48 protein-coding genes and 2 tRNA genes (1 of these 50 running past the window's edge) are annotated in these 57671 nt (G+C 68.9%); 28 read left to right on the top strand and 22 right to left on the bottom strand.

Annotated features, from left to right (window positions below; genetic code table 11):
- Positions 1–1034: the 5' portion of a polyhydroxyalkanoate depolymerase gene (locus DBV35_RS17415; protein ID WP_108661573.1), read on the bottom strand. Its footprint begins 181 nt before the window's first position; 1034 of the gene's 1215 nt are visible here — the first part of the coding sequence; the start codon lies at positions 1032–1034; its stop codon lies off the left edge, out of view.
- A 106-nt stretch (positions 1035–1140) separates the two neighbouring features.
- Between DBV35_RS17415 and DBV35_RS17410 the strand changes: the two genes are divergently transcribed.
- Together DBV35_RS17410 and DBV35_RS17405 are read left to right on the top strand one after the other, a co-directional pair.
- Positions 1141–1794 carry a glutathione S-transferase family protein gene (locus DBV35_RS17410; protein WP_108661572.1) on the top strand — a complete coding sequence of 218 codons (654 nt, stop codon included), beginning with the start codon at positions 1141–1143 and terminating at the stop codon, positions 1792–1794.
- A 116-nt stretch (positions 1795–1910) separates the two neighbouring features.
- Complete coding sequence (locus DBV35_RS17405; RefSeq protein ID WP_157961818.1) at positions 1911–2315, top strand: hypothetical protein; 405 nt, start codon at positions 1911–1913, stop codon at positions 2313–2315.
- Here DBV35_RS17405 and allE read toward each other — a convergent pair whose 3' ends face one another.
- Entirely contained in the window at positions 2316–3155 is an 840-nt protein-coding gene (gene allE / locus DBV35_RS17400; protein ID WP_108661570.1) for a (S)-ureidoglycine aminohydrolase, read from the bottom strand.
- Between the two features lie 187 nt (positions 3156–3342).
- Here allE and DBV35_RS17395 point away from each other — a divergent pair, with 187 nt between their 5' ends.
- Positions 3343–3861, top strand: a complete 519-nt coding sequence (locus DBV35_RS17395; RefSeq protein WP_157961817.1) for a hypothetical protein — start codon at positions 3343–3345, stop codon at positions 3859–3861.
- Between the two features lie 42 nt (positions 3862–3903).
- Here DBV35_RS17395 and DBV35_RS17390 read toward each other — a convergent pair whose 3' ends face one another.
- Positions 3904–4812, bottom strand: coding sequence for a sulfotransferase domain-containing protein (locus tag DBV35_RS17390; protein ID WP_108661568.1), 909 nt, complete (start codon positions 4810–4812; stop codon positions 3904–3906).
- A gap of 269 nt (positions 4813–5081) precedes the next feature.
- On the opposite strand from DBV35_RS17390, the gene DBV35_RS17385 reads away from it, so the two are divergent.
- The 5 genes from DBV35_RS17385 to DBV35_RS17365 all read left to right on the top strand — a co-directional run bounded on the left by DBV35_RS17385 (position 5082) and on the right by DBV35_RS17365 (position 12942).
- A complete protein-coding gene (locus DBV35_RS17385) occupies positions 5082–6851 on the top strand; it encodes a sensor histidine kinase (protein ID WP_170134966.1) in 1770 nt (589 codons plus the stop codon).
- The gene (locus tag DBV35_RS17380; protein WP_108661566.1) at positions 6848–7618 is read left to right on the top strand and encodes a response regulator; all 771 of its coding nucleotides are present in this window, start codon (positions 6848–6850) and stop codon (positions 7616–7618) included. The genes DBV35_RS17385 and DBV35_RS17380 overlap by 4 nt, the downstream gene beginning before the upstream one ends.
- A 510-nt stretch (positions 7619–8128) precedes the next feature.
- On the top strand, positions 8129–10471 hold the full coding sequence (locus DBV35_RS17375) for a sensor histidine kinase (RefSeq protein WP_157961816.1): 2343 nt from the start codon (positions 8129–8131) through the stop codon (positions 10469–10471).
- Positions 10468–12063 carry an ABC transporter substrate-binding protein gene (locus tag DBV35_RS17370; RefSeq protein WP_108661564.1) on the top strand — a complete coding sequence of 532 codons (1596 nt, stop codon included), beginning with the start codon at positions 10468–10470 and terminating at the stop codon, positions 12061–12063. The genes DBV35_RS17375 and DBV35_RS17370 overlap by 4 nt, the downstream gene beginning before the upstream one ends.
- A gap of 159 nt (positions 12064–12222) precedes the next feature.
- A complete protein-coding gene (locus DBV35_RS17365; RefSeq protein WP_108661563.1) occupies positions 12223–12942 on the top strand; it encodes an adenylate/guanylate cyclase domain-containing protein in 720 nt (239 codons plus the stop codon).
- 18 nt (positions 12943–12960) lie between these two features.
- Here DBV35_RS17365 and DBV35_RS17360 read toward each other — a convergent pair whose 3' ends face one another.
- The gene (locus tag DBV35_RS17360) at positions 12961–13449 is read right to left on the bottom strand and encodes a hypothetical protein (RefSeq protein ID WP_108661562.1); all 489 of its coding nucleotides are present in this window, start codon (positions 13447–13449) and stop codon (positions 12961–12963) included.
- A gap of 252 nt (positions 13450–13701) precedes the next feature.
- Here DBV35_RS17360 and DBV35_RS17355 point away from each other — a divergent pair, with 252 nt between their 5' ends.
- On the top strand, positions 13702–14862 hold the full coding sequence (locus DBV35_RS17355) for a serine hydrolase domain-containing protein (protein WP_211099994.1): 1161 nt from the start codon (positions 13702–13704) through the stop codon (positions 14860–14862).
- Between the two features lie 9 nt (positions 14863–14871).
- Here the strand turns inward: DBV35_RS17355 and DBV35_RS17350 are convergent, their stop codons facing one another.
- A complete protein-coding gene (locus DBV35_RS17350) occupies positions 14872–15696 on the bottom strand; it encodes an alpha/beta fold hydrolase (RefSeq protein WP_108661560.1) in 825 nt (274 codons plus the stop codon).
- Positions 15697–15921: 225 nt separating this feature from the next.
- On the opposite strand from DBV35_RS17350, the gene DBV35_RS17345 reads away from it, so the two are divergent.
- Entirely contained in the window at positions 15922–16311 is a 390-nt protein-coding gene (locus tag DBV35_RS17345; RefSeq protein ID WP_108661559.1) for an MbcA/ParS/Xre antitoxin family protein, read from the top strand.
- Positions 16308–17000, top strand: a complete 693-nt coding sequence (locus DBV35_RS17340) for an RES family NAD+ phosphorylase (RefSeq protein ID WP_108661558.1) — start codon at positions 16308–16310, stop codon at positions 16998–17000. Before DBV35_RS17345 ends, DBV35_RS17340 begins: the two co-directional genes overlap by 4 nt.
- On the opposite strand, the gene DBV35_RS17335 is transcribed toward DBV35_RS17340, so the two are convergent.
- Positions 16997–18028, bottom strand: a complete 1032-nt coding sequence (locus DBV35_RS17335; protein WP_108661557.1) for an acyltransferase family protein — start codon at positions 18026–18028, stop codon at positions 16997–16999. The two genes, DBV35_RS17340 and DBV35_RS17335, sit on opposite strands and share 4 nt — an antisense overlap.
- A gap of 144 nt (positions 18029–18172) precedes the next feature.
- Here DBV35_RS17335 and DBV35_RS17330 point away from each other — a divergent pair, with 144 nt between their 5' ends.
- On the top strand, positions 18173–18514 hold the full coding sequence (locus DBV35_RS17330; protein ID WP_108661988.1) for a lysozyme inhibitor LprI family protein: 342 nt from the start codon (positions 18173–18175) through the stop codon (positions 18512–18514).
- A gap of 5 nt (positions 18515–18519) precedes the next feature.
- Here the strand turns inward: DBV35_RS17330 and DBV35_RS17325 are convergent, their stop codons facing one another.
- On the bottom strand, positions 18520–20241 hold the full coding sequence (locus tag DBV35_RS17325; protein WP_170134965.1) for a solute carrier family 23 protein: 1722 nt from the start codon (positions 20239–20241) through the stop codon (positions 18520–18522).
- Positions 20242–20575: 334 nt separating this feature from the next.
- Between DBV35_RS17325 and DBV35_RS17320 the strand changes: the two genes are divergently transcribed.
- The 4 genes from DBV35_RS17320 (at position 20576) to DBV35_RS17305 (ending at position 26813) form a co-directional block, all read left to right on the top strand.
- Entirely contained in the window at positions 20576–21394 is an 819-nt protein-coding gene (locus DBV35_RS17320; RefSeq protein WP_108661555.1) for an enoyl-CoA hydratase/isomerase family protein, read from the top strand.
- 297 nt (positions 21395–21691) lie between these two features.
- Positions 21692–23473: an adenylate/guanylate cyclase domain-containing protein gene (locus DBV35_RS17315; RefSeq protein WP_108661554.1), complete on the top strand. Its 1782-nt coding sequence runs from the start codon at positions 21692–21694 to the stop codon at positions 23471–23473.
- A 42-nt stretch (positions 23474–23515) separates the two neighbouring features.
- A complete protein-coding gene (locus tag DBV35_RS17310; protein ID WP_157961815.1) occupies positions 23516–24736 on the top strand; it encodes a phosphatase PAP2 family protein in 1221 nt (406 codons plus the stop codon).
- Between the two features lie 28 nt (positions 24737–24764).
- Complete coding sequence (locus tag DBV35_RS17305) at positions 24765–26813, top strand: S8/S53 family peptidase (RefSeq protein WP_108661552.1); 2049 nt, start codon at positions 24765–24767, stop codon at positions 26811–26813.
- A 6-nt stretch (positions 26814–26819) separates the two neighbouring features.
- Here DBV35_RS17305 and DBV35_RS17300 read toward each other — a convergent pair whose 3' ends face one another.
- From DBV35_RS17300 to DBV35_RS17280, 5 genes are all read right to left on the bottom strand, one after another.
- A complete protein-coding gene (locus DBV35_RS17300) occupies positions 26820–27653 on the bottom strand; it encodes a carbohydrate ABC transporter permease (RefSeq protein WP_245943995.1) in 834 nt (277 codons plus the stop codon).
- Positions 27654–27771: 118 nt separating this feature from the next.
- Positions 27772–28668: a carbohydrate ABC transporter permease gene (locus DBV35_RS17295; RefSeq protein ID WP_205648715.1), complete on the bottom strand. Its 897-nt coding sequence runs from the start codon at positions 28666–28668 to the stop codon at positions 27772–27774.
- Positions 28669–28916: 248 nt separating this feature from the next.
- Positions 28917–30239, bottom strand: a complete 1323-nt coding sequence (locus DBV35_RS17290) for an ABC transporter substrate-binding protein (protein WP_108661549.1) — start codon at positions 30237–30239, stop codon at positions 28917–28919.
- A gap of 78 nt (positions 30240–30317) precedes the next feature.
- Positions 30318–31391, bottom strand: coding sequence for an ABC transporter ATP-binding protein (locus DBV35_RS17285; protein ID WP_108661548.1), 1074 nt, complete (start codon positions 31389–31391; stop codon positions 30318–30320).
- 725 nt (positions 31392–32116) lie between these two features.
- Positions 32117–32737 carry a Crp/Fnr family transcriptional regulator gene (locus DBV35_RS17280; RefSeq protein WP_170134964.1) on the bottom strand — a complete coding sequence of 207 codons (621 nt, stop codon included), beginning with the start codon at positions 32735–32737 and terminating at the stop codon, positions 32117–32119.
- Between the two features lie 268 nt (positions 32738–33005).
- Between DBV35_RS17280 and DBV35_RS17275 the strand changes: the two genes are divergently transcribed.
- The 4 genes from DBV35_RS17275 (at position 33006) to DBV35_RS17260 (ending at position 36259) form a co-directional block, all read left to right on the top strand.
- Positions 33006–33674 (top strand): BON domain-containing protein, encoded by a 669-nt coding sequence (locus DBV35_RS17275; RefSeq protein WP_170134963.1) that lies wholly within the window; start codon positions 33006–33008, stop codon positions 33672–33674.
- A gap of 186 nt (positions 33675–33860) precedes the next feature.
- Positions 33861–34508 carry a phosphoribosyltransferase gene (locus DBV35_RS17270; protein ID WP_108661545.1) on the top strand — a complete coding sequence of 216 codons (648 nt, stop codon included), beginning with the start codon at positions 33861–33863 and terminating at the stop codon, positions 34506–34508.
- A gap of 73 nt (positions 34509–34581) precedes the next feature.
- Positions 34582–34878: an immunity 53 family protein gene (locus tag DBV35_RS17265; protein ID WP_108661544.1), complete on the top strand. Its 297-nt coding sequence runs from the start codon at positions 34582–34584 to the stop codon at positions 34876–34878.
- Positions 34879–35098: 220 nt separating this feature from the next.
- Positions 35099–36259 (top strand): MFS transporter, encoded by a 1161-nt coding sequence (locus DBV35_RS17260; RefSeq protein WP_157961814.1) that lies wholly within the window; start codon positions 35099–35101, stop codon positions 36257–36259.
- 4 nt (positions 36260–36263) lie between these two features.
- Here DBV35_RS17260 and DBV35_RS17255 read toward each other — a convergent pair whose 3' ends face one another.
- From DBV35_RS17255 to DBV35_RS17225, 7 genes are all read right to left on the bottom strand, one after another.
- Complete coding sequence (locus DBV35_RS17255) at positions 36264–37475, bottom strand: diaminopropionate ammonia-lyase (protein ID WP_108661542.1); 1212 nt, start codon at positions 37473–37475, stop codon at positions 36264–36266.
- Positions 37476–37638: 163 nt separating this feature from the next.
- A complete protein-coding gene (locus DBV35_RS17250) occupies positions 37639–38619 on the bottom strand; it encodes an ornithine cyclodeaminase family protein (RefSeq protein ID WP_108661541.1) in 981 nt (326 codons plus the stop codon).
- The gene (locus DBV35_RS17245) at positions 38616–39470 is read right to left on the bottom strand and encodes an alpha/beta fold hydrolase (protein WP_108661540.1); all 855 of its coding nucleotides are present in this window, start codon (positions 39468–39470) and stop codon (positions 38616–38618) included. The genes DBV35_RS17250 and DBV35_RS17245 overlap by 4 nt, the downstream gene beginning before the upstream one ends.
- On the bottom strand, positions 39467–40924 hold the full coding sequence (locus DBV35_RS17240; RefSeq protein WP_108661539.1) for a M81 family metallopeptidase: 1458 nt from the start codon (positions 40922–40924) through the stop codon (positions 39467–39469). The genes DBV35_RS17245 and DBV35_RS17240 overlap by 4 nt, the downstream gene beginning before the upstream one ends.
- Complete coding sequence (locus DBV35_RS17235) at positions 40921–41475, bottom strand: TRAP transporter small permease (RefSeq protein WP_108661538.1); 555 nt, start codon at positions 41473–41475, stop codon at positions 40921–40923. Before DBV35_RS17235 ends, DBV35_RS17240 begins: the two co-directional genes overlap by 4 nt.
- Before the next feature lie 4 nt (positions 41476–41479).
- Entirely contained in the window at positions 41480–42457 is a 978-nt protein-coding gene (locus DBV35_RS17230) for a TRAP transporter substrate-binding protein (protein WP_108661537.1), read from the bottom strand.
- 37 nt (positions 42458–42494) lie between these two features.
- A complete protein-coding gene (locus tag DBV35_RS17225) occupies positions 42495–43784 on the bottom strand; it encodes a TRAP transporter large permease (RefSeq protein WP_108661536.1) in 1290 nt (429 codons plus the stop codon).
- Between the two features lie 148 nt (positions 43785–43932).
- Here DBV35_RS17225 and DBV35_RS17220 point away from each other — a divergent pair, with 148 nt between their 5' ends.
- The 4 genes from DBV35_RS17220 (at position 43933) to ntrC (ending at position 48440) form a co-directional block, all read left to right on the top strand.
- Positions 43933–44577: a helix-turn-helix domain-containing protein gene (locus DBV35_RS17220; RefSeq protein ID WP_245943970.1), complete on the top strand. Its 645-nt coding sequence runs from the start codon at positions 43933–43935 to the stop codon at positions 44575–44577.
- Between the two features lie 271 nt (positions 44578–44848).
- A complete protein-coding gene (gene dusB, locus DBV35_RS17215) occupies positions 44849–45898 on the top strand; it encodes a tRNA dihydrouridine synthase DusB (RefSeq protein WP_108661535.1) in 1050 nt (349 codons plus the stop codon).
- Entirely contained in the window at positions 45895–47001 is a 1107-nt protein-coding gene (locus DBV35_RS17210; RefSeq protein ID WP_108661534.1) for a two-component system sensor histidine kinase NtrB, read from the top strand. The genes dusB and DBV35_RS17210 overlap by 4 nt, the downstream gene beginning before the upstream one ends.
- Positions 46998–48440, top strand: coding sequence for a nitrogen regulation protein NR(I) (gene ntrC, locus DBV35_RS17205; protein WP_108661533.1), 1443 nt, complete (start codon positions 46998–47000; stop codon positions 48438–48440). The genes DBV35_RS17210 and ntrC overlap by 4 nt, the downstream gene beginning before the upstream one ends.
- A gap of 48 nt (positions 48441–48488) precedes the next feature.
- On the opposite strand, the gene DBV35_RS17200 is transcribed toward ntrC, so the two are convergent.
- Positions 48489–51929, bottom strand: a complete 3441-nt coding sequence (locus tag DBV35_RS17200; RefSeq protein WP_108661532.1) for an indolepyruvate ferredoxin oxidoreductase family protein — start codon at positions 51927–51929, stop codon at positions 48489–48491.
- 78 nt (positions 51930–52007) lie between these two features.
- Positions 52008–53000, bottom strand: a complete 993-nt coding sequence (locus DBV35_RS17195) for a M15 family metallopeptidase (protein ID WP_108661531.1) — start codon at positions 52998–53000, stop codon at positions 52008–52010.
- A gap of 173 nt (positions 53001–53173) precedes the next feature.
- On the opposite strand from DBV35_RS17195, the gene DBV35_RS17190 reads away from it, so the two are divergent.
- Both DBV35_RS17190 and DBV35_RS17185 read left to right on the top strand, forming a co-directional pair.
- Complete coding sequence (locus DBV35_RS17190) at positions 53174–54280, top strand: S-(hydroxymethyl)glutathione dehydrogenase/class III alcohol dehydrogenase (RefSeq protein WP_108661530.1); 1107 nt, start codon at positions 53174–53176, stop codon at positions 54278–54280.
- A 132-nt stretch (positions 54281–54412) separates the two neighbouring features.
- The gene (locus DBV35_RS17185) at positions 54413–56263 is read left to right on the top strand and encodes an ABC transporter ATP-binding protein (RefSeq protein WP_108661529.1); all 1851 of its coding nucleotides are present in this window, start codon (positions 54413–54415) and stop codon (positions 56261–56263) included.
- Positions 56264–56293: 30 nt separating this feature from the next.
- Here DBV35_RS17185 and DBV35_RS17180 read toward each other — a convergent pair whose 3' ends face one another.
- On the bottom strand, positions 56294–56935 hold the full coding sequence (locus tag DBV35_RS17180; RefSeq protein WP_108661528.1) for a pyridoxamine 5'-phosphate oxidase family protein: 642 nt from the start codon (positions 56933–56935) through the stop codon (positions 56294–56296).
- Between the two features lie 62 nt (positions 56936–56997).
- Here DBV35_RS17180 and DBV35_RS17175 point away from each other — a divergent pair.
- Positions 56998–57071: transfer RNA gene (locus DBV35_RS17175), tRNA-Gly, on the top strand.
- Between the two features lie 329 nt (positions 57072–57400).
- Positions 57401–57476 (top strand) — tRNA-Trp (locus tag DBV35_RS17170).
- The last annotated feature ends 195 nt before the right edge of the window (positions 57477–57671 follow it).

Below are 57671 nucleotides of genomic sequence, written 5' to 3'. Positions count from 1 at the left end.
CGCCCGCCCTCCACGGTGAGGAGGGCCGTGTGGCGGATCTCGCCGGGGTCCACCACCATGCCGCGATAGGTGAAGGTGCCCTGGGCAAGTTCGGCGTTCTGGAAGATCCGGTCGATCGTCTCGAGATAAAACTCCGCCGTGAGGTCGAGGACGGCGAAATACTCGTCGTAGAATTCCTTGATCTTCTGCGCCTTGTCCCATTCGCCTTTTACGAGATGCTCATAAAGGCGGCGGTGCTGGGTGCGGTGGCGGTCCATGTTCATGGCCAGGAAGGCGTAGAGCTGCAAGAAGCCCGGATAGACCTTGCGGCCCGCGCCCGCATACCGGCCGGGGACGGTCGTGATGAGATTGTCCTCGAACCAGGCGAGGGGGTGGCCGGTCGCGAGCTCGTTTACCTCGGTCGGGCTTTCGCGCGTGTCGATCGGGCCGGCCATCAGCGTCATGGTGCGCGGCGTCGCTGGGTTCTTCTGCTGCGACATCACCGCGACGGCGATGAGGGTCTGCACGCACGGCTGGCAGACGGCGAGGATGTTGCTGCCCGGCCCGATCTCTTCCAGGAAGCGGATCGTGTAGGCGACATAATCCTCGACTCCGAAGACACCGGCCGAGAGCGGCACGTCGCGCGCGTTCGCCCAGTCGGTGATGTAGACGTCGTGGTCGCGCAGGAGCGTCTCCACCGTGCCACGCAGGAGCGTCGCGAAATGGCCGGAGAGGGGGGCGACCACCAGGATCGGCGGCTGCGGCGTTTCGACCGTGGGCTTGGAGAAATGGAGGAGTTTGCCGAACGGCAGGTCGAGCGCGATCTCCTCCACCACCGGCACCTTCACCCCGCCCACCTTCGCGCTGTGGATCCCGAAGGCGGGGCGCGCGTGGGTGAGCTGGAAGCGAGAGATCATCTCCATCATGGCGTCGAGCTGCGGCATCTTGGGGGCCCCGAAGGGGACCATCGGCCAGCCGTTGAAGCGCGTGTTTCTCGCGACGGCACGCAGCGGAGCGATCAGGTCGTCCTGCCACTGGTACATCTGGTAGAGCATTCTGGCGTCCTTCGCGCTTCGCCTCGGCGAAAAAAGCTAGTGCATCCCATGCTGCAGTGCGACACAATTCTCCGCAACGCGGCAGACGGCGATCAACGGGGTCATCATGGCACGGGCGGCACTCACGATATCCTCCAAGAATTATTCGTCTTGGTCGCTGCGCGGCTGGCTGCTCTGCAAAATGGCCGGCCTCGATTTCGAGGAACAGCGCGTCGATGTCGACGATCCGGAGACGCGGCAGGAGCTTCTCCTCCTGTCCCCGTCGGTGCGCGTGCCGCGCCTCAGCCATGAGGGCGTGGAGGTGTGGGACACGCTCGCGATCGCCGAGTATCTCAACGAGACGTTCCCCGACGCTGGCCTCTTGCCGATCGACCGTGCCGCGCGCGCCCATTGCCGCGCCGTCTCGGGGGAGATCCATTCCGGCTTCTACAACCTGCGCTCCGCGCTGCCGATGAACATCAAGGCCGAGCACAAGCGCTTCAAGATCTTCTCCGGCGCGCGGCCCGACGTGCAGCGCATCAAGGAGATCTGGACCGACTGTCTCGGCACCTATGGCGGGCCGTTCCTGTTCGGCGAGCCGACGATCGCCGACGCGATGTACGCGCCGGTCTGCACGCGCTTCCGCACCTACGCGGTGGAGCTCGAGGAGCCTCTCCAGGCCTATTGCGAGACGATCTTCGCCTGGGAGCCGATGGTCGAATGGATCACCGACGCCCGCGAGGAGCCGGACGAGGTGATCGAGCTGGAGGTGGAGTTCTAGGCGCTCGGCGCGCCGTCACCGGCCGCGTCGCGAATCTGGACGACATTTCACTTTGCCTTCGGGCAGGCATCGTCTAACGAGACCCTCCCTTTTGGTTGTGTCTCGGATTTCAAACGATGCGAATTTTCACCAACGCCCTTTTGCTGGCGGCGATGCTGCTCGGTTCGGCCGCCGCCCTCGCGCCGGCCCCTGCCTCCGCCCAGGAGGCGATCCGGCCCTGCAATGAACGCCTCAGCGGCACGCGCAAGATCAACGGCCAGACGGTCTACATCGCCAAGATCCGCCCGGAGGCGGGCACGCGCTGCGAGATGAACATGAGCACCTTCGACCGCGTGATGATGCGCGACATCCGCGTCGTCCAGAAGCCGAAGGAGGGCCGTCTCGTGACGGTCAAGCGCAACCGGATCGTCTTTCAGGCGGGCAAGTCCAAGACGCCGGACGTGTTCGTCTTCGCGATCGAGGTCGACAACAAGTTCGGCCGGGGCTGGGGGAACATCGCGGTGATGGTCAACCCGCGCTGATCAGGTCGCGACGCCGCCCGGCGCGCGCGGCAAGCTCACCTGCCGGTTCATGTTCTTGTAGAGCAGGTAGCGCGTCGGGCCGGGGCCGCCGGCATAGTAGGCTTGCGGGCAGAAGGCGCGCATCCAGATGAAGTCGCCCGCCCGCACCTCGTGCCAGCGCTCGTTGAGGAGGTACATGCCCTGTCCCTCCAGCATGTAGAGGCCGTGCTCCATGATGTGCATCTCGATCGCCGGGATCGTCGCGCCAGGGTCGAAGCACACGATGTTCATGTGCATGTCGTAGGCCGGGTCCGTCGTCGGGATGAGGTGCTTGGCGCCCTGCCGGTCGGTCATCGGGTTGTTGGAGCGCGCGAGCGCCTGCTCGTTGGCGACGATCGGTGAGGGGCGGAGCGGCCCGAGCGGCTCGAACGCCTTTCGCACCCAGATGAATTTCGCGGCCGCGCCATCCCCGGCGCGCACGCTCCAGGACGCGCCAGCCGGGGCAAAGGCGTAGCCGCCCGGCGCGAGGCGGTGGTCCGCACCATCCAGCGTCAGGGTCAGCGCGCCGTCGAGGAGGAAGAGGAAGCTCTCCACACTGATATCCGCCTCCGGCCGGTCCGAACCGCCGTCCGGGTCGAGATGGACAAGATATTGCGCGAAGGCGGTGCCGGGTGCGATCGCGGGCGCGGCGAGGACCCAGCAGCGCATCCCGTCCCAACCGGGCAGCGGCGCGGCGACATTGTCCGTCAGCGAGGAGGCGGGGATGATCGCGTAGGTGTCGGTGAGGATCGCGCGGCTCGTGATCGTCGCGCTCTGGGGCGGCAGCGTGCCGCTCGGCGCGAAATAAGTCGGCTGGCTCATCGGGACCCTTCGGGGGATTCGGACTGCCGCGATGATAGACGCTCGCGCCGGCCCGTGCGCGCCTCGCCAGCCGAACCTCGGCGCATTCGTGATAATTTCAATCGATGCCCAGTTGCGTCGCTATGATTTCGCGGCAACGTAAGCTATGATCAATGCAACAAGAGCCGGTTTCCAGAAAGCGCATATCGTGACCTGCAGGCATTCGAGCCTCCTCGCCTCGATCGGATTGGCGGTCGGCGGACTGCTCGGCCTCGCGGGCTCCTTCCTGCCATCGCCCGATCTGCGCGGCCTCGCCTGGGGGATCGACGGGGTCGCCCTCGTCATGGCGAGCGCGCTCCTCACCATCCAGTTCGCGCGGCGCGGGCGGGATCTCGTCGCCTCCGGCTTCCTCGTCTTCGCGCTCGGGCAGGGGCTCGTGGTGTCGACCGCGTCGGCGGACTTCGCGCTGGGACGCGCGGCGTTCGGCGCGGGATGCGGGCTCTGGGCCGCGGGGCTCGCCCTCATCAGCGGGCCGCCCGTGCTGCCGGCGGTCGTGCGCGTCCTCGGCATCATCGCCGCCTTGCTCCTCGGGGTGACGGCGCTTCTCATCTTCGGCGGGCAGGCGGTCGACCCGCTCACCGAGCCGCTTCCCTTCTTCGCCTACCCGTTCCTGGTCGCAACGATGTTCGGCTGGATCTGGGCCCTTCTCGGCGACCACATCCGCTGAAGGGATCGCGTGCGGCCGGACGCATCGCCCGGCCGCGTGCCCTCAATCGACCGCGCCGGTCTCCAGCCAGCGGGCGCAATCCTCGCCGAGATACCAGCCGGCGGCCGCCTCATATTTGCAGATGTCTTCGGCGCTGAGGACATCGCGCCAGCGGCCATTCGTGCCCTTGTTGATGAAGGTCTCGCCGCCGCCATACCAGAGCGCCCCGCCGAGCGGCGCGGTGAGCGCGGCGTGGCGCTTCATGTACTCGAACGTGCAATGTTCCAGGATCAGCGGCCAGCGCGCGGGGGCGATCTCGATCTCCAGGAACTCGGCGATCCGGCGGATCTGGCCGGGCATGTCCGCCTTGAGGTCGCTGAAGTGGAGGAGGAGGACGTTCGGGAGCCCGCGCACGTCCCACCACGACTGCACATTCTCCCAGAAGGGCCAGAACGGATGGCCGTCGCGGTCGAGCCAGTCGTGATAATATTCGCGGATGTCTTCCGGCGGGCGCTGGATCGGTGGGCCGACGCGGCCCGGCGTCTCGTTCAGCGCGTCATAGAAGGCGCGGTTGGCGTTGGCGTGGTGGTTGTACATGCTCCACACCACGTCGCGCCCGTCGCGGCCGATATAGATGTACTTGGCGCGCGGGGAGAAGACGAGCGCGTCGACCGGCAAATGGGTCTTCATGAAGCGGCGGTGCGTCTGCGCTTCCATTGCCGCGAGCTTGATGTCCTTCGACGGCAGGCGCAGGTCCAGCCAGGGAGAGATTTCCGCCACGTTGATGTCGGCAACGCCGTTGAAGATGAGCTGGCCAACAATCTGCTGAGTCCAGGTTGTTCCAGACTTCCCGTACGTCCCGATGACGATGTCGTCATCACGGAACTGGAAGTCGTTCCAAATCGTGGAGTCGAAATGGTGGTTGTGGAACTCGCGTTGCTTCTTCGGCCAGACGGATACGGGTGCGTTCACGTGCCTACTCCAAAACTAGGGTGGCAGGCAAGTAGGACGGCTCCGTTACAGCCCCGTTTCGTCCCGGCCCGATCGGGTTTCGTCCTGTGTGACAAGCAGCGCGGCGGACGACAGGGACGCCGTCGCAAGGGTGAGGTTGCAACGAATCTGGCGCGAGAATAAATGAAGGCGCGTTTGAAGTTCGGGACAGCCCGGTCGTTTCTTCACGATACGGGGATGATCGGCATCGAATTCATCCTCCCGGTCGCGGTGCACAGATGATGGGAAGCGTGGCAGTCTCTCCGATCGACACCGACGATCCGTTCATTCCGATCCTCGACGATCCTTCGCCCGAGGCCGAGGTGCGCGGACCCTCGTGGAAGGTCGCGATCATCGATGACGACGCGGCCGTCCACGACGGCACGCGCTTCGCGCTTCAGCATTTCCGCCTCAACGGGCGCGGTCTCGACTTCATCTCCGCCCATTCGGCCGCCTCCGGCCGCACGCTCCTGCGCGAGCATCCGGACGTCGCCGTCATCCTCCTCGACGTGGTGATGGAGAGCGACGAGGCGGGGCTGGAGCTCGTCGACTATGTGCGCCGCGAGCTCGGCAACGAGACGGTCCGCATCATCCTGCGCACCGGCCAGCCGGGCCATGCGCCCGAGCAGCGCGTCGTCGTCGACTATGACATCAACGACTACAAGGCGAAGACCGAGCTGACGGCCGAGAAGCTGTTCACCACGATGACGGCCGCGCTGCGCAGCTTCGAGCAGCTCCAGAACCTCACCCGCACGCGCCAGGGGCTCGAGGTGATCATCGGCGCCTCGGCCGCCCTCCACGGCGCGCGCACCGTCGCGCAGATGGGGGAGGCGGCGATCGACCAGATCACGCGCCTCACGAACTCCGCGCCCTCCGGCCTTCTCCTCTCGGACGTGCAGGTCACCGGCGATATCAGCATCGTCGCGCGCAGCGGCCGTTATCGCGATGTCGCGGACCTTGCCGACCTCGAAGCGCGCTTTCCGGCGCTCGCACGGGCGGTGGAGGACGTGCTCGTGGAGCGCGCGACGCTCCTCATCCCCAACACCTGCGTCGCCTTGATCCCGAGCAGCAACCGCAATGTCGTGCTCGTCTTCGACATTGCGGGCGAGATCGCGGCCGCCGATTGCGCGCTCCTCGACGTGTTCTTCGCCCGCCTCGGCAGCGCCTTCGACAACGTGACCCTCTACGAGGCGCTCGAGGAGGCGAACACGGCGCTGGAGCGCAAGGTGTTCGAGCGCTCGGCGGAGCTGACGGCGACGAACCAGCGCCTCGAGGCGCAGACGGCGGAGCTGCGCCGGGTGAACGCGCTGAAGAACGAGCTTCTCGGCATCGTCGCGCACGAATTGAAGAACCCGCTCTCGGTGATCCTCGGCCGGGCCGAGATCCTCGGCGAGGTCTTGAAGCGGGCCGGTGTCGACCTGCCGCCCGCGACCGCCCAGCTCGGCGCGATCCGCGCGAGCGCGGACCGGCTGACTGCGATCATCGACGAGCGCCTCGCGGAGGTGCGGCAGGACGCGCCGGAGCTCACCATCCGTCCGCGCCTCTTCGATTTCGCCGACCTCGTGCGGCACGGCGTCGACGCGAACCGCGCGGCGGCTGAGCGCAAGGGGCAGACGCTCGACCTCACCGGCGCCGACACGCTCCTCGTGAAGGCCGACGAGGACCGCATCGCCGAGGCGGTCGACAACCTCCTCGGCAACGCCGTGAAATACAGCCCGATGGGCGGCACCATCACCGTGACGCTCGCGCATGAGGGCGGGGAAGCGGTGGTCAGGGTGGAGGACAGCGGGCCGGGGATCGCGGCGGCCGACCGCGACCGCCTCTTCCGCCCCTTCCAGCGCCTCTCGGCGACGCCGACCAACGGGGAGAGCTCGACCGGGCTCGGCCTCTACGGCGCGAAGCGGATCGTCGACCTCCATGGCGGGCGCATCGGGCTCCTGTCGACCGGCCCCGGCGGGGAGAGGGCGAAAGGCGGCAGCGTCTTCTTCCTGGCGCTCGCCCTCGCGGCGGACGAGACATGACGGACGCGGCGGGCGCGGTTCCCGTCCCCGAGCCGCCGCACGTCTTCGTGGTGGACGATGACGGGGAGACGCGTGCGATGCTCGGCGAATATCTCGCGGGGCAGGGGATGCGCGTCACCGAGCTCGATGGCGGGCCGGCATTGCGCGCCGCGATCGGCGAGGAGCTGCCCTCGATCGTCGTCCTCGACCTCAACATGCCGGGCGAGGACGGGCTGTCGCTGATCCGCTTCCTGAAGGCGAGCGGCGATGTGCCGGTGATCATGCTGACGGCGACGGCGAGCCTCGTCGACCGCGTGGTGGGGCTGGAGCTCGGCGCCGACGACTATCTCGCCAAGCCCTGCGAATTGCGCGAGCTTCTCGCCCGCATCCGCTCCGTCCTGCGCCGCGCCGCCGCGATGCCGGCGCAACCGGTCGCCGCCGCCCCGCCGGCCGTGCCCGTCGCGCCCGCCAGCGCCAACCGCACCGTGCGCTTCGGCACGAAGCATCTCGACCTCGACGCGCACATCCTCCTCGACGACGAGGGGATCGAGCACGCGCTGACGGCCTCCGAGTTCAGCCTCCTCAAGGCTTTCGCCGAGAACCCGCGCCGCGTCCTGTCGCGCGAGCGCCTCCTCGACCTTGCCCAGGCGCGCGACGCCGAGGCCTTCGACCGTGCCATCGACGTGCGCATCACCCGCATCCGCCGCAAGATCGAGCCCGAGCCCGCACGCCCGCGCATCATCAAGACCGTGCGCGGCGGCGGCTATGTCTTCACGCCCGACGCCTGATTGGCTTCCGCCCGTGTTTCGCGCGGCGCTGCGGGTTGAAACACGATTCGCCGCCGCACCGGGGCCGACAAAACACCGCTGAAACGTAGGCCTCCTACCTCCGGGACTTGAACCGGGGGTTGCGAGCCGGCGATGGCGAAAGCGAACGAACAGGGGATCGACACGGCGGGCGTCCGGCAGATGCGCCCGAGCGCCCGGCGTGCGCCGCGAACGCTCGATCTTCCGGCCGGCTGCGGATCACGCGCCGCGCCCGGTCCCGATTGGCGCCGCCAGCGCGACAAGGTCGCTGCCTTCGACGAGGCGGGCGGCGTGGCGTTCCTGGAGCGCGATGCGTTTTTGCCCTTCCGGCACCATCTGGAGCAGGGCCCCGGCAACGCCGCGGGTTTGGACTTCGATGGCGCCTGTTGCGGCGAGGGGAGGAAACCCGGATGGTGGCGTGTTCCGGCGTCTCGGGCGATGCGGCTCGTCCGCACCGCGGGGGCGACGGGTCTCGGCATCCGGCGGCACAGAATGCGGATTAGCCACAGCATATTCCTCGTTGCGGCGATCCCGATCGCGGCTGCGGCGGCGATCGCGGTCGCGGCGCTGCTCCTGCTCAACCAGGCCGACCGCGCGCGCAGCGGGGCGGTGATGGCGGGCTCCGTCTATCGCAGTGCCCTCGCGGCCTCGCAGGCGCGCGACGACTATCTCTCCGCCCAGCCCCACGAGCGTGGGCCGAGCGCCGACGCCTTCGCCGCGGCGACGCGCTCCGTCGCCGCCGACCTCGACGCGCTCGCCGCCTTCGTCAGCGATCCGCGCCACCAGGACGCGGTGAGCGATGCGGAGGGCGCGCTGCGCCTCCTCACCGAGCGGATGGACCGGCTCGTCGCCGTGACCGAGGCGAACGATGCGCGCCTTGCCGAGATGGAGGCGCGCGCCGCGCGCCTCGTCCGCCTCGCCGATGAGGCGCGGCGGCGCCAGCACATCTCGAACTCCGAACTCGCCGCTTCGCTCGGCAACAGCGACCAGCGCCTTCAGCGGGCCCGCCGCGTCGTCGACGACGCGCACGCCCTGCGCACGGTCACGAGCGACCTCGAGCGCCTGCGCCTCGGCGCCTCCGCCGACGCCTTCCCCGAGGCGCGGGTGCGGCTGGAGCTGTCGCGCCTTGCCCGTGCGGCGGAGGATCTCGGCATCAGCCTCGGCGAGGCGGGGGCGACGGAGGGGGCGACGACGCTCGACCGCCTCGTCACCGAGTATCGTCGTACGGTGGACACGGTGCTCGCCGAGGCGCAGGGGCGCGGCGCGCTCGCGGGCGCGGCCGCACAGCGCCTCATCAACTGGATCAACACGCTCGCCAAGACCAACAAGACCGAGAGCGACGCGCTGCAGGCGCAGGTCGCCGAACTCCTCACCTATTCGATCGAGGCGAGCGAGACCGATCAGGCGACGCAGAACATCGCGACCGAGATGCTGAAGGTCGCCGAGCAGACGAACCGCGCGCTCTCCGCGCGCGATTTCGCGGCGATCGGCTCGGCGACGGCCGCGAGCCGCCTCCTCAGCGAGCGCATCGCGACGCTGCCGATCTCCCCGTTGATCCAGACCGAGATGCTCGACGCCTCGACCGCCTGGCGCGAGGGCCTCGTCACGACCGCCGCCGACCTCGAGCGCCAGAGCCGCCTCGTCGCCGACATGGAGGCCGCGGGCACGACGATGCTCGATGCGGTGACCTCGCTGAACGACCTCCTCATCGAGCACGCCCAGACGATCTGGTCGCTGGTGCGCAACCTCCTGATCGCCGCGGCTGTCTTCGGCCTCATCCTCGCCGCGACCATGGGTTTCGCGGTGGCGCGCTCCATCACGCGCCCGCTGAGCCGCCTGCAACAGCAGATGCTCGGCCTCGTCGACGGCACCCACACCGGCGCGATCGCCGGGGCCGGCCGGCGCGACGAGCTCGGCGACATGGCGCGGGCGACGAATTATTTCGTCACCGAGCTGAAACAGCGCGAGGCGGCGACCGAGGCCGCGAAGGAGGCCGCCCACGCCGCGCTCGCCGACCTACAGCGCACCCAGGCGAACCTCATCCAGGCCGAGAAGCTCGCCTCGCTCGGCCAGCTCGTCGCCGGCGTCGCCCACGAGATCAACACCCCGCTCGGCGTCGCGCTGACGACGGCGACGACGATCGGGCCCGAGGTGGAGCGCTTCCGCGAGAGCACGAAGAGCGGCCAGCTCACCCGCTCCACGCTCGACCATTTCATCGACCGGATGGGCGAGGGGGCGCGGCTCCTGACGACGAACCTCCAGCGCGCGGCGAACCTCGTCCACAGCTTCAAGCAGGTCGCCGTCGACCAGGCGAGCGGCGACCGGCGCACCTTCCAGGCGGCCCAGTGGCTCGACGATCTCCTCGTCAGCCTCGGCCCCGTCCTGAAGAAGGCGGGCCACCGGCTCGAGGTCCACTGCGACGACGATTTCGAGATCGACGGCTATCCGGGCGCGCTCGCGCAGGTCCTCACGAACCTCATCGTCAACGCCGTATCCCATGCTTACGCTCCCGGCGCGCACGGAACGCTCCGCCTCTCCGTCGTCTCGCCGCGGCCGGACCGCTTCCAGATCGAGTTCGCCGATGATGGGCGCGGCATTCCGATCGAGCACCGCGGGCGCGTCTTCGACCCGTTCTTCACGACCGGGCGCAGCGCCGGCAACACCGGGCTCGGCCTCCACATCGTCTACAACCTCGTCACCGGGCGGCTCGGCGGGCGGATCTCGCTGTCGAGCACGGAAGGCGGCGGGACGACATTCGTGGTGGACCTGCCGCGCCGCGCGCCGGATGATCGAAACGATCCTGAAACATTGAAACTCGTGAGGGCCGCCGAATGACCCGTCACTTGCGCCTCGCCTGCGTGATGCTCGCGCTCCTCAGCGTTCCCGCGCGGGCCGACACGCTCGTCTTCTGCTCCGAGGGGATGCCGGAATCGCTGAGCCCGCACCTCGTCACCACGACGACCGGCATGAACGCCGCGCGGCAGATCTTCGACTATCTCGTCGACGTGAAGACCGGCACGACGCAGATCGTCCCCGCGATCGCGCAATCCTGGGAGATCTCGCCTGACGGCCTCGTCTACACCTTTCGCCTCAGAACCGACGTCGCCTTCCACGCCAACGAGAATTTCACGCCGACGCGGCTGATGAACGCCGACGACGTGCTCTTCTCCTTCAACCGCCAGCTCGACGCGTCCCACCCGTTCCACAAGGTGCCGGGTGAAAGCTTTCCCTATTTCGACGACACGGGGATGCCGGACCTTCTGAAGTCGGTCGAGAAGGTCGACGACCACACCGTGCGCATCACGCTGACGCGGCCGGACGCGACCTTCCTCGCGAACCTCGCGCTCCCCTTGAGCGCCATCATGTCGGCCGAATATGCCGACCTCCTCCTCAAGGAGAGCCGGCCGGAGCTCTTCGACATGGTGCCGATCGGCACCGGCCCCTTCGCCTTCATCGACAAGACGCAGGATGTCGCGATCCGCTATCGCGCCTTCGACGAGCACTGGCGCGGGCGGCCCTCGATCGACACGCTGGTCTTCTCCGTGACGCCCAATCCGAGCGTGCGCCTCACCAAGCTGACGGTCGGCGAATGCCAGATCATGGCCTTCCCCGATCCCGCCGACGCACCCGCGATCGAGGACAACCCCGACTTGGACCTCATGAAGCGCGAGGGCTACAATGTCGGCTATCTCGCCCTCAACGTGACCAAGAAGCCGTTCGACGATGTGCGCGTGCGCCGCGCGATCGCGATGGCGATCGACAAGCAGAGCATCATCGACGCGGTCTATCGCGGGGCGGGCGTCGCGGCGCACAACCCGCTGCCACCGGCCTCCTGGGCCTACAACGACGCGATTGCCGACTACGAGTACGACCCGGACGCCGCCTGGGCGCTGCTGGCGGACGCGGGCTACGGGGAGGGCTTCGAGACCGAGCTCTGGTACATCCCCGTCAGCCGCCCCTACAATCCGAACGGCAAGCGCATCGCGGAGATGATCGCGGCCGACCTCGACCGGATCGGCATCCGCGCGAACCTCGTCACCAAGGAGTGGAGCGAATACCGCACCTCCCTCCAGGACGGGGACCACATGGCGGCGCTCTATGGCTGGACCGGCGACAATCCGGATCCGGACAATTTCCTCAACATCCTTCTCGGCTGCCGCTCGGCCATCAAGGGCGGCAACAATGTCGCGAAATGGTGCGACCCGGAATATGACGCGCTCGTCACCGAGGCGACGCTCGTGACCGACGAGGCGAAGCGGGCCGAACTCTATCGCAAGGCGCAGGTGATCGCCCACGACCAGGCGCCCTGGGTGCCGCTCGCCCACTCGGTGGTGTTCATGGCGAAGCGCCACAATGTCGAGAATTTCGAGATGGATCCGCTCGACCGCCACCTCTTCAACAACGTCGTCTTGAGCGGCGCGAAGTAGGCTCCGGCCCCCCGGTCCCGCCCCTGTGGCGGGATCGTTCCGTTTTCAGAGAGATTTCGCGAAGAAACAAATTTTTCACGCCGCGACTTCGAGCCGAAACATCCAGACATTACCTCTGCGTCATCTCAATGGGGCACCTGTGCCCGGCGGGAGGGTGTGATGAACCAGGCTCGTGCAGAATCCCAGGCGATCGACCGGATGGCTGTGGTGAACGTCACCCGCCTTCCGACCCGCGAGATTCGCGCGATCCGCCACGAGGACGACGCGCCATGCGCCGTCGCCCCGCCCCAAGGGCGGGTGCAGCTCGCGAAGGACGTCGTCACGGTGCTCTTCGCCGACATCGAGGGGTTCACGCGCCTCAGCGAAGCGCTTCCGCTGGAGCGGACGGCCGCGGTGCTCTCCCAATATTATGACGCGCTCCTATCGGTCGCCGAGGCGACCAACGGCACGGTCGACCGCTTCATCGGCGACGGGGCGATGATCTACTGGGCGCGCGCCCGGCACGGCTCCGCCCACGCCGATCTCGCGCTCCAGAGCGTCGACCTCCTGCGCGAGGCGGTGCGCGGGCAGGCCATCAAGAATGGCGACCGGATCGCCTCGGGCCTGCCGCTGCGCGTCGGCGTCCACACCGGCGAGGTGATGATGGGGCAGATCGGCGAGGGGGCGATGGCGCTCACCCTCGTCGGCGATGTCGTCAACGTCGCCTTCCGCCTGCAGCAGGCCGCCAAGCGCCTGTCGCCGCGGGCCGACGATGCGGGCCTGCGCGGCTACGTCTCGCGCGAGACGATGCGCCATCTCACCGGCGATCGGCCGGGCGGGATGTACGAGACCTTGGTGCTGCCGGGGCGGCGTCGGGCCGCGATGGCGCAGCGCCTCTGACCTGTCGCCGGGCTGGCCCTATTCGCGGGGCGGCCCGGTTTCCAGAGCCCGCTGGGGGAGGGCGGCGGCGATCGATTGGACCGCTTCGCGGACCGCGATCGCCGTCAGCTCCGGCGCGGCGACCCTCAGCGCGGCGAGGGTCTTGTTCATCTCAGCAAGCGTCGTCTCGATCTCGGTGAGGGCCGCGTCCATGCGCGCCATGGAGGCGTCCGCCCGTCCGGCGGCGCTCTCGCGCATCGCGCCGAGATTCGCGCGCATCGCCTCCAGATCGCCCCGCAGCGTCGCGGGCTCGATGTCGAGCCGGGCGAGCACCGCGTCGGCGGCCGCCCCCGCGAGCCGGCTCCCCACATTCTCCACCCGCCCGAGGACGACGAGGGCGAGGACCGCCGCCACGATGACGAGGAGCGCCGTCGCGTTGATGGCGGCGACGAGGAGATCGCCCGGCAGGCGGCGGAGCTTTGCGCCGATTCGGCTGGGGAGCGGGCGGGTGGCGGGCGCGTCTGTCATCCTCGCGCTCTCCTTTGCGGTGGCGTCGGGCGGGGCGCCGCCTCCGCGATGTGGCGGAGCGACGCGGCGTGAAAGGATCGTTTCACACAACATGCCCGCACGCAGCCCGAAATCGCGCCGCCCCGGCCCGTCTCTGACGCCAAAGTGAGGGTATAGAGCGCCCCGCGCGATTGCCTCGCGCTCTGTTCTTCCCAAACTTCGAAGGCGGCGGGCGGCGTTTTTCGCCCGTCTTCGTGGTGTGGGGAGTTTTTCATGGTGCTGGCTCGATTGCGCGTCTCTGCGATGCTGTGCGTTCTGTTGGCGGCCGTGCCGGCGATGGCGGCGGACGACGCCGTGCCCATCGACGCGGACCCGCTCGCCGCCGTGCTCGATGCCGCGGAGGCGCTGGCACCGCTCGAAACGGTGAGCATCGCGGTGGAGGGCGAGGTGATCGCCGAGCGCGGCTATCGCGACCATCGGGTGACGTCGCCGACCAACATCAAGTCCGCCTCCAAGGCCGTGCTGTCGGCGCTCGTCGGGATCGCGATCGACAAGGGCGTCCTGGAGGGGACGGACCAGCCGGTCGCGGCCCTCCTCGAGGCCGACCTGCCGCGCGAGCCCGATCCCCGCATGGCGGACGTGACGGTCGGCCATCTCCTGTCGATGCAGGCGGGGCTCGGCTCCACCTCCGGCCCGAATTACGGCGCGTGGGTCGGCAGCCGGAACTGGGTCCGCGCCGCGCTCGCGCGCCCCTTCGAGGCGGACCCCGGCGGGCCGATGATCTACTCGACCGGCTCCAGCCACCTCCTGTCGGCGATTCTGACGCGGGCGACGGGGCGCTCGACCCTCTCGCTCGCCAACGAATGGCTGGGGCCGCTGGAAGGCTTCGCGATCGCCGGGTGGGACCGCGATCCGCAGGGGATCTACATGGGCGGCAACCAGATGGCGATGAGCCCGCGCGCGCTCCTCGCTTTCGGCGAGCTTTACCGCCTCGGCGGCGTCACGCCGTCCGGGGAGCGGCTCCTGTCGGCCGAATGGATCGAAGAATCCTGGGCGCGGCGCACGCGCTCGCGCTTCTCCGGCGACGGGTACGGCTATGGCTGGTTCCTGCGCCGGATCGGTGGTGAGGACGTGCGCTTCGCCTGGGGCTTCGGCGGCCAGATGCTCTATATCGTGCCGGCGCGGGGGCTGACGGTCGCAATGACCTCGGACGCGAACATGCCGTCCGCCCGGACAGGCCACCGCGACGACCTCCACCGCCTCCTCGCCGACATCATCGCCGCGCTGCCCCCGGCCGTCGCGGCCGAGCCCGACGCCGCGCCCGATGCCGCATCAGACGCCGAAGGGCAGGAGGCCGCGCTCGGGGCGCAGGAGGCGGCGGTGCGCCTTGCCGGCGACACCCCGCCCGCGGAGGCCGCGAGCGAGGGTCTTTGACGAGCCCAATCAGCTCTCGATGAAGGCGAGCAGGTCGTTGTTGATGATGTCGGGGTGGGTCGTGCACATCCCGTGCGGCAGGCCCTCATAGACCTTCAGCGTGCCGTGCTTCAGGAGCTTGATCGATTCCAGCGCCGAAGCGCCGATCGGCACGATCTGGTCATCGTCCCCGTGCATCACGTAGACCGGGACGTTGATCGCCTTCAGGTCCTCGGTGAAGTCGGTCTCCGAGAAAGCCTTGATGCAATCATATTGCGCCTTGGCCCCGCCCATCATGCCCTGGCGCCACCAGTTGCGGATGACGCCCTCGGACGGGCTCGCACCCGGCCGGTTGTAGCCGTAGAAGGGGCCGGTCGGCACGTCGAGATAAAGCTGGGCGCGGTTCGCGATGTAGGCCTCGCGATAGCCGTTGAAGACCTCGATCGGCAGGCCGCCGGGGTTCGCGTCGGTCTTCACCATCAACGGCGGCACGGCGCCGATGATCGTCGCCTTCGCGACGCGCCCCTCGCCATATTTCGCGACATAGCGGGTGACCTCGCCGCCGCCGGTGGAGTGGCCGACATGGATCGCGTCGCGCAGGTCGAGCGCCTCGGCGAGCGCGGCGACGTCGGCCGCGTAGGTGTCCATCTCGTTCCCGTCCATGGTCTGGGTGGAGCGGCCGTGTCCGCGCCGGTCGTGCGCGATGACGCGATATCCCCGGAGGAGGAAGAACATCATCTGCGCGTCCCAGTCATCGGCGGAGAGGGGCCAGCCGTGATGGAACACGATCGGCCGTCCCGACCCCAAGTCCTTGTAGAAGATCTTCACTCCGTCACGCGTGGTCACTGTGTCCATGAATGTATTCCCGGAGTTCGAGGCGATGGGAGCAGCGTTCGTCTGCTGTCGTTACGAATAGGCTCGGCCGGAGCGATTGGAAAGATGCCCGCACGGCACCGTGATCGCGCCGCCGGCCCACACGCGCACGCCGCCGCGCCATGGGCTGGACAGCACGCGATCTGGGTCATATGATCTTGTCAAGACGGTCATTTGGACCATATTATGACCATGGAGGATGGTGCCATGGAGAAGGTGCTTCGCAAACGCGCGTCGGCCGACATGCGCCAGGTCGCGCTGAAGGCCGTCGCCGCCATCACCGACGCGTGGTCGCTCACGGTGAAGGAGGCGGCCGGGCTCGTCGACATGTCCGAATCCACCTGGAAGCGCGCCCGCCAGCCGGGCTTCTCCGGGGACCTCACGCACGACCAGATGCTGCGCCTCAGCGCGATCGTCGGCCTCTATAAGGGGCTGGAGCTCTATTTCGGGCCGCAGATCGCGCGACGCTGGGTCAAGCTGCCGAACGAGGGGCCGGAGTTCGCCGGCCAGCGCCCGCTCGACGCGATGACGGGCGGCGGCCTGCCGAAGATCATCCGCGTGCGCACCTATGTCGACGCGCTGCGAGGTGGGGCTTGAGGCTTACCGCCATCAGCGACCGTGGCCTCGTGCGGCTCATCCCGGCGACCTACCACAAGCCCCCGGTCCTGCGCGGCCTCGTCGACACGGACGAGGAGGCCGCGCTCCTCGCCGAGATCGAGGGGATGACGAGCGCGCGCCTCATCGCCGAGCGCGAGGGGACGGCCGCGCTCGACCGGCGCGAGCTCGTCTTCGCCCGCCGCGCGGTCGACCTCCAGGTCTACGGCCAGACCCACATCAACGCCGCCTTCGCCTACACGCGCCCGACCGGCAACCGCTTCAACAGCGGCGACCGGGGCGCGTGGTATGCGAGCTATCACACGCTGACCTCCGCCGAGGAGGTCGGCTACCACCGCACGCGCGAGCTTTCCTTCATCGGCATCTTCGAGGACGAGGCGCGCTATGTGGAGCTCCTCGCCGACTTCATCGGCAGCTTCCCCGACCTTGAAGAGGAGGCGGGGATCGCGGCGCTCGATCCCGATCCCGACATCGGCTACCCCGCCGGCCAGAGCCTCGCCGCGCATCTGCGGCGCGAGGGGCACCGGGGGCTCCTCTACCCGTCCGTCCGGCAGAAGGGCGGACGCTGCTTCGTGGCCTTCGACCCCGGCATCGTCCAGAACGTGCGGCCGGGGGCGACGTGGTCCTTCGTGTGGAGCGGGTCGCCCGCCTTCACGCTCGCCGCGGTCTAGACCCGGCTCGTCTCTACGGCGGGGCGCAGGCGCGGCAGCGCGGGCGGGGCGTAGAGCCAGGCGGCGCCGAGCCGGTCCGCCCCGGCCTTCACCGCCATCGCGATGAGGATCGCGAGCCCCACCACCACCGGAACGCCCCAATAGCGCAGGAGCGGCAGCCCGCCCGCATAGGTCGCGAAGAGCGCTGCCAGCGCGGCGACGATCATGACGTGCGCGACATAGATCGGCAGCGTGTTGCGGCCGAGATAGGTCAGAACCGCCCGTGTGGGCAGGAAGGCTGCGAGCGCCATCGATGCGGCGGCGCCGAGCGCGAGCCCGGCGAAGGAGAGGGCGAGCCGCGCCGCGCCGAACGCGAGGCCCTCGACAGTAGCGAGCGCGAGGGTGAGGGCGGCGAAGAGGACGGCGCCGGCGAGGCCGCTCTTCACCGGATGGCGCGTGATCGCGGCGACGAGGTGCTCTCCATACCAGGCGCCGCCGAGGAAGAAAGGCGCGTACCAGAAGAGGTTGCGTTGGGTGAACGCGTCGAACTCGACTATGCCGGCGAAGGCGAGGAGGGCGGCGATGAGCGCGAGCGGGAAGACGATGTGGCGGACCCTGTAGGCGAGGTTCGCGATCGCGAAGAAGATCGCGAGCGCCCACAGGAACCAGATCCCGGTGTTGGGCGCGATCCAGGCCGACAGGAGCTCGGCGTAGGTGCTCCCTTCCTCGGGCGTCACGATGTTCTCCTGGAGCGCGCCGAAATAGAACCAGCGGATCAGCGTCCACAGGGCGAAGAGGTAGAGAAACATCTCAACGCGCGCCCCGACGCGCTCGGAGAAGCCGCGCCGCACGGCGCTCGCGGCGAGAAGCCCGGAGATCGCGAAGAAGAGGGGCATCCGAATGGGTGCGAACAGCGTGTTGAGCTGCTCGTATCCGTAAGATGCGAGGTCGTATTCGCGCATATAGAGCGTCGCGTGCAGCATCACGACGAGGAGAATGGATGTCCCCTTGGCGACATCCAGCCAGGAGATACGTTCCGTTTTCGCCATGTCGGTCCAGCCACATCTCGGATGGCACCCATTGGACGCGCATCCGGCGGGCCGGTCTTCACCATATGTTAGATGCGGCGGAAGGGGTGGCGCCGGCGGCCGCGCCGCGCTTCACTCGGGACGGACGGAATGGGGGAGACCATGATGAAGCCTTGTCTTGCGGGCGTGCTCGTCGCGGCGGCACTTGCGGGGCCCGCCATGGCGCAGAGCTTCGATTGCGCCGCGGCCGCCACGGCGGACGAGAAGGCGATCTGCCAGTCCGGCGCGCTCTCCGCGCTCGATGACGAGATGGCCGCGCTGTTCCAGGACATCGAATCGCACGCGATGATGGGCGTCTCCGGCGAGACGCGTGACAGCCAGCGCGCCTTCCTCACCGAGCGCGCGGCGTGCGGGGCGAACGATGCCTGCCTCACGAAGCTCTACCACGCCCGCATCGCCGAACTCACCGCGACGAAGAAGGCGGTGGGGCAGGGCGCGGCCCAATAGGGCGCCTACTGGTCGAACTCGAAGATCAGGATTTCGTGGTCGCCCTGGTCGCGCACCGCGACGCGGTCGGCCCGGCCGCGCAACAGGTGCTGCTGGATCGCCGCGATATAGGCGTCGATGTCATCGATGAGGTGAAGGTCGAGCGCGGGGGCGAAGCGGGCGGGCTCGATGCGCGGCTTTCGCAGCGCGGTGGGGATCTTGATGCTGAGCTTTACCGCGTCCTCCGTCGCCGAATAGCGGATGAGGATGTGCGAGTCGGCGCCGGCGGTGGGGTGGAGCGTGTCGAACATCTCGTCGATCGTCGCCTCGGCGCGGAACTGGGCGTCGGCCGAGACGCCCATCTCGCGCGCGGCGGCGCGGGCGAACTCCAGCGCGGCCGGCCGGTCCGTCACCCCGAAGCGCTCGGTGACGACGGGCGTGCGGCGGCCGCTGAGCGCGATCTTCACGATCAGCGCGACGGTGATCGCGATGGTGAGGTCCGACTGGGTGAGGGTCTGGGCGAAGGCCGGCAGGCCGTCGAACTCGGTGAGGAAGCGCTCGCGCGAGAGGGCCGCGAGCAGAGCGAGGCCGACCACCATGATGCGCTTGTTGTTCAGGGCGCGCGAGGCGATCACCGCCATGCCGTTGACCATGATGTAGGCGGCCGAGAACATCAGCACCGGCCCGAAGATCTGCGGCGGCACGAGGAGGCCGAAGCCGCAGACCGCCGGGATCATGCCGAGCACGATCATGACGATCCCGATCGCGACGCAGACGCTGCGGGACATGACGCCCGCCGCCGCCGCGAGGCCGACGCTGCCGGAGAAGGTGTTCGGCCCCAGCGAGCCGAGGATGCCGGAGATGGCGGTGGACATCCCGTCCGCGATGATGCCGCGCGAGACCTGGCCATATTCGGGCCGCCGCCAGGTGCGCGAGGCGGTCTTCTGCGCGGTCGTCACGTCACCGGCGGCGCGCAGCGCGCAGGCGAGGCCCGCGAGCGCGAAGACCGGCGCCAGCGAGAGGTCGAAGGTCGGGATCGGCAGGAGCGGGTGCGGCGGGTGAAAGAAGGGGAGGTCCTTCAGCGCGCGCACGTCGTCGTGGCCGATATAGCCGAGCGTCGCGGAAAGGGTGATGCCGAAGATGAGGCCGATGAGGGCGGCAAGGCTCTTGAGGCGGCCGGGCGCATAGACCGCGCACAGCACCATCACGGCAAGGATGGCGAAGCCGATCCAGGGCGGGGCATGGTCGGATGGGATCCCCGGAGGAGCGGCGATGCCGAGCGTGAGGCGCAGCCCCACCATGCCGAGGAGGATCCCGATGATGAGGATGACGAGGCCCGCGATCTCGACCGAGATGAAGTGGCGGAGCCGCCGGATCGAGAAGCCGACGAGGATCTCCACCACCGCCGCGAAGAGGAGCATCCCCGAGATGAGGGGGACGCCGCCCGTCTCCGCCGCGATCAGGATGCCGGGCATGTAGGCGGCGGTGAAGGTCGTGGGCACCAGGAGGCCGGAGCCGAACCAGCGCGTGCGGCAGGCCTGGAGCAGCGAGCCGATGCCGAGGACGACGAGAGCGAGGGCGATATAATTCTGCTCGTCGATCACCGAGCCGCCGAGCTTCTGGAGCACGATGACCGGGAAGGCGATGTTGATCGCCATCAGCACCCCGGCGTGCTGCGCGGTGTTGCTGATGAGGATTCCGGGTGGCGGGATGTCTGACGGGCCGTAGAGCTTCGGCAGTTGCGACATCAACTCCCCCCAGCGCCTTTTTCTTCGGCGTTCTGACCGCACGCGGAGCTTTTCACGTCCGCACACGCGTGACCAGAGATTGGAGCGATATCGAGCGCGCGGAGGCATAATTTCTCGCGCACCATGGCGTTCGCGACCGCGCGCCGTCGCGGGCGTGCCGAAAACCGTTTGCAAATCGCCAAGAAATCCGGCGCCGAGGGCGGGCGCGATTGTCCACAGCCGCCGTTGACCGGTGGCCGGCGCCGCTCCAGACCATGGCGCCCACCTCCCGCCCGCGCCCGCCGCCCCGGCGCGAGGCCCCCATCCCCGCCGCGACCCATGAAAGGACCGAGGCATGAGCGAGATCCCCATGCCCCCCGTCGTGTCGTCCTTCGAGACGCTGACCCTCGAGCGACCCGCGCCGCACGTCCTCCTCGTGACGCTCGACCGGCAGGAGGCGCGCAATGCGCTCAACACGCGGATGGGCCTCGACCTGATGACGCTCTTCGAGCAGTTCCAGGTGACGGCGGGCGACACGCGCGCGATTGTCCTCACCGGGCGGGGCGACAAGGCCTTCTGCGCCGGCGGCGACCTCAAGGAGCGCCGCTCGATGTCGGACGAGACGTGGACGGTCCAGCACAAGATCTTCGAGCGCATGTCGCGCGCGATCCACGCCTCGCCGCTTCCGGTGATCGCGGCCGTCAACGGCGCGGCCTATGGCGGCGGGTGCGAGATCGCGGCCGCGTGCGACTTCATCTACGCCGCCGCGAGCGCCCGCTTCGCTCTGACGGAGGTGACGCTCGGCATCATGCCGGGGATCGGCGGGACGCAGCATGTAGCGCGCGCGATCGGCGCGCGGCGGGCGAAGGAGCTCCTCCTCACCGGCACGCCCTTCGGCGCGGAGGAGGGCGAGCGGTGGGGCCTCGTGAACCGTGTTTGCGCGGACGACGCGCTGGTGTCCGAGGCGCTCGCCACCGCCGGCCGGATCGCCGCGAACGCACCGATCGCGGTGCGCCAGATCAAGCAGTCGGTCAGCCGCGGCCTCGACATGAGCGTGTGGGACGGCCTCGCCTTCGAGATCGAGGCCTACAACAGGATGGTCCCGACCGAGGACCGCCATGAGGGCGTGAACGCCTTCAACGAGAAGCGCCCGCCGCAATTCAAGGGCCGCTGAGGCGTCCCAACCGCGCCGATCCTGCCGATTGCCGCCCGCGAGGCGTCGCCTGCGTGAAGCCGGCGGCGCGACGGCACGCGGCCGCTGCATTCAACAAAGGCTGAAGTTCGCTGATTTCGTGGACAATTCACGGCAGGATAGTATTCCGGCGATCTGAATAAATGCCAGAATTAATTTTATTCAGGCAACATCTAGACACGATCACACCAAGACCAAACCTACATTACAAAGAGGACAGATAGAAACGAGGGACGAATTTTCGGCGCACGCCCCGCAATCGAAGGCAGGTCGGTGACTATGACTGAGGTCGTCACTTCTCTGAGCTTGAGCGAGCCGTATTTCGACCGTATCCGCAAGACGATCCTGTTCGCGGACGTCGCGGAGTCTGTCCGCCTGATGGATGAGGACGAGGAGGGGACCGTCGCGCGCTGGCTGGCGTTGCAGCGCTTCGTGGAAACGGAGGTCGCGCCCACCCTCGGCGGCCGAATGGTCAAGCGCCTCGGCGACGGGCTGATGCTGGAATTCGACGATGCCGTCGCCGCCGTCCGCGCCGCGCACGCCTGCCTCGTGGAGGCCGAGCGCAGCAATGCCGGGGTTCCATGCGACGGGCGGCTGATGCTGCGGATCGGGGTGCATAGCGGCGAAGTCCTCTCGATCGACAACGACATCTTCGGCCGTGACGTGAACGTCGCCTCCCGCATCATGACGCTCGCGCGCCCCGGCGAGCTCGTCGTCACCGGCGAGATCCGGAACGTCATCGAGGACCATATAGACTTCGACTATTCCGACCTCGGCCCCTGCCATCTGCGCCATATCAGCGAGCCGGTCCGCGTCTATCGCCTCTCGCCGCCGGGCACGCTCCCCCGCCTTCGCCCGCTCCTCGACGAGGCGGACCTCCTCCCCACCATCGCCGTCATCCCCTTCCGCACCGGCGGGCCGGACGTGCGCGGCATCGGCGAGATGCTCGCGGAGGAGTTCATCGTCGCCCTCAGCCAGAGCAATTCGCTGAACGTCACCTCGCGCCTGTCGACGAGCGCGGTGAAATCGTGGGACGCGACGCTCGCGCGGATCGGCGAGGCGCTGAACGCGAATTTCGTCCTCTCCGGCTGCTTCTCCGGCGAGCCGGACCGCCTCACGCTCGACCTGGAGCTTGCCGAGGTGCGCACCGGGCGCGTCCTCTGGGGCACGCGGATCACCGAATCCTTCTCAGGCCTCGTCAACGACCAGAACACGATCGACGCGCTCGTGTGGGAGGTGCAGGCGACCATCGCGCGCGCCGAGGTGCGCCGCGCGCGCTCCACCGCGCCGCCGACGCTCGACAGCTACGCGCTGCTGACGGCCGCGACCGCGCTGATGCACCGCCCGTCCGAGCGCGATTTCGCCCTCGCCGAGCGCCTCCTGCGCACGCTGATGGAGCGCGCCTCGGACCTGCCGGTGGCGATGGCGGCGATGGCGCGCTGGCATGTGCTGCGCGTGCAGCAGGGCTGGAGCGATTCGCCCGCGCGCGACGGCCAGGAAGCGCTGCGCCTCACCGAGGACGCGCTTTCGATCGACCCGGACAATGTGCGCGCGCTCGTCTCGGAGGGCTTCGTCCTCACCAACCTCATCCACCAGCTCGACGAGGCGCTGATCCGCTATGACAGCGCGCTCGAACTCTGCCCCAACGAGCCGATGGGCCGCCTACTGCGCGGCACGCTCCACGCCTTTCGCGGGGAGGGGGCGCTCGCGGTGCGCGACACGGAGCGCGCGCTTCACCTCACCCCGCGCGACCCGCAGCGCTATTTCTACGAGTCGCTCGCCGCCTCAGCCTGCATCGCGGCCGGCGACAATGCGCGCGCCCTCTCCCTCGCCAAGCAGTCGCTGCGGGCGAACCGGGGCCACACCTCCACGATGCGCGTGAAGGCGGTGGCGGAACTGCGCCTCGGGGACGGGGCGGCGGCGCGCGCCACGATGCGGGAACTCCTGCGCCAGCAGCCGGGCCTCACGGTCTCGAGCTGGCTGAAGACGGCGGCGAGCGCGGCCTATCCGGTCGGGCAGGCCTTCGCGCGATCCTTGGCGGAGGCCGGGCTGCCGAACTGACGGACTCTCCACTGATTGAAACCAGAAACGGGGGACGCGGTGATGACTTTGGCAAGCGGATCGGGACCGGAAGGTGGCTTCGGCGGCTTTGGCGGGTTCGGGGGTTTTGGCGGCTTCGGAGGCTTCGGAGGCTTCGGCGGCTTCGGGGGATTTGGCGGGTTCGGAGGCTTTGGCGGGTTCGGAGGGCTCGGCGGTTTCGGCGGCGGTGCGCTCGACACCCCGCTCGTCTCCGGCGCGCTGATCACGACGCGCGACGGGATCGTGGACGCCTGGCAGCCGGTGACCACCCCGATCACGCAGACGACGCAGAACGACCCCGACTCGCTCGCCCGCCTGTCGCTCCCCGCCCGCTCGGCGCTCTTCGCATTCGAGGTCGCCTCCAAGCTCGGCTTCACCTTCGGGACGACGGGGGCGGGGGAAGCGGTGCTGTGGCACGTCCAGGCGGTGCCGGACGACAACCCGGCCCCGCACCCGCCCTACCGGCGGCTCGTCACCATGACGCGGCCCACGGACGCGATCTTCCGCGCGCAGCTCAACCTCATCGCGGCCTACGCGCCGCAGCGCCAGGACCGGGCGGCGGAGATCCTCGCGCAACTCTCCTCCGAGACCGAGTTCTTCCGCGCGATCAACTATCTGAACCCCGCCCGCACGCCCCACACGCTGGAGCTTCTGTCGGTCGGCTACGCGCTCGCCGTGATGGCGGAGGGGCGCATGAAGTTCGCGCTCGCCTGCAAGCGGCCGATCGAGATGTCGCCGCAGATCCAGCCGATGGTCTACACCCCGACCCACGGCTCGCTCCCGAGCGGTCACGCGACCGAATCCTTCCTCATCGCCCGTGTGCTGCGCCGCCTCTTCCTCGACGCGGGGACGGGGCCCTATGGGGGCGAACCCTGGGGCGAGATGCTGATGCGTCAGGCCGCGCGCATCGCGATCAACCGCACCGTCGCGGGCGTCCATTTCCCCGTCGACAGCATGGCGGGCGCGATGCTCGGCCTCACCCTCGCCGACTATTTCGTCGCCCGCTGCACCGGGCAGAACCAGGCGACGCAGGCGACCTTCACCGGCGCGAACGTCGAAGGCACGCAGGACTTCTCCTGGCGCGCCCTCTACTCCGTCTCGGGCGAGGCGCAGACGGGCGCGGTGAACGCGCTCGGGAACCCCTATGTCGGCGTCGCGCCCGTGACGCTCGACACCGATTCCATGGAATCCCCGCTTCTCGAATGGCTCTGGGACAGGGCGCGGGACGAGTGGGTGAACATCTGAGCACGCAGCCGCAACGGGGAGAGGCGTCATGACTCTCAGCTGGACCGACCCGCAGCCGATCGGCGTCGCGGACGCCGCGGCGCGCTTCCGCCTCGACGGTCTCAGCCGCTACGATCGGGGCGATGATCCGGGGCCGTGGCGCTACGCGATCATCGACCTTGCCGACCGGGCGGCGGGCGACCCGATCGACGAGTTGAACCTGCGCATGGACCAGAATTCGGACCTTGCCCAGTCGCTCATCATCCCGCGCATGTACCGCGAGAAACAGCGGGCAAGCTGGGGGGCGACGCGGTCCTATCCGGTCTATGTGCGGCGCGGCATCCTCGACCATCTGGAGGGGGTGCTCGAGGGGGTCGTGGCTCGGCTGCGCTGCGTCGCGGGGATCGTCCCCGACCGCCGCCTCACCGACGAGACGAAGCCCGGCGAGGCGCTGGGGCCGGACATCATGGTGCCGGCGGAGACGGTGCTGACGGGGATCATCGACAACGGCATCGCCTTCGCGTCGGACGCCTTCATGGAGGCCGGCCAGACGCGCATCGCGCAATGCTGGATCATGGACGCGCCGGCTCCGCCGATGAGCCCGGTGTCGCAGGGCCGGCTCATCGAGCAGGGCGAGATCCAGACCCTCCTCAACGCCCACACCCGCGCCGGCCTCCTCGACGAGGCGGGGTTCTATCGCGAGGCGGGCCTCATCGACATGGCCGAGCCCGGCTTCAAGCCGGCCGCGATGCGCCTCTCGCACGGGACCCACGTCGCCTCGCTCGCCGCCGGGTTCACAGGTCCTCTCCCGTCGCGCCCGGTCCTGTGCGCGGAGCTGCCGACGCCGGCGACGGGGGATGTCGGCAGCGAGGATCTCGTCGCCGCGATCCTGATGGCGCTCGACCATATTCTCGTCCAGTCGACCCGCTTCAAGCGTCCCGACGGCAAGCGGCCGCCGCTCGCCCTCGTCCTCTCCTACGGCAATTTCGCCGGGCCGCACGACGGGACGGGCGCGATGGAGACCCACCTCGCGACGCGGCTGGCGCAGGAATTGGCCGATGGGATGACGACGCGGCTGGTGCTCCCGGCCGGCAACGGCAATCTCAGCCGCTGCCACGCGAGCCTCGGCTTCGCGGGGACGAACACGCGCACGCTCCGCTGGGCACTGCCGCCGGACGACCGGACATTGAGCACGGTCGAGATCCGCACCCCGGCTCTGGCGCAGGCCGATGTGCCGGGCGCGGTGCGCGTGAGCCTCCGCCCCTATGGCGGCCCGCCGAGCCCGGTGCTGGGTGGCGCGGTCGGGCTCGCGACCGCGCTGAAGGACGATGGCGGCAACACCATCGCGACCTTCTCCTTCGATCTCGGGCCGGCGAAGGAAAGCGGCGTCTTCACCATCACCACCGCGCCGACGGAGAATCTCGCGAACCCCGCCGGCCTCGCCGCGCCGGGGGAATGGCTGATCCACGTCGAACGGGGCACGCTCCCGGCGACCAGGAAGGTCGAGGCCTGGATCGAGCGGGACGAGACGCTGCGGGGCTTTCCGCGCGAGGGCCGCCAGTCCCGCTTCGTCGACGAGCACTACGCGACGCACGACGCGCGCGGCGCGCCGAAGGACACCGACGACGTGCCGCCCAATCCGGAGGGTCTCGTGTGGCGGACCGGGACCCTCAGCGGCTTCGCGACGGGCGTGCGCAACGACACCGTCGTCATCGGCGCCTATGTCGAGAGCGACGGCTTACCCTCGCTCTACAGCGCGCACGGGCCGGGGATCGCGCGGCTCGATCCGGCACTTTCGGTGCGGGAGGGGCCTGACGCCGTGGAGGTGGGGGACGATTCGCCCGTCCGGCGCGGCATCTTCGGGGCGGGCTCGCGGCGTGGTTCGATCGTGCGCCTGAGCGGAACGAGCGTCGCCGCGCCGCAGACGACGCGGCTCATCGCCGACAAGCTCGCCGCGGATCCGGCCTTCGGGCAGCTGCAGGTCCACACTCAGGCGAGCAGCGACGACCCGGCCCCGCCCGTCCCGAAAAAGCGGGTGGGGCGGGGGCGGCTCAAGCGGCGTTTGCGGATCGGCGGGGTGCCGAACACCGAGCTCTGACCGGCGCTATTCCTTCACCGCGCCGGTCATCGAGGAGACGTAGTGCTCCACGAAGAAGGAGTAGAGGATCGCGACCGGCAGCGAGCCCATCAGCGCGCCCGCCATCAGCGAGCCCCAGTGATAGACGTCGCCCTCCACGAGCTCGGTGATGACGCCGACCGGCACCGTCTTGTTCTCCGATGAGGAGATGAAGGTCAGCGCGTAGATGAACTCGTTCCATGAGAGCGTGAAGGCGAAGATGCCGGCCGATATGAGGCCCGGTATCGAGAGCGGCAGCAGGATCTTCACGAGGATCTGGAGCCGCGTCGCCCCGTCGATCAGCGCGCATTCCTCGAGCTCGTACGGGATCGAGCGGAAGTAGCCCATCAACAGCCACGTGCAGAACGGGATGAGGAAGGTCGGGTAGGTGAGGATCAGCGCGAACGGCGTGTCGAAGAGGCCGTAATTGAAGACGATGAGCGCCAGCGGGATGAACAGGATCGAGGGCGGCACAAGGTAGGCGAGGAAGATCGCCATGCCGGTGAGGCGCGCGCCGCGGAAGCGCAGGCGCTCGATCGCGTAGGCCGCGCACACCGCGCAGACGAGCGACAGGAAGGTCGCGACCACCGAGACGAGCACGGTGTTCCACAACCAGATCGGATAGCTCGTCTCGAAGAAGAGCTTGTGGAAGTTCGCGAGCGTCGGGTGGGCGACCCAGAACGGGCTGAAATTGTCGTAGTCGTAGAGCTCTTCGTTCGATTTCAGCGTCGTGATCGTCATCCAGTAGAACGGGAAGAGGAGGACGATCAGGAACACCACGATCGGGATGTAGACCGTGACGACGCGGCGCGGCAGCGACATCAGATAGTCGGTGCTGGCGCCCTCGGGCTCCGATTTCGGGTTCTGCTTGCCCCACTTCCAGAAGCGGGCCGAGGTCTCGGTGAGGCGTTCTTCTTCGCTGACAGCCATGGTCGCCTCCTTAGTCCGAACCGCCCTGCTGCCAGCGGCGACGCTGCAGGCCGAAATAGCTGAAGAGGATCGCCGCGAGCAGGAAGGGAATCATGGCGACGGCGATCGCCGCACCCTCGCCGAGCTGGCCGCCGGGAATGGCGCGCTGGAAGGAGAGGGTGGCCATGAGGTGGGTCGCGTTGAGCGGGCCGCCGCGCGTCAGGACGTAGATGAGCTGGAAGTCGGTGAAGGTGAAGAGCACCGAGAAGGTCATCACGACCGCGATGATGGGCGTCAGCATCGGGAAGGTCACGTAGCGGAAGCGCTGCCAGGGCGAGGCCCCGTCGATCACCGCCGCCTCGTAGAGGGATTGGGGGATCGTCTGGAGGCCCGCGAGGAGCGTGATCGCGACGAACGGGATGCCGCGCCAGATGTTGGCGGCGATGACGCTCGCCCGCGCGTTCGCCGGGTCTCCCAAGAAGTCGATATATTCGTCGATGATGCCGAGTTTGATCAGCGACCAGGAGATGATCGAGAACTGCGCGTCATAGATCCACCAGAAGGCGATGGCGGAAAGCACCGTCGGCACGATCCAGGGCAGGAGCACGATCGCGCGCAGCAGCGCCTTGAACGGCAGGTGGTGGTTGAGGAGCAGCGCGAGCCAAAGGCCGAGGGCGAATTTGATGATGCTCGCGCTCACCGTGTAGAGGACGGTGTTGAAGACGGCGAGCCAGAAAACCGGGTCGTCGAACAGCCAGCGATAATTCTCAAGACCGATGAACTGCCCCGAGCGCCCGATGCGCGCGTCGGTGAAGCCGAGCCAGACGCCGAGCCCCAGCGGGTAGGCGAGGAAGAGCAGCAGCACCGTCGCGGCGGGCAGCATGAACCACAGGCTCATGAGGCCCTTGCTCTGGGACAGGCGGCTCATGCGTCCGGGCTTGTGCGCTGACGCTGCCACGCGGGGCTGATCGACGTCGACGGCCATTCTGGCTCCTTCGGATCAAGTGACGGCGGGCGTTGAGGCGCCAGCCGCTGGCGGCGGCCGGGCGTCCCGGCCCGGCTGTCCCTTCGCCGCGATGGGCCGAAGGGACGGACGGCGGCGCCGGGCGTCAGGCCCTCGCCGCCGCTTGCCTTGACCCGCGGCCTCTGAGGAGAGGCCGCGGAATGGGTCGCCGGTCAGACGCGGTAGTAGCGCTCGGCGCGGCGGGCGGCGTAGTCGGCCGCTTCCTTCGGCGAGCGCTCGCCGGCGGCGGCCTGCGCGAACATGTCGACGACGATGTAGTCGGCCATGGCGGCGGCGGAGGCGTAGCCGAGCTCGCCCGAGAAGCCGTTCCACAGCATGTTCTTCACGCAGTCGCGGTAGGGGAGGGATTTCGGCACCTCGGTCCACACCCGGTTCTCCGCGTAGGCGGCGAGGGGGTGGGCGATGTAGCCGGTCGCAGCGAGCTGCCAGGGCTCGTACTGCTCCTTCTCCCACATGAAGCGCAGATATTCCTTCGCCGCATTCGGGTACTTCGAGTATTTGAAGACCATCGCCTGGGTGAAGAGGTGCAGCTCGGTCGGCTTGCCGACGGGGCCGACCGGCATGTCGGCGTGGTAGATGTCTTCCGCCATCGCCTGCAGCGCCGGGTCGGGCGAGTTCTTCGCCGCGTACCAGATCGAGATGCCGTTGTTGGTCGCGCCGAGGTCGCCCGCGAGGAAGACCTTGTTGTTGTTCGGGTCGAGCCAGGACAGCGTGCCGGGGATGAAGCTGTCGTAGAGCTCCTTCACATATTCCAGCGCGTCGACCGTCTCCTGGCTGGAGAGGACGACGGTGTTGTTCTCGTCGACCATCTTGCCGCCGAAGCCCCACAGGATGGTGTGGAGCCAGCCGTTGGCGTCGCCGACGCCATGGCCGAGCGCCATGCCGAGCGGGTGGCCGTTGGCCTTCAGCTTCTTCGCGATGTCGAGGACCTGCTGATAGTCGGTCGGGAAGGTCTCGAAGCCGGCGTCCTGCACCCACTTCTGGCGGTAGACCATGCGCGCGCCGGAGGCACCGAGCGGCAGGCCGATCCACTCGCCGTCACGCATGCCGTAGGTCTTGGCCGCGTCGTACCAGCCGCCATACTTGTTGCCGAGATAGTCGGCGAGGTCGGTCAGCGGGAGGAGCTTGTCCGGGTACTGGTGCGGGTCGTCGAACCAGCCGAGGATGATGTCGGGGCCGGAGCCGATATTGGCGGCCACCGCCGCCTTCGGGCGCACGTCTTCCCAGGATTCGTTGTCGATGCGGACCGGAACACCCGTCACCTCGGTGAACTTCTTGGTGTTGGCGATCCACATGTCCTCGTCGCCCTGGACGAACTTCGACCAGCGCAGGAGACGCAGTTCTGCGCCAGGCTCCGGCTCGAACGACATCGTGTCCTGGGCGAACGGGCTTCGGACACCCAAGAGCTGGCTGCCGGCAGCGCCCGCTGCCACGGCCGAGGATGTCTGCAAAAACCGGCGTCTGGTGAAACTCATAGTCTCCTCCCTTAAATGGCGGCCGGTCTTTGCGCCGGCGCGCTCCTTTATGACTGCACCCGCGGACCGGCGACTGGCCTAGAGGCGACGCCCTGTGTCGGCGTCGAACACGTGCACGAGGTCGGTGCGCGGGAACAGATGAATGGTCTCTCCGGGGCGGAATGCGTGGCGTTCGTCGAACATCGCGCAAACCTCGGCGTCCGCCATCTTCACGAAGGCGAGGGTGTAGGCGCCCGTCGGCTCGATCACGCTGACCTCCGCCGGCACGCCAACGCCGCCGCCATTGTGCAGGCTGATATGCTCGGGCCGGACGCCGTAGACGACCTTGTGGCCGTCCGAGGCCTGAAGGCTGGCGGGCGCCGGAAGCTCGATCCCGTCCTTCGCGACGATCGAGGGGGCGCCGTTCGCGCGCGAGACGCGCCCCTCGATGAAGTTCATCGCGGGCGAGCCGATGAAGCCGGCGACGAACATGTTCGCCGGATTGTCGTAGAGCTCGAGCGGGGAGCCGATCTGCTCCACGATCCCGTCGTGCATGACGACGATGCGGTCGGCCATCGTCATCGCCTCGATCTGGTCGTGGGTGACGTAGACGGCCGTGGTCTTGAGGCGCTGGTGCAGCGCCTTGATCTCGGTGCGCATCTGCACGCGCAGCTTGGCGTCGAGGTTGGAGAGCGGCTCGTCGAACAGGAAGACCTGCGGCTTGCGCACGATCGCCCGCCCCATCGCGACGCGCTGGCGCTGGCCGCCCGAGAGCTGGCGCGGATAGCGCTCGACGAGGGCGCCGAGGCCCAGAATGTCAGCCGCTTCCTTGACGCGCTTGGCGATCTCTTCCTTCGGCGCGTTCGCGAGCTTCAGGCTGAACGCCATGTTGTCGTAGACGGTCATGTGCGGGTAGAGGGCGTAATTCTGGAACACCATCGCGATGTCCCGTTCCTTCGGCGGAACGAGATTGACGACGCGGTCCCCGATGAGAATCTCGCCACCGCTGATCTGCTCGAGCCCCGCGATCATGCGCAGGAGCGTCGACTTCCCGCAGCCGGAGGGGCCGACGAGAACGACGAATTCTCCATCGGCGATGCTGATATTCACGCCATGGATGACTTCCACGGACCCGAATGACTTGCGGACGTCGTTGATTCCGACGGACGCCATACGCGCCCCACCTCCCAAGTTCCGGGTTTATCCCGGCCTCATTTGCGATGCGGGCGAGCGCGTTCGCGCCGATGACCCACATCATCTGGTTGTCGGCATGAAACGCTGTGGGATCGGGAAGGTCAAGGGCGGGGTTGTGTATGCACAGGCCAATTCGGCTCGGATCCTCTGGACTTATGGGGTCCACACCCGATCGGGACGCGGCGCCTCGCGGCATGGCACAATTGGATTTGTCGCGATGCGGGGCCGGGTTAGCGTTCCCATATCCATTTCCGATTGTGCATCGCGGGAGAGGCTGAGGGGCCATTCGTGCCGTGTCGGACGCGCACGCGCCGCCCGAAGCGCCGCGCCGCAACATGCGCATTCGGACCCTTATTCATCTGATGATTCGAAGTTTTTCTGAGGGGATTGCAAAAATAATTGCAGGATCCGCCGCTGCAAATCCGCATTTGAACTTGGAAATCCCGGTAGATTATCTTTTCGTTAGATGAACTGTCGGCTCGACGAGCACCCGAGGGGGGCCGCAACGACCCGTCCGGGAGACCTCGTCCCGCGCCGGCGATTCGCGTGGCCGACGGCGGCGGGCGCCCGCCGCGAACCGGCCGGACGAATGACCGCGAGCCGGTGTTCCACCGGGTGTCGGGAGGGGGGACGGGACGAGCCGCGCGCCGCGGGCCCGGCCGATCAGGCCGGCGATGTCCATGCGGCTTGGCGTGGGGCGTTTCTCAGGCGCAGAGCCGTCCGCGCGAGGCGCCGTCCCCATCCCCGTCCGCGAGCGCCTCGAGGCGCGCCCGGTCGCGGATGATGACCATGTCGCTGCGCGGCAGGTCGATGATGCGCAGCGCCTTCAGCCGGCTGATCGCGCGGCTCACCGTCTCGAGCGTGAGGCCGAGATAGTCCCCCATCTCGCAGCGCGTGAAGGGGAGGGTCATCGCGATCCCGTCCTCCTGCGAGCGGTCGGCGAGGTCGATGATCAGCGCCGCGACGCGGCCGAGCGCGGTGCGGTTGCCGACGATCATCAGCTGCTCGCGCGAGCGGCAGAGCTCGGCCGTGCAGGCGTTGAGGAGGCGGCGCGCGAGGCGCGGGTCGTGGTCGATCGCCTTGTCGATGGCGCTGTAGGGGATCTTGCGCAGCGTCGTCGGCCGGATCGCGACGGCGCTGCAGGCATAGCGCTGCCGGCTCGAGAGGCCGACGAGCTCTCCCTTGAAGCGCAGGCCGAGGATGACGCGGCTCCCGTCGACGGTGTGGCGGTAGATCATCACCGCTCCCGAGAGGATCTCGCAGAGCGCCGACGCCTCGTCCCCCTCGCGCAGGATGTGGCCGCGGCTTTCGACCTGTTGCAGCACCGTTCCGTCCTTCGGCCAATCCGTTTCAGCGGCACTGGTGGCGGACATGGGGAACATGGCGCGGGCTCCTCGAAGTTGTCTCGGCCGGGTCGATCCGAACAGAGCAACATGACGTGATCGCGAAATCATGTCGTTTGTGTCCCCAAGTTGTAGCATTTGCCTGCGTCCAGTGGAATTGCCCGCCGCGCGTGTGCGGTGCCGGCGTTGACGGATGTCAACCGCGCGCGGGGGTCCCTCTGCCATGGTGGATCTTTGTGGGGAGTGGGCGATGTCAGACGTGCCGTCGGCGCCCGACGATCACGCGGTGAAGGCCAACATCCTGGCCGCGCTGGACGCCGATCCGCAGACCGATGCCTCGCGCATCGGGGTGACGGTGCGGGACGGTGCGGTGACGCTGTCGGGTAGGGTGGCGAGCTATCCGGCCCAGCGCGCGGCCGAGCGGGCCGCCCTCGCCGTCGCGGGCGTCCTCACCCTTGCCAACGACATTGTGATCGACATCGCGCGCGAGGCGGTGATCGACGATGAAAGCCTCGCGAAACGGATCGCGGACATCCTCGCCTGGGACCCGGCGGTGCCGCATGAGGCGGTGCAGGCGAGCGTGCGCGACGGGACCGTCCGGCTCGACGGCGAGGTGGAGTGGCCGTCCGAGCGGGAGCTGATCGAGCGCCATGTTGGGCGGATCGAGGGTGTGCGCGCGGTCCGCAACGAGATCACGATCGTGCGCCGTGCGGGGGCGGAGGAGATCCGCCGCGCCATCGTCCACGCCCTCCACCGCAATGCCGACATCGAGGCGTCGCGCATCGAGGTCACCGTCGAAGACGGCATCGTTCGCCTCGAGGGGCGAATCGGTGCTCGCTATTTGAAAGAGATCGTGAAGAACGCGGTGTGGAACGCCCCTGGCGTGAAGGCCGTGGAGGACCACATTGTGGTCGAATGAGCCCGGCGCCGCGCGCGAGAAGATTGCGCGTGACGTCGCACCTTTTGGTTGATATAGGCCTCGTCCCCGACGACCGAGGGCGCAATGTCGGGGTCACAAATGTAGCGTAACGGAGGGCGTCCGCTCGGCATCGTGCACCCGCACAGCAAAGAACGCGGGAAGAGCGGCGTTTAAAAGGAGTAACCCATGCGTTTCATGGATCGGGGGCACGCTGGCCGTCACCTCGCCGCCGCCCTGGCGGACGAGGACATCGGCAACGCGCTCGTCCTGGCGCTTCCCCGTGGTGGTGTCCCCGTCGGCGCCGAGATCGCCGACGCCCTGCACCTGCCGTTCGACCTCATGCTGGTGCGCAAGCTCGGCGTACCGGGCGATGAGGAGATCGCGATGGGCGCGATCGCCTATGGCGACGTCGTCGTCCTCAACGAATTCATCATCGACGGGTACGAGATCGCCGATTCGGTGGTGGAGGACTCGCTGCGCCATGCAAGGCGCGAACTCGTGCGCCGCAACGACCTCTATCGCGGCGGCCGCGCGGCGCCGAACGTCGCCGGCCGCCGGGTAATCCTGGTCGACGACGGCGTCGCGACCGGGGCGGACATGCGCGCCGCCGTGGAATCGGTCGACCAGCAGGGCGCGGATCACATCATCGTGGCCGTCCCGGTCGCCTCCCGCGCCGCGATCCTTCTCCTGCGCGAAGTGGCGGACGAGGTGATCACCCTGTGCCAGCCCGATCCCTTCATGGGCGTCGGCGACCAGTACGAGAATTTCGCCCCGGTCTCCGACGCGGAGGTCGTGAACACGCTGAACGCGGTCCACGCCCCGGCGCTTCTCTAGGCCTCGACGAACAGGACGTCGGCGGGCAACGGATCGCACCTCGCTCGCCGACGCCAACCATCAGGACAGCGTCATGGACGTGCTCGACTGGCTGGCCCGCTGGTACGAAGCCCAATGCGACGGCGATTGGGAGCACCAGCAGGGCGTCTCCATCACCACGCTGGACAATCCGGGCTGGGCCCTCGAAATCGACCTGTCCGGGACCGATTGCGACGGCCGAACCCTCGATCCGGTCGCCCACAATCACGAGCATGAGATCGACTGGTGGATCTGCCGGACCGAGAACAACAAGTTTCTGGGATATGCCGGACCGTTCCATCTCCGGTCCCTGCTTGAAGTGTTTCGGGACTGGGCGACGAAGGTCGAATAGCGCGCCGCTCGGATGACCGCGCGATCTCCAAGACGGAAGCCGGCGCGACGGGCCTGATCGGCGCGGCGTCGGTCGCAGACCACCCCGGCGGATCCCCTGGCGGACGCGGCGGCGCTTGGCTTCGCCGCGTCCTTTCTGTATCGGCTGGGCGGAGAGGCGGTGCCGGGGTCCGGCCCGCGCCTCGCCACCGTCCATGCACGGTTCCAAGGCTCGACACCCTTTGCCCCATCGCCGGCTCGCGCTGCTCTACTCCACCTTGTTCTTCGAGGTCGGGATCTATCTCCCGTTCTTCTCGCTGTGGCTGAACGCGCGGGCGCTGACGCCGGAGGAGATTGGCATCGTGCTCGCCGCGCCGCTGCTCGCGCGCATCGCGGCGACGCCGCTCGTCACCACCCTTGCCGACCGCAAAGGCGGGATCGCGCGCCTCCTCGTCGTCTGCGCGATCGGGGCCGTCGCCGCCACGTTCCTCCTCGCCTTCGCGCGCGGCTTCGTGCCGATCCTCGCCCTCGTGATCGCGATGGGGGTCGCGCAGGGGCCGCTCTTCGCGCTCAGCAACGCGCTCACCTGGCGGCACCTGCGCCTGCGCCTCGATCGCGCGATGCACGAGCACACCTATGGCCGCATCCGCCTCTGGGGCTCGGTCGCCTTCATCGTCGCGAACCTCGCGGCGGGGCAGTTCCTCGGCATCTTCCCGGCGGGGGCGCTGATCTGGCTGATCTGCGGGGCGTCGGCCGCGACAGCGCTCGTCGCGGCGAGCCTCGTCAAGGTGCCGGAGACCGACGGGCGGCCGGCCGCCATCGCGCCGAAACAGTCGCGCACGGCGATCCTCTCGGTCGCCGCGATCGTCGCGGGGGCGGCGATGGTCCAGGCAAGCCACGCGACCTACTACGCCTTCTCGAGCCTCCATTGGGCCGAACGCGGCATCTCGGGCGCGACGATCGGGGCGCTCTGGGCCGGCAGCGTCGTCGCGGAGGTGCTCTTCTTCATGTACGCCAAGCGCGTGTCGGGCTTCCTCGGCGGGCCGTTCGCGCTTCTGATGCTTGGCGCGGGGGCGGCGGTCGTGCGCTGGGGGGCGATGGGGCTCGACCCGCCGCTCCCCGTCATCGCCGCGCTGCAGCTGTGCCACGCGCTCACCTTCGGCGCGACGCATCTCGGGCTGATGGTCGCCCTCTCGCGCCTCCTGCCGACGGCCTATGAGGCGCGGGCGCAGGGGTGGTTCTCCGCCGGCAGCTCCGCGCTGATGGCGCTGCTCACGATCCTCGCCGGCCTCGCCTATGGCGCGATCGGCGAGCACTCCTACTGGGCGACCGCGCTCCCGTTCGGGATCGCCGCGCTCGCCCTCTTCACAATGAGCCGCCGCGCGCTGACAGCGCCCGCCTGAGGCGTCAGGCGGCGACCTCCTCGGCCGCGCGGCCGACGACGGCGCGGTAGGAATCCGGATCCGTCGCACCCTCGCTACCGATGACGACGACGCGCGAGGTCGCCGTCAGCTCCAGCGCCTCGCGCACGGCGGGGTCGAAGGTGGCGGCGATGAGGCCCGCTGTCGCCGCGCAGCCCGATTCGCCGGAGACGAGCGGCGGGTCGCCGTCCACCCCGTTCGCGAGGAGGCGCATCGTCGCCGCCGCCGCATCGTCGGGAATCGCAACCACATCGTCGAGCGCGGGGCCGAGGATCGGCCACGCCGCCGGCGACACCTCGCCCGCCGCAAGGCACGCCATGAAGGTGTCGATGTCGCCCGTCACGGGGATCATCTCCCCTTGCGCGAGCGAGCGCGAGATGCAGTCGGCCTGGAAGGGCTCCACCACCACCACACGGGGCCGCCCGGCGCGGAAGCGCTCCCAGAGCGGGCCGACGACGGCGGCGGCGAGGCCGCCGACCGCGCCCGGTGCGAAGATGTGGGTGGGCAGAAAGTCGAGCGCGCCGATGATCTCGTCGGTCAGCACCGTGTAGCCCTGCATCACCAGGGAGGGGACGCGGATGTCGCCGCCGGCCGAGGTGTCGGCGACGAGCTGCCAGCCGTTGGTGAGGGAATCGGCCGCGCACTGGTGGACCGAGTCGTCATAGTTGCCGCGCACGCGCCGGATCTCCGCGCCGTAGGCCGCGATCTCGCGCTCACGCGTCGCGCTGACATGCTCGTGCAGATAGATGACGCAGCGGCAGCCGAAGCTTTGGGCACCCCAGGCGACGGAGCGGCCGTGATTGCCGTCCGTCGCGCTCGCGACCGTCACCTCGCGCACGACCGCCTTGTGGCGGCCGGCCATCAGGTCCTGCGCGCTCGGGCGCGTCCCGGTCGCGGCCTCCACCGCGTCCTTCAGGATGACGAGGACGGCATAGGCACCGCCGAGCGCCTTGAAGCTCTTCAGCCCGAAACGGTGGCTCTCGTCCTTGTAGAGGAGCGTGCCGACGCCGATCCGCTTGGCGAGGCCCGGCAGCGGCACGAGCGGCGTCGGCGCGTAGCCCGGCCAGTTGGTGATCTCTGCTTTGGCGGCCTGAAGCCCCGGCTCGTTCAGGATCTGCGTGACATCCCCCTGATAGGGCCGCTTCCGGTCCAAGCGGACATTGTGCTGGTGGCGGAGGGGGAATCGTTCGATGGGCATCGTTTCTCACTCGTCGTTCAACCTAAGGGGATTGACCCCAAACGCAGCCGAGGGCAAGCCCCGTGCCGCGATGGCGAACGATCCGGCAGGCGATAGCTTCTGGTTGCACCATCGGCGGGGCAGCGTGGCCGCTCGGAATATGTTCGCCGGGTGGCGGAATGGGTCATTCCAGGTCGGCGACGACCCCGAGACCCCGCGCCGTCGCGGCGTTCACGCAATAATGGGCGCAGGCGAGATCCTGCGCGGCGATGCCGAGCGAGCGGTAGAGGGTGATCTCGTCGGCGCTGGTGCGACCGGGCGCCGCACCCGACAGAACCTCGCCGATTTCCCCGCGCACGAAGTCCCGGCCGATCACGCCCGCCTCGATCGCCGCGATCACCTCGCCCGCCTGCGCGAAGGTGGAGGGGCGGTAGTCGACGAAGAGGCTGGAGCGGGTGAGGGCCGCCTCGTCGATCTCGCGCTTTGAGGGGATCGACGCGCCGACGATGTTGAGGTGCGTGCCGGGCGCGAGCCATGCGCCGAGGAGGACGGGGTCGGCCGCCGATGTCACCGTGCAGACGATGTCGGCCCCGTCGACCGCCGCCCTGATGTCGGTCCCGGCCGTAAATTCGAGGCCGGGATGGTGGGCGCGGGCGGCGGCGCAGAAGGCCTCCGCCTTTTCAAGACGCCGGCCGGCGACGCGCACGGTGCGGATGGGGCGCACGGCCGTGATCGCGGCGAGGTGATGCTCGGCCTGCTCGCCGGTGCCGATGAGGGTGAGCGTCGCGGCATCCTTGCGCGCGAGGGCGCGCGTTGCGACGGCGCTCGCCGCGGAGGTCCGGATCGCGGTGAGGAGGCCGGCATTCATCATGCCGATCGCCGCGCCGTGCTCGGGCTCGAAGATCACCATCGCGCCGCGATGGGAGGAGAGGCCGACGTCGGGATTGTGCGGGAAGAGGCTGATGAGCTTGACGCCGTAGACGCCCGGCTCGTGCATCGCGCCCGGCATGACGCCGAGCATGTTCGGCCCGCCGACCGGCATCGCCATGCGCAGCGGCAGGGTGGTCGTCCCGCTCGAGACGGCGATCATCGTCTTCTCGATGATCTCGATCGCGGCCTCCATCGTGAGGAGGGACGCGATGTCGGCCTCTGAGAGGACGATCATCGCGTGCGCACCGCGCCCTCGCCCCAGCCCTCGCCGGTGAGGGGGAGGCCGAGCTCGGTCTCTAGGAGCCCGGTATAGAGCCCCGGCCGCACCACGTAGGGGAAGTGGCCGCCCCAGGCGAAGCGGTAGGACACGGCGGGCGCGAGGTGGGCGCGCACCTCCTCCCGACTCGCCGGCTGGATGAGGGGATCGTCGTCGCCCTCGATGGTCGCGATGCGGGTCGCCGGGATCGGGACGGAGGCGAGCGTCGGCGCGGTCTTCAGCGCGTTGAGGCGGGTGCGCAGCTCAGCCTCGGGGATGCGGCCGTCGACCTCGCCGAGGAGGAGATCCACGAGCTCGGCCTGGTCCGGATGCGCCTCGCGCCAGGCGCCGAGCCCCTTGTGGAGGCCGGCCCGAAGGTCCGCGATCGGCGCGGAGAGGACGTCGAGCGTGTAGGGCGGCCGCGACCGGCTCGCCTCGGTCGAGACCAGCGTGTTCGCGGGGAGGAGCTTTGCGACGCGCTCCGGGTGCGTCGCGCCGAAATGCTGGACGAGATAGCCGCCGAGGGACGTGCCGAGGATCGTCGCCGTGTCGATCCCGCACGCGTCGAGGAGGGCGACGAGATCGTCTGCCCACTCGGTGACGCCGCCGGACGCGGGGTAGGTGGTGGCGAGGACCCGCGCACGGGGCGCGAGCGCCTCCATCTGCTGCCAGAACACGTCCGCGCGGCCGAGCGTGCCGGGGATTAGGATCAGCACCGGGCCGTCCGTGCCGACGTCGATCACGCCCCATTCGCGGCCGTTGAGGGTGACGCGCGCCTCGGGGTGGCGCGCGTTGAAGGCGTCGCGGCGCGCGATCAGCGTATTCGTCATCGGAACGGGTCTTCCACTTTGGGCCAGTAGTTCGGGGCGCGGCGGGTGAAGGGGATGTTGGCGTAGTCGGGGGTGATCGCGCCGGGCGTCGCGACGTGGATCACCTCCTGCGCGATCGGCGCGAACCCGGCGTAAAAATGCTGGGACGACTTTACGCCGACGATCCGCTTGCCGGAAAGGTCGATGCCGAGACCGGTATAGGCCTCGGGGTGAAAGGTCTGCGTGCGCGTGTCGTTAATCACGATGTCGACGCCGTTCGCGGTGAGCCAGGCCATCTCGCCGAGCGGGCTCGCGAGGCTGCCGAAATGCTGGCTGAGGCCGGATGCGAGGCGGCGGACGGTGACGGTGAGATCCAGCGGGTCGCCCGACATCGGCCCGCACTTGCCGCCAAGGCGCAGCGCCAGCGTCGCCCCTTCGCCCGCCTCCGACACGATCCGCACCGCGATCGGGTCCCAGAAGATGCCGACGACCGCGTTGTCGATGCCGCGCGCGAGGATGCGGGAGAGGAGGAAGGTCGCGTCGCTCGGCGCGCCGCCGCCGGCATTGTCGGACGTGTCGGCGAGGACGACCGGCTTGCCGGGCGGGGCGGCGAGCGCGCGGTCGAGCGCGCCGTCGATGTCCGGATAGGGCCGCATGATCTCGTGGCGCAGCGAGAAGAGCTCGGCGGCGAGGTCGGCGGCGACGCGTTCGGCGAGCGCCGCGTCCCCGTCCGTGATCGCGAGGGCGCGGGCGCCGACGCGGGGATGGTCGCCCCAGGGGAAGCCGTGCGCGAGGGAGAGGGAGAGGATGCCCCCCGAGTCCTCGCGCGCGCTCATCCGGTCGACGAAGCCGCGCATCGGCGCGACCGGGGTGTGCATCGCGCAGATCATCCGGCAGTCGACATCGCGCATCACCGGGCGCGTCCGCCCCTCGGCGGCGTCCGCCGCGAGGGCGAAGAGGTCCCGTGCGCGCTCCGGCACGTCGACGTGCGGATATTCCTTGAAGGCGACGAGGAGGGTCGCCTTCGTCATCATCGCCTCGGTGAGGTGACAATGGGGGTCGAGGAGGGCGCCGATCACGGCACTCTCGCCCGCGATCTCGCGGCAGCGCGCGATGAGGTCGCCCTCGCAATCGTCGTACCCGTCCGCGATCATCGCGCCGTGGAGGGAGAGGAGGACGATGTCGACGGGCAGCGCGGCGCGGAGGTCGGCGAGGATCTCGTCGCGGTACGCCTCATAGACGGCGCGCACGGTGGGGCCGGCGGGCTGGGCGTGGGCCGACAGGCTCTCGGCGACCTCCCAGCCCTTCGCCTCGGCGCTCTCGCGCCAGATGTGCATCGCGCCCGTCCAGTAGGTGACCGGATGGCGCGTCGCGTCGCCGTGATGGACGCCGCCTTCCTCGAAGGAGCGCGCGCCGGTCGGCAGCGGCGAGAACGAGTTCGTCTCGGTCGCAAGGCTCGCGATGAACATCCTCATACGGCCTCCTGCGGCTCCTCGATGGCGGTGGCGACGGGGTCGCCGGCGAAGGCGGCGGCAAGGCCCGCGATCGCGTGGATCGTGATGATGAGGAAGGCGAGCGGCACGGCGGCGGTGAACCAGATCATCGACACGTCGAGCATCTCGGCCGTGCGCCCGAGATTGCGGCCGAGGAAGCCGCGCGAGAGGCTGAAATTTGGGCCGAAGAGGGAGAAATAGAGGACCGGGTAGGCGAAGATCGCGACGCCCGCGAACCGGATCAGTGCGAGCACGCGCCCGAGGCCGCCGCCAAGCGCGGCCATTGCGGGGAAGAGGGTCGGGTCGGCGCGGTGGTGGAAGGCGACACTCGCGCCGAGCATTCCGGCCCACACCATCGCGCGGCGGGCGAGCTCCTCGGTCCAGATCGGCGGGGCGTCGAACACGTAGCGGGCGACGACCTGGTAGGTCGCCGCGAGCGCCATCACAAGGACGGCGAGGATGGCGCCGGCGAGGGCGACCCGGTTGAGCTGGTCCGAGATCCGGACGAGGACGTGCGCCGCACCCCGGGCCATCGCCTCACTCGCCCTTCGCGGTGCGCCAGGCCTCGATCTGCTCGGCCGTGAGAAGGCCGCTATCGTAGGTCTTCTCGGAGGCCTCGACGAAGGCGGCGCGCGCCTCGTCCGAGAGCGTCACGATCGCGACGCCGGCGGCCTTCAGCTTGTCGTAGACGCCGCTCTGGTTCTTCAGCCACGTGCGGTTCGCCTCGTTGGCGGCAAGCGCGGCGGCCTCCACCGTCTCGCGCTCTTCGTCGGAGAGGCCCTGATACCAGTCCTCCGAGACGATGGTGACGCGCAGGGACGGGCTGATCTCGGCGTCGGTGAAATATTTGATGAAGTCGGTGTGGCCGAAAAGGAGCGGCACCACCGGCGGGTTGAGATAGCCATCCGCGACGCCCGTCTGGAGCGCGTTCGGCACCTCCGCCCAGCTGACGATCGTGCCGGTCGCGCCCCACGTCTTGAAGAGCTCGATCTGGCTCTCGTCGAGCGCGCGCATGCGGAGGTCGCCCATGTCGGCGATGGTCTCGACCGGGTGCTTGGTGTTGAAGATGCCGCTGCCCTGGCCGACGGTGTTGACGCCGAGCACGCGCACGCCGTCCGGCGTCGTCGCCTCGTTGATCTTCTCCAGCATCCCGCCGTCATAGAGGGCGCGGTCGACGTCCTCCATGCCGTTGAAGAAGTAGGGCAGGCGCAGCCCGAAGATGAGATTGTCGAGCGAGGTCGTGATCGCGAGCGGCGACATCGACACCTCGAGGAGGCCTTGGGAGACCTGGTCGAACAGCTCGTCGTCGCCGCCGAGCGCGCCGCGCTGGTACTCCTCCGCCTCCATCCCGTGCTCGTTCAGATACTGGGTGAAGGCGTGGGCCCAGACGTAGCTGCCGGAGCCTTCGAGGTCGGCCGGGCTGTCGAGCGCGACCTTGATCTGCGCCGAGGCGGGAGACGCCAGCGCGATGAGCGCCGTCAGCGAAAGGGCGTATGCGATTGGCTTCAGTGTCATTGCGAGCTCCTGCGTCAATGTCTTGGACGTGCCGCGATTAGGATGCGCCGACGAGGCCGAAGGCCCGCGGGATGGTGAGGCTGATCGCCGGGACGGCGATGAGGATGGCGAGAACGACGATCTCCACGAGGACGAAGGGGATCACGGCGCGGGCGAGACGCCAATAGTTGGTCTTCGTGACGGTGGAGACGACGAGGAGGGCCCCGCCGAGCGGCGGCGAGACGAGGCCGACGCACAGGTTGAAGCAGATGACGATGCCGAGATGGACGGGGTCGGCGCCCTGCGCGAGCGCGACCGGGGCGAGGAGCGGCACCAGGAGGGCGAGCGCCACCGGCACGTCGAGCACCATCCCTGCGAGGATGAAGATGAGGTTCATCGCGATCATGTACTCGACAGGCCCGAGGCCGAGCGAGGTGACGGTGGCCGAGATCGCTTCAGGCAGTCGCTCCAGCGCGCCGAGATGGCCGAGCGCGGCGACGGCGGTGATGATCATGAAGATCGAGCCGGAGAGCATCGCGGTGCGTTTGAGGCACGCGAGGAGACCGCTGATCGAGAGCCCCTCGTAGAAGCTCCCCGCGAAGGCGGCCGCGATGACGGCGATCGCCGCCGCCTCGGTCGGCGTCATCCAGCCGAAGACGATGCCGCCGACGATGATGATGGGGAGGAAGAGGGCGGGCGCCGAGCGCACGATCGTCGGCAGGAGCGGCGGCGTCTCCCCCTTCGCCATGCGGGGATGGTCGTCCCGCCACGCATAGTAGGCGTTCACCGCGAAGAGGGCGGCGGCGAGGAGGAGGCCCGGCAGGATCCCGGCGAGGAAGAGCGCCGTGACCGAGGTCTGCATCAGCGCGCCGTAGAAGATCAGGATGATCGAGGGCGGCACGATCGGGCCGATGATGGAGGAGGCGGCGGTGACGGCACCCGCATAGGTCTCGGAGTAGCCGCGCTCGCGCATCGCGGGGACGAGCGTGTTGGAGAGGGCCGCGGCGTCCGCCACCGCCGAGCCGGAGATGCCGGCGAAGAAGACGCTCGTCATGATGTTGACGTGGCCGAGGCCGCCGCGAAGCCTGCCGACGAGGGCCATCGACAGGTCGATGAGCACGCGCGTCACGCCGCCGCGATTCATGATCTCGCCGGTGAGGATGAAGAGCGGCATCGACATCAGCGCGAACACGTCGATCTTGGAGAAGATCTGCTGCGGCAGGATGGCGAGATAGCGCGTCTTGTCGACGGCGACGAAGGCGAGGACGGCCGAGGCGCCGATGACATAGGCGAGCGCCAGCCCCGAAACGAGGAGGACCAGAGCGACGGCCGGCACCAGTGCGATCACGCCATTGGGCTCCGATTGGAGATCGTTCGGTCGCGCCCGACAGGGCGAGCATCGGCGGAGCGTATCAGAGATTTTCTCATTGGAAACCGCAATTTTCGCATCGGAAAATCATCGTCGACCACGGCTTTGGAGCGGGCTAGAATAGGGTGTGGACAAGGTCGACGCGCTCAAGATCACACGGGAAGACAAGCGCGCCCGCATGGGCGAACGGCTGCGGCAGATCCGTCGCGAGCAGGGGATGACGCTTGCCGACCTCGCGGGGCGGGCGAACCTTGCCGTCTCCACCGTGTCGAAGGTCGAGCGCGGGCTGATGGCGCTGACTTATGATCGCTTCAGCCAGCTCGCCGACGCGCTGGAGGTGGACCTTGCCGCCCTCTTCGCCGAACGAGGCGAGAGCTTCCGCCCCGGCGAGGTCGCGATCGCGCGCGAGGGGCAGTTCATGCTCCACGAGACCGAGAACTACACCTACGAGATGCTCTTTCCGGAGCTGTGGCAGAAGGCGATGGTCCCGATGCTCGGCACGCTGCGCGCCTACGAGACGATGCGGTTCGACCGCTATGTCAGCCACCGCGGGGAGGAGTTCCTGATGGTGCTCGAAGGGCGCGTCAGCGTGTTCCTGGAGGAGATGGCGCCGGTGGTGCTGGAGACCGGGGAGAGCATCTATTTCGACAGCCGTCGCGGCCATCTCTACGCCTCGGCGGGGGAGCGCGACGCGCGGATCCTCGTCGTGTGCACGCGGCCCGGTGCGCCGGACGCCGCCTTCGAGCCGGCCGGCGAGCCTGCTGCCGACTGAGCGAGGGCATTGCGCGTCAGCGCAACACGGCCTTTCCCCAACGTAATGTCTGAAGCCGTCTAAAATCTGCTATCGACGTCCGAAAGACGGTCGATGATGCATATCTGTGCGTGTCGATTAAGGCTCGGACAGTCAGCGCGTGTGGCCTCTTCGCGCGCAGAGCCCGCCTTTTGCGCGCCGGTCGGCACGGTGCCGCATCAACTTGCACTTGCCAATTTTGATATCATGGTCAAAAGATGAGCACGTTGGACAGGGACGCGTGAACTCAGGAATGGACTTCTTTTCCATTGGTTCTGTCAGGTTGCCGAACAGGGCGGTCCTCGCGCCCATGTCGGGCATCAGCGACTGGCCCTTCCGCCAGATCGCGGCACGCTTCGGCGCCGGTCTCGTCGTCAGTGAGATGGTGGCGAGCGATCGCCTCCTCGCCAGGAAGACCGAGGCGCGGCTCAAGATGGAAGGCGAGGGGCTGAAGGTCCACGCCGTCCAGCTCGCCGGCTGCCGCGCCGACGATCTCGCGGAGGCCGCGCGCCTTGCCGAGGCGGCCGGTGCCCACATCATCGACATCAACATGGGCTGCCCCGCCAAGCGCGTCGTCGGCGGCTGGGCGGGCTCGGCGCTGATGCGCGACGTCAACCACGCCGCCTCGCTGATCGCGGCGACGGTGAAGGCCGTCAGCGTTCCGGTCACGGTGAAGATGCGGCTCGGCTTCGACCGCACGATGATGAACGCGGCCGAGCTTGCCGCCCGCGCCGAGGCCGAGGGGGCGCAGCTCGTGACGGTCCACGGCCGCACCCGCTGCCAGCGCTACAAGGGCACGGCCGACTGGCGGGCGATCCGCCCGGTGAAGGCGGCGGTGTCGATCCCGCTCGTCGGCAATGGCGATGTGAAGAGCCTCGCCGATGCCCGCGCGCTTCTCGACCAGTCCGGCGCGGATGCGGTGATGATCGGCCGCGCCGCGCTCGGCGCGCCGTGGCTTCCCGGCTTCGTCGGCGCCGCGCTCGACGGGACGCCGTGGCCGGAGGTGCCGTCGACGCCCGCCGCCCTCGCGGCGCTGGCGCTGGAGCACCATGACCGACTTCTCGACCATCTCGGCATCGAGATCGGGCTGCGCTGCGCGCGCAAGCACACCGCCGCCTATGCCGAGCACCTCGCGGGCGTTCCGCCGACGGTGCTGCGCGCCGCGCTCACCGCGCCGAGCCCGCAGGAGGCGCGCCGCGCGATGGTCGCCCTCTTCGACGCGGCGGACGGCCTCACCGACGCCTTCCACGCCAGCCTTTCCGACCGAACCCCTTTCACCAACAGCTTTGCGGAGGCCGCATGACAGCGCCGATGCGCCGAGTGACGTCTTCGGCGATTTTGAATGCGCTCCCCCACGCCGTCGTCGTCCTCAACGGGGAAGACGACATCATCGCCGCGAACGACGCGGCGCAGGGCTTCTTCGGCGCCTCGCTCTCGCATCTGCGCAAGCGTCCGCTCTCCGCCTTCGTGCCCTTCGGCAGCCCGCTCCTCACGCTTCCCTCGAAGGTGCGACAGGAAGAGGCAGGGATGGTCGAATATCGCGTCGACCTGTCCTCGCCCCGCCTAGGAACTGGGCAGATTGTCGATATTCACGCCATGCCGCTGCCCGAGGACCCGAGCATCGTTGTCCTGACGCTCGACCGGCCGTCGATGGCGGAGAAGATCGACCGCGCGCTCACCTCGCGCAGCGCGGCGCGGTCCGTCTCCGGCCTCGCGGCGATGCTCGCCCACGAGATCCGCAACCCGCTTTCCGGCATCCGGGGCGCGGCCCAGCTCATCGAGCCGACGCTCGAGGAGGATGATCGCGCCCTCGCGCGGCTGATCACCGCGGAGACCGACCGCATCGTGAAGCTCGTCGACCGGATGGAGGTGTTCGGCGACGCGCGGCCCGTGCAGCGCGCGCCGGTCAACATCCATGACGTGCTCGACCATGTGGAGCGCCTCGCCCGCTCGGGCTTCGCGCGCGGCATCGAGATCCGCAAGCACTACGATCCGTCGCTGCCGCCGGTCCACGCCAACCGCGACCAGCTCGTCCAGGTCTTCCTCAACCTCGTGAAGAACGCGGCCGAGGCGGTCGGCCCCACGGGAGGGTCGATCACCCTCACGACCGCCTTCCGTCCCGGGATGCGCGTTGCCGCACCCGGCTCGCCGCACAAGGTGAGCCTCCCACTTGAATTCTGCGTGAAGGACGATGGGCCCGGCGTCCCGGATGACCTCGTGCCGCATCTCTTCGAGCCGTTCGTCACCACCAAGACGAATGGAACTGGCCTCGGTCTTGCCCTCGTGGCGAAGATCGTGGGCGACCATGGCGGTGTGATCGAGATCGATTCCAACGCCGGAACGACAGTACGCGTGTTGATGCCGGCCTATCAGGCCAGCACTACCCAAGGAGACGGAGAACCATGACAGGCACGATCCTGGTCGCGGACGACGACGGCGCGATCCGCACGGTGCTGAACCAGGCCCTGTCCCGCGCCGGCTTCGATGTGCGCTGCACGTCGAACGCCGCGACCTTGTGGAATTGGATCGACCAGGGCGACGGCGACCTCGTGATCACCGACGTGATCATGCCGGACGAGAATGCCTTCGAGCTTCTGCCTCGCGTGAAGCGCCGGCGGCCGGACCTGCCGGTGGTGGTCATCAGCGCGCAGAACACCTTCATGACGGCGATCCGCGCGTCCGAGCGCGGCGCCTACGAATATCTGCCGAAGCCGTTCGACCTCAAGGAGCTCATCAACGTCGTCGGCCGCGCGCTGTCCGAGCCGCGGGCGAAGGCGGTCGAGCGCGCGCCCGAGGCGGTCGAGCCGATGCCGCTCGTCGGCCGGTCGGCGGCGATGCAGGACATCTATCGCGTCCTCGCCCGCCTGATGCAGACCGACCTCACCGTCCTCATCCACGGCGAGTCGGGCACCGGCAAGGAGCTCGTCGCCCGCGCGCTCCACGACTATGGCAAGCGCCGCAAGGGTCCGTTCGTCGCGATCAACATGGCCGCGATCCCGAAGGACCTCATCGAGGCGGAGCTGTTCGGCTACGAGAAGGGCGCGTTCACCGGCGCGACGAGCCGCCATTCGGGCCGCTTCGAGCAGGCCGAGGGCGGCACGCTCTTCCTCGACGAGATCGGCGACATGCCGATGGAAGCGCAGACCCGCCTCCTGCGCGTCCTCCAGGAGGGCGAGTACACGACCGTCGGCGGCCGCGCGCCGATCCGCACCAATGTGCGCATCGTGGCGGCGACCAACCGGGACCTGCGCCAATGGATCGGGCAGGGCCTCTTCCGCGAGGACCTCTATTTCCGCCTCAACGTCGTGCCGCTGCGCCTGCCGCCGCTGCGCGAGCGCAAGGAGGACATCGCCGACCTCGCCCGCCACTTCTTCGCGGCCTGCGAGGCCGAGGGCTTGCCGCCCAAGCGGCTCGATTCGGACGCGATCACCGCGCTTCAGGCGCACCGCTGGTCGGGCAATGTGCGCGAGCTCGAGAACCTCATCCGCCGCCTCGCCGCCCTCTATCCGGAGGACGTGATCACCGCAGCCCACATCGAGCACGAGCTCGATGACGGCCCGGCCGCCGCGACGCCCGCGACCCCCGCCGGCGGCATGAGCGAGACGCTGCAGGAGGCGGTCGAGCGCCACCTCAACGACTATTTCGCCGAGTTCGGGCCGGGCCTGCCGCCGCCGGGCCTCTACCACCGCATCATGCGGGACGTGGAATATCCGCTGGTGAGCGCGGCGCTCGCGGCGACGCGCGGCAACCAGATCAAGGCGGCCGAGCTCCTCGGGGTGAACCGAAATACCTTGCGCAAGAAGATCCGCGATCTCGACGTGCGGATGATGCGCGGCGTCCGCTAAGCGGCGCGGCGCGCCGGTCGGGCGGAGGAGACCTCCGCCCGCATTCTCCTATTCGGCCGCGATGAGGCGGCTGTCGGTCGGCGTGTCGTAGACGGCGCGCAGCTCCGCCTCGCGCTCCAGCGCGCGCTCCGTGTTCGCCGCGCGCACCGGACCATATCCCTTGATCATTGACGGCCAGCCGGCGAGCGCCACCGCGTCGGCCGAGCGCTCGGCCGTCAGCGTCGCCGCGATGTGGGCGAGCGTTTCCTCGTAGCGCACGAGGAGGGCGCGCTCGCCGCGCCGCTCCGCGCTCCAGCCGAACACGTCCCACGGCCGGCCGCGCACGCGCTTCAGCTTCGCAAGCAGCGGCATCAGGCGCATCAGCCACGGCCCGAAGGCCCGCTTGCGCGGCCGCGCGCCTGGGCCTTCGGGTTGGCGCAGGCCCGGCGGGGCCATGTGGAAGGTGAGGGAATCCCAGCTCTCGAACTGGCTCTTCAGCTGCGCCTCGAAGCCGCCATCGGCGAAGAGGCGGGCGACCTCGTATTCATCCTTCACGGCCATCAGGCGGTAGAGATTGTCGGCCGCCATCTCGATGAGGGCGTCGTGCGCGATCCCGGTCCGGTCGGCCGCGAGGGTGAGCGAGTCGATCTGGCGGGTGAAGCGCGCCGCGTAGGCCGCATCCTGGTAGGCGGCGAGGCTCTCCTGCTTCTGCGCGATCCGCGCGAGCAGCGTCTCCCCGACCATCCGGTGGGGGAGCGTCGTGCCCGTCGCGGCGGCGACGACAGCCTCCGCCGCCGCGGGATCGGCGACAATCAGGCGGCCGAGGCGGAAGGCGTCGATGTTCATCGCGACCGCCGCCCCGTTCATGCGGATCGCCGCCTCCAGCGAGGCGGCCGAGACGGGGAGCGAGCCCGACTGATAGGCGGCGCCCATCACCATCATGTTGGCCGCGATCGCGTCGCCGAAGACGGCCTTCGCCTGGGCCGTCGCGTCGAAGGCGAGGGTGCGTGCGCGCGCCTCCAGCGCCCGCACGATGCGCCGGCCGGGGAGGCGCAGGTCGATGTCGCGCGTGAACTCGCCGGGGAGCTGCTCGTGCGTGTTCGCGACCACCATCCCGTTCGGCGCGATGGCGGCGAGCACCTTCGCCGAGCCCGCGACAGCGATGTCGCAGCCGAGGACGGCGCACGCCCCGCCGGGCCCGACGCGGATCGTCTGCACGTCCGCGGGCGTCGGTGCGATCTTGATGTGGGAGAGGACCGCGCCGCCCTTCTGGGCGAGGCCCGCCATGTCGATGACGCCGACGCCGCGTCCTTCGAGGTGGGCCGCCATGCCGATCACCGCCCCGACCGTGACGACGCCGGTGCCGCCGACGCCGGTGACGAGGATGCCGACCGGCTCATCGCACGGCGCGCGCTCCGGCTCGGCTATGTCGGCCGGGATCGTCGGCTTCGCCGCCTTGCGCAGGACGCCGCCATTCACGGTGACGAAGCTCGGGCAGAAGCCCTTCAGGCAGGAGAAGTCCTTGTTGCAGCTCGACTGGTCGATCTGGCGCTTGCGGCCGAAGGCAGTGTCGACCGGCTGGATCGCGACGCAGTTCGACTGCACCCCGCAATCGCCGCATCCCTCGCACACGCGCTCGTTGATGACGACGCGGCGGTCGGGGTCGGGGAAGGCGCCGCGCTTGCGCCGCCGCCGCTTCTCCGAGGCGCAGGTCTGATCGTAGATCATGACCGTCACGCCATCGATCGCGGCGAGGCTCTCCTGCACGGCGATCACGTCGTCGCGGTGGTTGACGCTGACGGAGACGGGCAGCGCGCCGGGGGCGTATTTCTCCGGCTCGTCCGACACGATCGCGACGGACTTCGCGCCCTCCGCCCGCATCTGCGCGGCGATGGCGGGGACGCTGAGGCCGCCATCGTGGGTCTGGCCGCCGGTCATCGCGACGGCGTCGTTGAAGAGGATCTTGAAGGTGATGTTGATTCCGGAGGCGACGGCGGCGCGCACGGCGAGGGAGCCGGAATGGTTGTAGGTCCCGTCGCCGAGATTCTGGAAGAGGTGGCGGCGGGTTGAGAAGGGGGCCTCGCCGATCCACTGCGCGCCTTCGCCGCCCATGTGGCTGAACCCCTCGGTCGAGCGGTCCATCCAGAGCGACATGAAGTGGCAGCCGATGCCGGCCGAGGCGCGCGAGCCTACCGGCACGACGGTCGAGGAGGAGTGCGGGCAGCCGGCGCAGAAATAGGGCCGGCGCTCCACGATGCTCTCGGTCCGGGTGAGGCGCTCCAGGAGGTCCTGCGCCGCGGCGAGGGGGGCGCGCACGCGCTCCCCGCCGCGCGCCAGGATGCGGCTGCCGATGACGGCCGTCACGTGCGTCGCGTCGAGCGCGCCGTTCGCGCGGAAGAGGGGAGCGCCGGTCTCGTCGGTCTTGCCGATGATCTGCGGCGCGTTGGCGGTGCCGTAGAGGATGTCCTTCATCTGCGGCTCGACGAGGCCGCGCTTCTCCTCGACCACGATGACGAGATCGAGCCCTTGCGCGAAGTCGCGCACATCGTCCGGCTGGAGCGGCCAGGGGCAGCCGACCTTCATGAGGCGGATGCCGAGATCGGCGAGCGCCACCTCGTCGAGCTTCAAGGCGTTCAGCGCCTCGAGGACGTCGAGCCAGCTCTTGCCGGTGCCGACGATGCCGATGCGCGGGGTGCGCCCGCCGCGCGCGAGGATCGGGTTGAGGCGGTTCGCGCGCACGAAGGCGAGGGCGGCCGGCAGCTTGTGGGCGTGGAGCCGCGCCTCTTCGCCGAGCGGATCGAAGCCCATGCGGATATTGAGGCCGCCGGGCGGCATCTCGAAGGGGGGACGCTTGATCGTGAGGCGGTCGATGCGCCCGTCGATCGAGGCCGTCGCCTCCACGGTGTCCTTCACGCACTTGAGGCCGACCCAGAGGCCGGCAAAGCGGCTCATCTCGAAGCCGAGAAGGCCGAAATCCACGATGTCCTGCACGCCGGATGGGGAGAGGATCGGGATGAGGACGTTGATCATCCCGAATTCGGACTGGTGCGCGGTGGTCGAGCTCTCGCAGGTGTGATCGTCGCCCATCAGCGCGAGGACGCCGCCGAGCGGGGCGGTGCCGGCGAGGTTGGCGTGGCGGAACACGTCGCCCGTGCGGTCGACGCCGGGGCCCTTGCCGTACCACATGCCGAAAACGCCGTCGGTCCGGTTCTCGCCGTGGAGGGCGGTGCGCTGGGTACCCCAGAGGGCCGTCGCCGCGAGGTCCTCGTTGAGGCCGGGCTGGAAGAGGATGTCCTCGCCGAGGACGGCCTTGGCGCGGGTGAATTGCTGGTCGAGCCCGCCGAGCGGGGAGCCGCGATAGCCGCTGATATAGCCGGCGGTGCGGTGGCCGGCGGCCCTGTCGCGCGCCTGCTGGGCGAGGGCGAGGCGGATGAGCGCCTGGGTGCCCGAGAGGAAGACATCCGCCTTGGTGAGGTCGTACTTGTCGTCGAGCGAGACCGATCGGCTCACGTTACACCTCGTATCATTCCAACGAAGCGTACGCGCCTGTGCGCCGGCCCGCAACGCGGAGCGGGCCGGTGATTTTGCCTATTGGCGGCAGCCGGGGAGCAATTCGGGGCGGTATTCGAAGTGCATCGTGTCGTAATGATACCAGCGCCCGCCCCAGATGAAGCAGTGCCGCTCGAAGACCTCGACGATCTCGATCGGGATCTGGTTGCGGTAGGGGATCACCCCGCCGGCGGGCGCCTTGTCCCAGCGCCAGTAGTTCGTGAACTTCGTGTTGATGTCGATCGCGGCGCCGAACGAATGGACGCTGAGCCGGTTCGTCCCGGCGATCGGGCGCCACAGGAAGGACCCGCCCGTGGGGGCGAGATATTTGTGGAAGCGCTGGGGGAGGCGTTGGAGGTCGTCGGAGATCGCGGCGACCTTGTCGGCGACGCCGAAGCGGGTGGTGACGTTCATCGTCCCGCCGCCGAGGCGCGGCACCCACGGCACCGATTTCAGCGTCCCGCGCACCGCCCCCTCGCTCGACCCGTAGAGGGCGCGGAAGAAGGCTTCGTTGCGCACGCGGCCGGGGTCATGGTCGCGCGGCGGGGTGAGCTGCCCGCGCGCGGCGGGTGGGTAGGGGTAGGCGAACATGTCCTCCACGTCCGGATCGGTCAGGAGCTCGGCCGGCGATTTGCGCCGCCCGTCATCGAACACGATGCGCTCGCCGGACGGGAAGACGACCGCGTTGCCGCTGATCGTGAAGGCGCCCGGATAGGCCGCGAGGAGGCGCTTGGCGGCATTGCCCGACGCTGCGCCGCCGCCGGGCGCGGGAGCGCTTTGCGCAGCCGGGGCGGGCGCGGCTGTCGCGGGGGCGGGCGTGGTCGGGGCGGCGTTGCGCTCGCCGCCGCCCGTCAGGCGCTGCCAGAAATTGCCGCCGCCATTGTTGGTGTTGCGCTGGGTCGGGCGGATCGGGTTCGCCTCGGGCGCCTGCGCGACAACGATCGCGCCGTCGGTCGCCATCGCCGCGCCGGCGGGGAGGCCTGCGAGGGCGGCGGCCAGCGCGATGCGGGCGAGGGTGGGGCGACGGCGCATGGCGATCCTCCGGTCTTGCCGCGCCGCGCCGGCCGCGCCATGCGACGGGCCGGTGGGCGGGGCGTCATCGAGCGCCTAACATGGCAGCCGGCGGTGTGCGAGAGCAGACCGGGTCTTGCGCAGGCGGGCGTCTTCGGTGACTGAACGCTGCGGGAATGCGATGGAGGACGACGATGGACGTGCGCGCAGCGGTGGCATTCGAAGCGGGCAAGCCGCTCGAGGTGACGACGGTCCAGCTCGAAGGGCCGCGCGAGGGCGAAGTCCTCGTGGAGATCATGGCGACGGGGATCTGCCACACGGACGAATTCACGCGCTCCGGCGCGGACCCCGAGGGGATCTTCCCCGCGATCCTCGGCCATGAGGGCGCGGGCATCGTGCGCGAGGTGGGGCCGGGGGTGAAGTCGGTCGCCGTCGGCGATCACGTCATCCCGCTCTACACGCCCGAGTGCCGTGAGTGCGAATACTGCCTCAACCCCAAGACCAACCTGTGCCAGAAGATCCGCTCGACCCAGGGCGCGGGCCTGATGCCGGACGGCTCCTCCCGCTTCTCGATCAAGGGCGAGAAGGTGTTCCACTATATGGGCACCTCCACCTTCGCGAACTTCACGGTGCTGCCTGAGATCGCGGTTGCGAAGATCCGCAAGGACGCGCCGTTCGACAAGGTCTGCTATATCGGCTGCGGCGTGACGACGGGCATCGGCGCGGTGGTCAACACGGCGAAGGTGGAGCCCGGCTCCAACGTCGTCGTCTTCGGCCTCGGGGGCATCGGCCTCAACGTCATCCAGGGCGCGCGCCTCGTCGGCGCGAACATGATCGTCGGCGTCGACATCAACCCCGAGCGTCGCGCCTGGGGCGAGAAGTTCGGCATGACCCACTTCGTGAACCCGAAGGAGGTCGACAATGTCGTCGCCGCGATCGTCGAGCTCACCAAGGGCGGGGCGGACTACTCGTTCGAGTGCATCGGCAACGTGACGACGATGCGCCAGGCGCTGGAGTGCGCCCACAAGGGTTGGGGCGAATCGATCATCATCGGCGTCGCCGGCGCGGGGCAGGAGATCTCCACCCGTCCCTTCCAGCTCGTGACCGGCCGCTCCTGGCGCGGCACGGCCTTCGGCGGCGCGCGCGGCCGCACGGACGTGCCGAAGATCGTCGAGTGGTACATGGACGGGAAGATCCAGATCGACCCGATGATCACCCACACGATGCCGCTCGAAGACATCAACAAGGGCTTCGACCTGATGCACCACGGAGAGAGCATCCGCGGCGTCGTCGTCTACTGAGGTCCGTCGGCCCCGCTTCGGCGGGGCGGCGCCGCGGCGCGGAGGGCGGTCCCGAGATCGCCTTCCGGGTGTCGCAAAAGCGTCATTCGCATTTCGCGCCCCGTTGCCTATATGGGCGGGACGGAGAGCACGATGCTGAGACGTTTTGAGCGGCTGGTCGATCCCTATCCCACCCGCGAACCCCAAACACCGCCCGAAGGCTTCCTGCCCTTCGTCTGGCACTATACGCGCGACGTGTGGCCGTGGGTCCTCGTCATGGCGCTGGGCTCGGTCGCGATCGGCCTCGGCGAAGCCTTCCTCTACGGCTTCTTCGGGACCCTCGTCGACTGGCTGACGACGCGCGACCGCTCGACCCTCCTCGCCGAGGAGGGGTGGACGCTGGCGCTCGTCGGCGGGGCCATCCTCGTCGGCCTGCCGGCGCTCGTCCTCATTCAGACGGCGGTCGTCCACCAGACGCTTTCGGGCAACTATCCGATGATCGTGCGCTGGCTCGCGCACCGCCAGCTCCTGCGCCAGCCGATGAGCTTCTTCGCGGACGAGTTCGCGGGCCGCATTGTGACGAAGGTGATGCAGACCGCGCTCGCCGTGCGCGACACGGTCATGCGCGTGTTCGACATCTTCGCCTATGTCGTCGCCTACTTCACCGGCATGATCGTCGTCGCGGCGCAGGCGGACTGGCGCCTCATGATCCCGATGCTCATCTGGGCGGCGCTCTATGTCGGCTCGCTGGTCCACTTCGTGCCGCGCCTCAGCCGGGCGTCCGAGGCGCAGGCCGACGCCCGCTCCACGATGACGGGCCGCGTCGTCGACAGCTACACCAACATCCAGACGGTGAAGCTCTTCTCCCACGCCCAGCGCGAGCGCGACTACGCGCGCGAGGCGATGGACGACTTCCTCGGCACCGTGCATCGCCAGATGCGGATCATCTCGTGGTTCAACGTGGCGAACTACGCGCTGAACGCGATGCTCCTCTTCTCGATCGGCTTCCTCGGCATCCGCTTCTGGATGGCCGACACGATCTCGCTCGGTGCGCTCGCCGTGTCGGTGACGCTCGTCCTGCGCCTCCAGGGCCTCTCGCACTGGGTGATGTGGGAGATGACGATGCTGTTCGAGGCGATCGGCACCATCGCCGACGGCAAGACGATGATGTCGCGCAAGCCGACCGTGGTCGACGCGGACGATGCGCGGCGGCTGCACGTGACGAAGGGCGAGATCGTCTTCGACGGGATCCGCTTCCACTATGGCAAGGCCCGCGGCGTCATCGACCATCTGGCGCTGACGGTGCGGCCGGGTGAGAAGATCGGCCTCGTCGGCCCGTCCGGCGCGGGCAAGACGACGCTGATGAACCTCCTCCTGCGCCTCCATGATCTGGAGGCCGGGCGCATCCTGATCGACGGCCAGGACATCGCGCGGGTGAGCCAGGATTCGCTGCGCGAGGCGATCGGCGTCGTGACGCAGGAGCCCGCGCTGCTTCATCGCTCGATCCGCGACAACATCGCCTACGGAAGGCCCGACGCCACCGACGCGGACATCCGCGAGGCGGCGCGGCGGGCGAACGCGCTCGAATTCATCGACGCGCTCACCGATCCGAGCGGACGCTCCGGGTTCGACGCCCATGTGGGCGAGCGCGGCGTGAAGCTCTCGGGCGGCCAGCGTCAGCGCATCGCGATCGCGCGGGTGTTCCTGAAGAATGCGCCGATCCTGGTGCTCGACGAGGCGACGAGCGCGCTGGATTCGGAGGTCGAGGCGGCGATCCAGGAGAGCCTCTTCGCGCTGATGGAAGGCAAGACCGTGATCGCGATCGCGCATCGCCTGTCGACGATCGCCTCGCTCGACCGGCTCGTGGTGCTGGATCGGGGGCGGATCGTGGAGGAGGGCGGCCACACCGCGCTGGCCGAGGCCGGCGGGCTCTATGCGCGGCTCTGGTCGCGCCAGTCGGGGGGCTTCATCGCCGCCGACACCGCGACCGACGCCGCAGCGTAAGGACCGGCCGCTGCGGCGGCCGGCATTCGCTCAATACATGGTCGCGACGTAGTTCTCTTCGACCTTCTTGTCGGCGCTCGCGCCCGTCTCCGCGTCGACCGGGGCGCCATTCGCGACCTCCAGGATCATCGTCGCGAGGCCTGGCATCTCGGACCGGTCCTGCCGGCTCGCCGGATCCCACAGCTTGGAGCGGCGGAAGGCCTTCGCGCAGTGGAGGAACACCTCGTCCACGTCGACGACGATCGCGACCGTCGGCGCGCGGCTCTTCACCGCCATGGCTTCCAGGAGGGCCGGCGCGGTGGTGATGCGCGCCCGCCCATTGATGCGCAGCGTCTCGTCGAAGCCCGGAATCATGAAGATCACACCGACGGACGGGTTCGCGATGAGGTTCGACATCGTGTCGAGCCGGTTGTTGCCCGGCCGGTCGGGGATCGCGATCGTCTTGTCGTCGAGGACCTGGACGAAGCCCGGCGGGTCGCCGCGCGGGCTCACATCGGCCTTCCCGTCGGCCCCTTGCGTGCCGACGACGATGAAGGGGGAGCGGGCGATGAAGTCGCGGTCGTGGTGGTTGAGATGATCATGCGCCTTCGCAACCGAGAGCGGGCTCTTCTCCTTGAAGTGGCCACGGAGCGCCTCCTCGGTGTGGATTTGGTGCGAATTGATCTCGTCCATCACGAACTCTCCTTCATCGACGCTGGACGCGTCCGTGCCGGGAGGCTATCTCAGGTTCCGACGCGGGTGTAGCTCAATGGTAGAGCAGCAGCCTTCCAAGCTGACGACGAGGGTTCGATTCCCTTCACCCGCTCCAGGCGTCGCGCGGGTTCCGCCGACACCCCCAGTCCTTCACAAAAATCCATGTCCTGATGGCTCTGCGCGCTGCGGTGCGTCGCAGGTGATCCCGCGCCACCGTCCGGCCCCCACCCGTACACTGCCCTGGTGGGCCGGGACCGGACGGCTTTGCGCCGGGACGAGACGGCGCGGGCGGCTGTCCCCCGCCGATCGGGGGAATGGAAGGGGGAGAGGGGTTCGGGGAGGGCGGTGCGGCGAAAATTTCGCGTGCGATCCCCATGAAGATCGCGGATCGGGCGACAGCAGGCTTGCAGTGGGCGGGGAAGCCGCTTATTGCAAAGGCCGCCTAGGGGCGTAGCTCAGTTGGTAGAGCGGCGGTCTCCAAAACCGTAGGCCGGGGGTTCGAGTCCCTCCGCCCCTGCCATTCCCCGTCATCGGTGGCCCGAAGCAGCCTTTTTCCGCCGGTGACGACTTCTCCACAGGGAGAGTGCGACGCGTTCGTCGGCGCGACCCTTGACTTTTTCAATTTTGGAGCCCTTTGAGGCGCCGAGGGGGTTGCATCCGTCCCCCACTGTTGTTAGCTAACCAATCTACGAGACGCCCGAAGGGGGTCGTGCGT

This window comes from Acuticoccus kandeliae (genome assembly GCF_003073115.1).
Note: the sequence above shows the minus strand (reverse complement) of the source record. Positions and strands in the feature narration are given on the sequence as shown.

What these genes read in the sequence shown, in the direction of transcription:
- DBV35_RS17410 (WP_108661572.1), top strand. Translation starts at nt 1,141, where the DNA reads ATGGCACGGGCGGCACTCACGATATCCTCCAAGAATTATTCGTCTTGG.
- DBV35_RS17405 (WP_157961818.1), top strand. Translation starts at nt 1,911, where the DNA reads ATGCGAATTTTCACCAACGCCCTTTTGCTGGCGGCGATGCTGCTCGGT.
- allE (WP_108661570.1), bottom strand. Translation starts at nt 3,155, where the DNA reads ATGAGCCAGCCGACTTATTTCGCGCCGAGCGGCACGCTGCCGCCCCAG.
- DBV35_RS17380 (WP_108661566.1), top strand. Translation starts at nt 6,848, where the DNA reads ATGACGGACGCGGCGGGCGCGGTTCCCGTCCCCGAGCCGCCGCACGTC.
- DBV35_RS17375 (WP_157961816.1), top strand. Translation starts at nt 8,129, where the DNA reads ATGCGGATTAGCCACAGCATATTCCTCGTTGCGGCGATCCCGATCGCG.
- DBV35_RS17370 (WP_108661564.1), top strand. Translation starts at nt 10,468, where the DNA reads ATGACCCGTCACTTGCGCCTCGCCTGCGTGATGCTCGCGCTCCTCAGC.
- DBV35_RS17365 (WP_108661563.1), top strand. Translation starts at nt 12,223, where the DNA reads ATGAACCAGGCTCGTGCAGAATCCCAGGCGATCGACCGGATGGCTGTG.
- DBV35_RS17360 (WP_108661562.1), bottom strand. Translation starts at nt 13,449, where the DNA reads ATGACAGACGCGCCCGCCACCCGCCCGCTCCCCAGCCGAATCGGCGCA.
- DBV35_RS17355 (WP_211099994.1), top strand. Translation starts at nt 13,702, where the DNA reads ATGGTGCTGGCTCGATTGCGCGTCTCTGCGATGCTGTGCGTTCTGTTG.
- DBV35_RS17350 (WP_108661560.1), bottom strand. Translation starts at nt 15,696, where the DNA reads ATGGACACAGTGACCACGCGTGACGGAGTGAAGATCTTCTACAAGGAC.
- DBV35_RS17345 (WP_108661559.1), top strand. Translation starts at nt 15,922, where the DNA reads ATGGAGAAGGTGCTTCGCAAACGCGCGTCGGCCGACATGCGCCAGGTC.
- DBV35_RS17335 (WP_108661557.1), bottom strand. Translation starts at nt 18,028, where the DNA reads ATGGCGAAAACGGAACGTATCTCCTGGCTGGATGTCGCCAAGGGGACA.
- DBV35_RS17330 (WP_108661988.1), top strand. Translation starts at nt 18,173, where the DNA reads ATGAAGCCTTGTCTTGCGGGCGTGCTCGTCGCGGCGGCACTTGCGGGG.
- DBV35_RS17325 (WP_170134965.1), bottom strand. Translation starts at nt 20,241, where the DNA reads ATGTCGCAACTGCCGAAGCTCTACGGCCCGTCAGACATCCCGCCACCC.
- DBV35_RS17320 (WP_108661555.1), top strand. Translation starts at nt 20,576, where the DNA reads ATGAGCGAGATCCCCATGCCCCCCGTCGTGTCGTCCTTCGAGACGCTG.
- DBV35_RS17315 (WP_108661554.1), top strand. Translation starts at nt 21,692, where the DNA reads ATGACTGAGGTCGTCACTTCTCTGAGCTTGAGCGAGCCGTATTTCGAC.
- DBV35_RS17310 (WP_157961815.1), top strand. Translation starts at nt 23,516, where the DNA reads ATGACTTTGGCAAGCGGATCGGGACCGGAAGGTGGCTTCGGCGGCTTT.
- DBV35_RS17305 (WP_108661552.1), top strand. Translation starts at nt 24,765, where the DNA reads ATGACTCTCAGCTGGACCGACCCGCAGCCGATCGGCGTCGCGGACGCC.
- DBV35_RS17300 (WP_245943995.1), bottom strand. Translation starts at nt 27,653, where the DNA reads ATGTCGCTGCCGCGCCGCGTCGTCACGGTCTACATCCCGATCGTGGTG.
- DBV35_RS17295 (WP_205648715.1), bottom strand. Translation starts at nt 28,668, where the DNA reads ATGAGCCGCCTGTCCCAGAGCAAGGGCCTCATGAGCCTGTGGTTCATG.
- DBV35_RS17290 (WP_108661549.1), bottom strand. Translation starts at nt 30,239, where the DNA reads ATGAGTTTCACCAGACGCCGGTTTTTGCAGACATCCTCGGCCGTGGCA.
- DBV35_RS17285 (WP_108661548.1), bottom strand. Translation starts at nt 31,391, where the DNA reads ATGGCGTCCGTCGGAATCAACGACGTCCGCAAGTCATTCGGGTCCGTG.
- DBV35_RS17275 (WP_170134963.1), top strand. Translation starts at nt 33,006, where the DNA reads ATGTCAGACGTGCCGTCGGCGCCCGACGATCACGCGGTGAAGGCCAAC.
- DBV35_RS17270 (WP_108661545.1), top strand. Translation starts at nt 33,861, where the DNA reads ATGCGTTTCATGGATCGGGGGCACGCTGGCCGTCACCTCGCCGCCGCC.
- DBV35_RS17265 (WP_108661544.1), top strand. Translation starts at nt 34,582, where the DNA reads ATGGACGTGCTCGACTGGCTGGCCCGCTGGTACGAAGCCCAATGCGAC.
- DBV35_RS17255 (WP_108661542.1), bottom strand. Translation starts at nt 37,475, where the DNA reads ATGCCCATCGAACGATTCCCCCTCCGCCACCAGCACAATGTCCGCTTG.
- DBV35_RS17250 (WP_108661541.1), bottom strand. Translation starts at nt 38,619, where the DNA reads ATGATCGTCCTCTCAGAGGCCGACATCGCGTCCCTCCTCACGATGGAG.
- DBV35_RS17245 (WP_108661540.1), bottom strand. Translation starts at nt 39,470, where the DNA reads ATGACGAATACGCTGATCGCGCGCCGCGACGCCTTCAACGCGCGCCAC.
- DBV35_RS17240 (WP_108661539.1), bottom strand. Translation starts at nt 40,924, where the DNA reads ATGAGGATGTTCATCGCGAGCCTTGCGACCGAGACGAACTCGTTCTCG.
- DBV35_RS17235 (WP_108661538.1), bottom strand. Translation starts at nt 41,475, where the DNA reads ATGGCCCGGGGTGCGGCGCACGTCCTCGTCCGGATCTCGGACCAGCTC.
- DBV35_RS17230 (WP_108661537.1), bottom strand. Translation starts at nt 42,457, where the DNA reads ATGACACTGAAGCCAATCGCATACGCCCTTTCGCTGACGGCGCTCATC.
- dusB (WP_108661535.1), top strand. Translation starts at nt 44,849, where the DNA reads ATGGACTTCTTTTCCATTGGTTCTGTCAGGTTGCCGAACAGGGCGGTC.
- DBV35_RS17210 (WP_108661534.1), top strand. Translation starts at nt 45,895, where the DNA reads ATGACAGCGCCGATGCGCCGAGTGACGTCTTCGGCGATTTTGAATGCG.
- ntrC (WP_108661533.1), top strand. Translation starts at nt 46,998, where the DNA reads ATGACAGGCACGATCCTGGTCGCGGACGACGACGGCGCGATCCGCACG.
- DBV35_RS17195 (WP_108661531.1), bottom strand. Translation starts at nt 53,000, where the DNA reads ATGCGCCGTCGCCCCACCCTCGCCCGCATCGCGCTGGCCGCCGCCCTC.
- DBV35_RS17190 (WP_108661530.1), top strand. Translation starts at nt 53,174, where the DNA reads ATGGACGTGCGCGCAGCGGTGGCATTCGAAGCGGGCAAGCCGCTCGAG.
- DBV35_RS17185 (WP_108661529.1), top strand. Translation starts at nt 54,413, where the DNA reads ATGCTGAGACGTTTTGAGCGGCTGGTCGATCCCTATCCCACCCGCGAA.
- DBV35_RS17180 (WP_108661528.1), bottom strand. Translation starts at nt 56,935, where the DNA reads ATGGACGAGATCAATTCGCACCAAATCCACACCGAGGAGGCGCTCCGT.